The organism is Pseudomonas wadenswilerensis, from assembly GCF_900497695.1.
GTDB classification, from domain to species: Bacteria; Pseudomonadota; Gammaproteobacteria; order Pseudomonadales; family Pseudomonadaceae; genus Aquipseudomonas; species Aquipseudomonas wadenswilerensis.
The window spans coordinates 1-54,933 of the sequence record NZ_UIDD01000009.1 but is presented as its reverse complement, the minus strand read 5'-3'; the positions used below and the strand labels follow the sequence as shown (position 1 = coordinate 54,933).

58 protein-coding genes and 9 pseudogenes (1 of these 67 only partly in view) are annotated in these 54,933 nt (G+C 57.4%); 42 read left to right on the top strand and 25 right to left on the bottom strand.

The annotated features are described in order from the left end of the window. From CCOS864_RS18110 to CCOS864_RS18065, 9 genes and pseudogenes are all read left to right on the top strand, one after another. Positions 1-107, top strand: the 3' end of a protein-coding gene (locus tag CCOS864_RS18110) for a UvrD-helicase domain-containing protein (protein ID WP_148708557.1). 2,506 nt of this gene lie to the left of the window's left edge; only the last 107 of its 2,613 coding nucleotides appear in the window; the start codon falls outside the window, past its left edge; the stop codon is at positions 105-107. A gap of 131 nt (positions 108-238) precedes the next feature. Next, entirely contained in the window at positions 239-607 is a 369-nt protein-coding gene (locus tag CCOS864_RS18105) for a histone-like nucleoid-structuring protein, MvaT/MvaU family (RefSeq protein WP_115087726.1), read from the top strand. 254 nt (positions 608-861) lie between these two features. Beyond that, positions 862-1,152, top strand: a complete 291-nt coding sequence (locus CCOS864_RS28520) for a hypothetical protein (protein WP_115087725.1) — start codon at positions 862-864, stop codon at positions 1,150-1,152. A gap of 691 nt (positions 1,153-1,843) precedes the next feature. Further along, positions 1,844-2,074 carry a hypothetical protein gene (locus tag CCOS864_RS18090; protein ID WP_115087723.1) on the top strand — a complete coding sequence of 77 codons (231 nt, stop codon included), beginning with the start codon at positions 1,844-1,846 and terminating at the stop codon, positions 2,072-2,074. Positions 2,075-2,136: 62 nt separating this feature from the next. Beyond that, positions 2,137-2,346: a hypothetical protein gene (locus tag CCOS864_RS18085; protein WP_115087722.1), complete on the top strand. Its 210-nt coding sequence runs from the start codon at positions 2,137-2,139 to the stop codon at positions 2,344-2,346. A 392-nt stretch (positions 2,347-2,738) separates the two neighbouring features. Further along, positions 2,739-3,464, top strand: a complete 726-nt coding sequence (locus tag CCOS864_RS18080) for a hypothetical protein (RefSeq protein WP_115087721.1) — start codon at positions 2,739-2,741, stop codon at positions 3,462-3,464. A gap of 325 nt (positions 3,465-3,789) precedes the next feature. After that, a pseudogene (locus tag CCOS864_RS18075) lies at positions 3,790-4,211 on the top strand (IS3 family transposase); the annotation flags it as partial. 406 nt (positions 4,212-4,617) lie between these two features. Continuing rightward, on the top strand, positions 4,618-5,184 hold the full coding sequence (locus CCOS864_RS28085) for a hypothetical protein (RefSeq protein ID WP_148708556.1): 567 nt from the start codon (positions 4,618-4,620) through the stop codon (positions 5,182-5,184). 2 nt (positions 5,185-5,186) lie between these two features. After that, complete coding sequence (locus CCOS864_RS18065; RefSeq protein WP_115087719.1) at positions 5,187-6,413, top strand: PDDEXK-like family protein; 1,227 nt, start codon at positions 5,187-5,189, stop codon at positions 6,411-6,413. Here the strand turns inward: CCOS864_RS18065 and CCOS864_RS18060 are convergent. The 6 genes and pseudogenes from CCOS864_RS18060 to CCOS864_RS28500 all read right to left on the bottom strand — a co-directional run. After that, positions 6,410-6,931: a GIY-YIG nuclease family protein gene (locus CCOS864_RS18060; protein ID WP_208644388.1), complete on the bottom strand. Its 522-nt coding sequence runs from the start codon at positions 6,929-6,931 to the stop codon at positions 6,410-6,412. The genes CCOS864_RS18065 and CCOS864_RS18060 overlap by 4 nt on opposite strands. 166 nt (positions 6,932-7,097) lie before the next feature. Then, positions 7,098-7,379: pseudogene (locus tag CCOS864_RS18050) on the bottom strand (hypothetical protein); the annotation flags it as partial. A gap of 296 nt (positions 7,380-7,675) precedes the next feature. Beyond that, positions 7,676-8,143 carry a hypothetical protein gene (locus CCOS864_RS18045; protein ID WP_115087716.1) on the bottom strand — a complete coding sequence of 156 codons (468 nt, stop codon included), beginning with the start codon at positions 8,141-8,143 and terminating at the stop codon, positions 7,676-7,678. Positions 8,144-8,412: 269 nt separating this feature from the next. Beyond that, a pseudogene (locus tag CCOS864_RS28510) lies at positions 8,413-8,574 on the bottom strand (baseplate assembly protein); the annotation flags it as partial. Next, positions 8,564-8,653, bottom strand: a pseudogene (locus CCOS864_RS28505) (phage baseplate assembly protein V); the annotation flags it as partial. The pseudogenes CCOS864_RS28505 and CCOS864_RS28510, both read right to left, overlap by 11 nt. Further along, positions 8,650-8,937 (bottom strand): annotated as a pseudogene (locus CCOS864_RS28500) (hypothetical protein); the annotation flags it as partial. The pseudogenes CCOS864_RS28500 and CCOS864_RS28505, both read right to left, overlap by 4 nt. On the opposite strand from CCOS864_RS28500, the pseudogene CCOS864_RS28495 reads away from it, so the two are divergent. From CCOS864_RS28495 to CCOS864_RS18010, 3 genes and pseudogenes are all read left to right on the top strand, one after another. Next, positions 8,913-9,155, top strand: a pseudogene (locus tag CCOS864_RS28495) (lysis system spanin subunit); the annotation flags it as partial. The pseudogenes CCOS864_RS28500 and CCOS864_RS28495 sit on opposite strands and share 25 nt — an antisense overlap. A gap of 272 nt (positions 9,156-9,427) precedes the next feature. Beyond that, on the top strand, positions 9,428-10,303 hold the full coding sequence (locus CCOS864_RS18015; protein WP_115087715.1) for a nucleotidyltransferase domain-containing protein: 876 nt from the start codon (positions 9,428-9,430) through the stop codon (positions 10,301-10,303). Next, positions 10,303-10,965, top strand: a complete 663-nt coding sequence (locus CCOS864_RS18010) for a Cap15 family cyclic dinucleotide receptor domain-containing protein (protein WP_115087714.1) — start codon at positions 10,303-10,305, stop codon at positions 10,963-10,965. The genes CCOS864_RS18015 and CCOS864_RS18010 overlap by 1 nt, the downstream gene beginning before the upstream one ends. A 153-nt stretch (positions 10,966-11,118) precedes the next feature. Here CCOS864_RS18010 and CCOS864_RS18005 read toward each other — a convergent pair whose 3' ends face one another. The 3 genes from CCOS864_RS18005 to CCOS864_RS28075 form a co-directional block, all read right to left on the bottom strand. Continuing rightward, on the bottom strand, positions 11,119-12,297 hold the full coding sequence (locus CCOS864_RS18005) for a restriction endonuclease (RefSeq protein ID WP_167458910.1): 1,179 nt from the start codon (positions 12,295-12,297) through the stop codon (positions 11,119-11,121). Between the two features lie 86 nt (positions 12,298-12,383). After that, positions 12,384-12,809 carry a hypothetical protein gene (locus tag CCOS864_RS28080; protein WP_148708555.1) on the bottom strand — a complete coding sequence of 142 codons (426 nt, stop codon included), beginning with the start codon at positions 12,807-12,809 and terminating at the stop codon, positions 12,384-12,386. After that, entirely contained in the window at positions 12,806-13,678 is an 873-nt protein-coding gene (locus CCOS864_RS28075; protein ID WP_148708554.1) for an endonuclease/exonuclease/phosphatase family protein, read from the bottom strand. The genes CCOS864_RS28080 and CCOS864_RS28075 overlap by 4 nt, the downstream gene beginning before the upstream one ends. A gap of 786 nt (positions 13,679-14,464) precedes the next feature. Between CCOS864_RS28075 and CCOS864_RS18000 the strand changes: the two genes are divergently transcribed. From CCOS864_RS18000 to CCOS864_RS17990, 3 genes are read left to right on the top strand one after another with little or no spacing between them, the layout of a single operon-like run. Beyond that, positions 14,465-15,076 carry a tail fiber assembly protein gene (locus CCOS864_RS18000; RefSeq protein ID WP_115087712.1) on the top strand — a complete coding sequence of 204 codons (612 nt, stop codon included), beginning with the start codon at positions 14,465-14,467 and terminating at the stop codon, positions 15,074-15,076. 52 nt (positions 15,077-15,128) lie between these two features. Further along, a complete protein-coding gene (locus CCOS864_RS17995; protein ID WP_115087711.1) occupies positions 15,129-15,749 on the top strand; it encodes a glycoside hydrolase family 19 protein in 621 nt (206 codons plus the stop codon). Continuing rightward, positions 15,746-16,270 carry a lysis system i-spanin subunit Rz gene (locus tag CCOS864_RS17990; RefSeq protein WP_415842510.1) on the top strand — a complete coding sequence of 175 codons (525 nt, stop codon included), beginning with the start codon at positions 15,746-15,748 and terminating at the stop codon, positions 16,268-16,270. Before CCOS864_RS17995 ends, CCOS864_RS17990 begins: the two co-directional genes overlap by 4 nt. Before the next feature lie 72 nt (positions 16,271-16,342). Here CCOS864_RS17990 and CCOS864_RS28070 read toward each other — a convergent pair whose 3' ends face one another. Then, a complete protein-coding gene (locus CCOS864_RS28070) occupies positions 16,343-16,654 on the bottom strand; it encodes a hypothetical protein (protein ID WP_148708553.1) in 312 nt (103 codons plus the stop codon). Between the two features lie 292 nt (positions 16,655-16,946). Here CCOS864_RS28070 and CCOS864_RS17985 point away from each other — a divergent pair, with 292 nt between their 5' ends. From CCOS864_RS17985 to CCOS864_RS28065, 6 genes and pseudogenes are all read left to right on the top strand, one after another. Beyond that, on the top strand, positions 16,947-17,978 hold the full coding sequence (locus tag CCOS864_RS17985) for a hypothetical protein (RefSeq protein ID WP_148708552.1): 1,032 nt from the start codon (positions 16,947-16,949) through the stop codon (positions 17,976-17,978). An 11-nt stretch (positions 17,979-17,989) separates the two neighbouring features. Continuing rightward, positions 17,990-19,588 carry a hypothetical protein gene (locus CCOS864_RS17980; RefSeq protein ID WP_115087709.1) on the top strand — a complete coding sequence of 533 codons (1,599 nt, stop codon included), beginning with the start codon at positions 17,990-17,992 and terminating at the stop codon, positions 19,586-19,588. Positions 19,589-19,958: 370 nt separating this feature from the next. Next, positions 19,959-20,429, top strand: coding sequence for a GIY-YIG nuclease family protein (locus CCOS864_RS17975; RefSeq protein ID WP_115087708.1), 471 nt, complete (start codon positions 19,959-19,961; stop codon positions 20,427-20,429). 179 nt (positions 20,430-20,608) lie between these two features. Then, positions 20,609-20,818, top strand: a complete 210-nt coding sequence (locus tag CCOS864_RS17970) for a hypothetical protein (RefSeq protein ID WP_115087707.1) — start codon at positions 20,609-20,611, stop codon at positions 20,816-20,818. Positions 20,819-20,834: 16 nt separating this feature from the next. Further along, a pseudogene (locus CCOS864_RS28490) lies at positions 20,835-20,972 on the top strand (lysis protein); the annotation flags it as partial. A gap of 160 nt (positions 20,973-21,132) precedes the next feature. Next, on the top strand, positions 21,133-21,594 hold the full coding sequence (locus CCOS864_RS28065; protein WP_134063300.1) for a hypothetical protein: 462 nt from the start codon (positions 21,133-21,135) through the stop codon (positions 21,592-21,594). Between the two features lie 64 nt (positions 21,595-21,658). Here CCOS864_RS28065 and CCOS864_RS17960 read toward each other — a convergent pair. Further along, positions 21,659-22,319, bottom strand: a pseudogene (locus CCOS864_RS17960) (SOS response-associated peptidase family protein). A 120-nt stretch (positions 22,320-22,439) separates the two neighbouring features. Between CCOS864_RS17960 and CCOS864_RS17955 the strand changes: the two are divergent. Beyond that, complete coding sequence (locus CCOS864_RS17955; RefSeq protein ID WP_115087706.1) at positions 22,440-22,733, top strand: hypothetical protein; 294 nt, start codon at positions 22,440-22,442, stop codon at positions 22,731-22,733. Between the two features lie 201 nt (positions 22,734-22,934). Beyond that, positions 22,935-24,377, top strand: coding sequence for a PIN-like domain-containing protein (locus tag CCOS864_RS17950; protein WP_148708551.1), 1,443 nt, complete (start codon positions 22,935-22,937; stop codon positions 24,375-24,377). A gap of 759 nt (positions 24,378-25,136) precedes the next feature. On the opposite strand, the gene CCOS864_RS17940 is transcribed toward CCOS864_RS17950, so the two are convergent. Next, positions 25,137-25,574, bottom strand: a complete 438-nt coding sequence (locus CCOS864_RS17940; protein WP_134063283.1) for a hypothetical protein — start codon at positions 25,572-25,574, stop codon at positions 25,137-25,139. 445 nt (positions 25,575-26,019) lie between these two features. Here CCOS864_RS17940 and CCOS864_RS17930 point away from each other — a divergent pair, with 445 nt between their 5' ends. Next, a complete protein-coding gene (locus CCOS864_RS17930; RefSeq protein WP_148708550.1) occupies positions 26,020-26,445 on the top strand; it encodes a hypothetical protein in 426 nt (141 codons plus the stop codon). Positions 26,446-26,607: 162 nt separating this feature from the next. Here the strand turns inward: CCOS864_RS17930 and CCOS864_RS17925 are convergent, their stop codons facing one another. Both CCOS864_RS17925 and CCOS864_RS17920 read right to left on the bottom strand, forming a co-directional pair. Continuing rightward, positions 26,608-27,084: a GNAT family N-acetyltransferase gene (locus CCOS864_RS17925; protein WP_115087701.1), complete on the bottom strand. Its 477-nt coding sequence runs from the start codon at positions 27,082-27,084 to the stop codon at positions 26,608-26,610. Positions 27,085-27,140: 56 nt separating this feature from the next. Then, positions 27,141-27,395, bottom strand: a complete 255-nt coding sequence (locus tag CCOS864_RS17920; RefSeq protein WP_115087700.1) for a helix-hairpin-helix domain-containing protein — start codon at positions 27,393-27,395, stop codon at positions 27,141-27,143. 357 nt (positions 27,396-27,752) lie between these two features. Between CCOS864_RS17920 and CCOS864_RS17915 the strand changes: the two genes are divergently transcribed. The 7 genes and pseudogenes from CCOS864_RS17915 to CCOS864_RS28785 all read left to right on the top strand — a co-directional run. Then, complete coding sequence (locus CCOS864_RS17915; protein WP_115087699.1) at positions 27,753-28,199, top strand: HIT family protein; 447 nt, start codon at positions 27,753-27,755, stop codon at positions 28,197-28,199. Between the two features lie 189 nt (positions 28,200-28,388). Further along, a complete protein-coding gene (locus tag CCOS864_RS17910; RefSeq protein ID WP_233674298.1) occupies positions 28,389-29,165 on the top strand; it encodes an N-acyl amino acid synthase FeeM domain-containing protein in 777 nt (258 codons plus the stop codon). A 38-nt stretch (positions 29,166-29,203) separates the two neighbouring features. Continuing rightward, a complete protein-coding gene (locus CCOS864_RS17905) occupies positions 29,204-29,602 on the top strand; it encodes a nuclear transport factor 2 family protein (protein ID WP_043859797.1) in 399 nt (132 codons plus the stop codon). Positions 29,603-29,671: 69 nt separating this feature from the next. Further along, positions 29,672-30,334 (top strand): iron-containing redox enzyme family protein, encoded by a 663-nt coding sequence (locus CCOS864_RS17900; RefSeq protein WP_115087697.1) that lies wholly within the window; start codon positions 29,672-29,674, stop codon positions 30,332-30,334. A gap of 134 nt (positions 30,335-30,468) precedes the next feature. Further along, positions 30,469-32,301 carry a long-chain-acyl-CoA synthetase gene (locus tag CCOS864_RS17895; RefSeq protein ID WP_115087696.1) on the top strand — a complete coding sequence of 611 codons (1,833 nt, stop codon included), beginning with the start codon at positions 30,469-30,471 and terminating at the stop codon, positions 32,299-32,301. A 233-nt stretch (positions 32,302-32,534) separates the two neighbouring features. Next, positions 32,535-32,750: a hypothetical protein gene (locus CCOS864_RS17890; RefSeq protein ID WP_148708549.1), complete on the top strand. Its 216-nt coding sequence runs from the start codon at positions 32,535-32,537 to the stop codon at positions 32,748-32,750. Between the two features lie 160 nt (positions 32,751-32,910). After that, a pseudogene (locus tag CCOS864_RS28785) lies at positions 32,911-33,048 on the top strand (hypothetical protein); the annotation flags it as partial. On the opposite strand, the gene CCOS864_RS28780 reads toward CCOS864_RS28785, so the two are convergent. Continuing rightward, complete coding sequence (locus CCOS864_RS28780) at positions 32,998-33,186, bottom strand: hypothetical protein (RefSeq protein ID WP_167458909.1); 189 nt, start codon at positions 33,184-33,186, stop codon at positions 32,998-33,000. The pseudogene CCOS864_RS28785 and the gene CCOS864_RS28780 overlap by 51 nt on opposite strands. Positions 33,187-33,513: 327 nt before the next feature. After that, the gene (locus tag CCOS864_RS17880; protein WP_115087693.1) at positions 33,514-34,140 is read right to left on the bottom strand and encodes a histidine phosphatase family protein; all 627 of its coding nucleotides are present in this window, start codon (positions 34,138-34,140) and stop codon (positions 33,514-33,516) included. Between the two features lie 73 nt (positions 34,141-34,213). Between CCOS864_RS17880 and CCOS864_RS28265 the strand changes: the two genes are divergently transcribed. Together CCOS864_RS28265 and CCOS864_RS17875 are read left to right on the top strand one after the other, a co-directional pair. Next, the gene (locus tag CCOS864_RS28265; RefSeq protein ID WP_167458908.1) at positions 34,214-34,387 is read left to right on the top strand and encodes a hypothetical protein; all 174 of its coding nucleotides are present in this window, start codon (positions 34,214-34,216) and stop codon (positions 34,385-34,387) included. Positions 34,388-34,436: 49 nt separating this feature from the next. Further along, positions 34,437-35,117, top strand: a complete 681-nt coding sequence (locus tag CCOS864_RS17875; protein ID WP_148708548.1) for a hypothetical protein — start codon at positions 34,437-34,439, stop codon at positions 35,115-35,117. 23 nt (positions 35,118-35,140) lie between these two features. Here the strand turns inward: CCOS864_RS17875 and CCOS864_RS17870 are convergent, their stop codons facing one another. Both CCOS864_RS17870 and CCOS864_RS17865 read right to left on the bottom strand, forming a co-directional pair. Continuing rightward, positions 35,141-36,118, bottom strand: a complete 978-nt coding sequence (locus CCOS864_RS17870; protein WP_115087691.1) for a tetratricopeptide repeat protein — start codon at positions 36,116-36,118, stop codon at positions 35,141-35,143. 171 nt (positions 36,119-36,289) lie between these two features. Then, complete coding sequence (locus CCOS864_RS17865) at positions 36,290-36,577, bottom strand: hypothetical protein (protein WP_148708547.1); 288 nt, start codon at positions 36,575-36,577, stop codon at positions 36,290-36,292. Between the two features lie 299 nt (positions 36,578-36,876). On the opposite strand from CCOS864_RS17865, the gene CCOS864_RS17860 reads away from it, so the two are divergent. Together CCOS864_RS17860 and CCOS864_RS17855 are read left to right on the top strand one after the other, a co-directional pair. Next, positions 36,877-37,866 carry a hypothetical protein gene (locus CCOS864_RS17860; RefSeq protein ID WP_134063260.1) on the top strand — a complete coding sequence of 330 codons (990 nt, stop codon included), beginning with the start codon at positions 36,877-36,879 and terminating at the stop codon, positions 37,864-37,866. Positions 37,867-37,976: 110 nt separating this feature from the next. Continuing rightward, on the top strand, positions 37,977-38,309 hold the full coding sequence (locus CCOS864_RS17855; protein WP_115087688.1) for a hypothetical protein: 333 nt from the start codon (positions 37,977-37,979) through the stop codon (positions 38,307-38,309). Here CCOS864_RS17855 and CCOS864_RS17850 read toward each other — a convergent pair. The 5 genes from CCOS864_RS17850 to CCOS864_RS17830 all read right to left on the bottom strand — a co-directional run bounded on the left by CCOS864_RS17850 (position 38,306) and on the right by CCOS864_RS17830 (position 43,519). After that, complete coding sequence (locus CCOS864_RS17850) at positions 38,306-38,650, bottom strand: hypothetical protein (protein WP_115087687.1); 345 nt, start codon at positions 38,648-38,650, stop codon at positions 38,306-38,308. The two genes, CCOS864_RS17855 and CCOS864_RS17850, sit on opposite strands and share 4 nt — an antisense overlap. 83 nt (positions 38,651-38,733) lie before the next feature. Then, positions 38,734-39,906, bottom strand: coding sequence for a helix-turn-helix transcriptional regulator (locus CCOS864_RS17845; RefSeq protein ID WP_115087686.1), 1,173 nt, complete (start codon positions 39,904-39,906; stop codon positions 38,734-38,736). Between the two features lie 140 nt (positions 39,907-40,046). Continuing rightward, entirely contained in the window at positions 40,047-41,939 is a 1,893-nt protein-coding gene (cysN, locus tag CCOS864_RS17840; protein ID WP_115087685.1) for a sulfate adenylyltransferase subunit CysN, read from the bottom strand. Then, positions 41,939-42,883, bottom strand: a complete 945-nt coding sequence (gene cysD, locus CCOS864_RS17835) for a sulfate adenylyltransferase subunit CysD (protein ID WP_258579054.1) — start codon at positions 42,881-42,883, stop codon at positions 41,939-41,941. The genes cysN and cysD overlap by 1 nt, the downstream gene beginning before the upstream one ends. 165 nt (positions 42,884-43,048) lie before the next feature. Then, positions 43,049-43,519: an SRPBCC domain-containing protein gene (locus tag CCOS864_RS17830; protein ID WP_115087683.1), complete on the bottom strand. Its 471-nt coding sequence runs from the start codon at positions 43,517-43,519 to the stop codon at positions 43,049-43,051. 206 nt (positions 43,520-43,725) lie between these two features. Here CCOS864_RS17830 and CCOS864_RS17825 point away from each other — a divergent pair, with 206 nt between their 5' ends. The 4 genes from CCOS864_RS17825 to CCOS864_RS17810 are packed head-to-tail and all read left to right on the top strand — an operon-like array spanning position 43,726 to position 47,809. Then, positions 43,726-44,841, top strand: a complete 1,116-nt coding sequence (locus CCOS864_RS17825) for a DUF1214 domain-containing protein (RefSeq protein ID WP_115087682.1) — start codon at positions 43,726-43,728, stop codon at positions 44,839-44,841. Further along, complete coding sequence (locus CCOS864_RS17820) at positions 44,838-46,007, top strand: sulfotransferase family protein (RefSeq protein WP_115087681.1); 1,170 nt, start codon at positions 44,838-44,840, stop codon at positions 46,005-46,007. Before CCOS864_RS17825 ends, CCOS864_RS17820 begins: the two co-directional genes overlap by 4 nt. Before the next feature lie 32 nt (positions 46,008-46,039). After that, positions 46,040-46,828, top strand: a complete 789-nt coding sequence (locus CCOS864_RS17815; RefSeq protein ID WP_115087680.1) for an SDR family oxidoreductase — start codon at positions 46,040-46,042, stop codon at positions 46,826-46,828. A 12-nt stretch (positions 46,829-46,840) separates the two neighbouring features. Then, complete coding sequence (locus CCOS864_RS17810; RefSeq protein ID WP_115087679.1) at positions 46,841-47,809, top strand: DHH family phosphoesterase; 969 nt, start codon at positions 46,841-46,843, stop codon at positions 47,807-47,809. Positions 47,810-47,866: 57 nt separating this feature from the next. Here the strand turns inward: CCOS864_RS17810 and CCOS864_RS17805 are convergent, their stop codons facing one another. After that, positions 47,867-49,246, bottom strand: a complete 1,380-nt coding sequence (locus CCOS864_RS17805) for a DUF1329 domain-containing protein (protein WP_115087678.1) — start codon at positions 49,244-49,246, stop codon at positions 47,867-47,869. Positions 49,247-49,269: 23 nt separating this feature from the next. Beyond that, on the bottom strand, positions 49,270-50,847 hold the full coding sequence (locus tag CCOS864_RS17800) for a DUF1302 domain-containing protein (RefSeq protein WP_115087677.1): 1,578 nt from the start codon (positions 50,845-50,847) through the stop codon (positions 49,270-49,272). A 257-nt stretch (positions 50,848-51,104) separates the two neighbouring features. Between CCOS864_RS17800 and CCOS864_RS17795 the strand changes: the two genes are divergently transcribed. The 3 genes from CCOS864_RS17795 (at position 51,105) to CCOS864_RS17785 (ending at position 54,914) form a co-directional block, all read left to right on the top strand. Further along, positions 51,105-52,841, top strand: a complete 1,737-nt coding sequence (locus tag CCOS864_RS17795) for an FAD-dependent oxidoreductase (protein WP_115087676.1) — start codon at positions 51,105-51,107, stop codon at positions 52,839-52,841. A gap of 11 nt (positions 52,842-52,852) precedes the next feature. Then, positions 52,853-53,731 (top strand): SDR family NAD(P)-dependent oxidoreductase, encoded by an 879-nt coding sequence (locus CCOS864_RS17790; RefSeq protein WP_115087675.1) that lies wholly within the window; start codon positions 52,853-52,855, stop codon positions 53,729-53,731. 253 nt (positions 53,732-53,984) lie between these two features. Further along, a complete protein-coding gene (locus CCOS864_RS17785; RefSeq protein WP_115085406.1) occupies positions 53,985-54,914 on the top strand; it encodes an IS110 family RNA-guided transposase in 930 nt (309 codons plus the stop codon). Positions 54,915-54,933 lie beyond the last annotated feature (19 nt).

Below are 54,933 nucleotides of genomic sequence, written 5' to 3'. Positions count from 1 at the left end.
ACTGCTACTGGTTCTTGGACGAGTCGAAGGGCGGTGTGAAGAGCTTCCCGAAGGCGTCGGAGAAGATTGACAACGGCCAAGCCTACTTTAGTGATTTCCGGAAGTAACCGGGTGTTGTCCCAGCTGCCGCGATTTTCTGTTGCTCACAGGTAACGATTAAGCGGTAGCTGGCGGAATCAAATGGCCTTCAAATGGTTTAAGATGTAGGCCTGTTTCCTACCATACTTGAGGTTTATTCATGTCCCGTTTGGCTGAATTTCGACAGCTTGAGCAACAACTGGCTGCTCAACTCGCAGAGCTCGAAGCCCTGAAAGGCAGCTCTGAACTGCAGAAAGAAATTCAATTTGAGACCAAACTGCGTGACTTGCTGGCTGAGTACGGCTACAGCCTGCGCGACATCATCAACATCCTAGATCCTCAAGCCAACCGTCGTGCCGCCGCCCCTGCAGCAGCTGAAAAGGCCCCGCGTCGTGCGCGCCAGGTTAAGCAGTATAAGAATCCGCATAACGGCGAGATCATCGAGACCAAGGGCGGCAATCACAAGCTGCTCAAGGAGTGGAAAGCCCAGTATGGCGGCGACGTGGTGGAAGGCTGGCTTGCCCAGTAACACGTTCCACCGGCAGTCTGCTAAAGCCCCCTGATGGGGGCTTTTTCTATGGTGGTGTTGTCAGGTGTTGGCAGGTGCGTTTGCTGACCCACTTGATGGTGCATCAGCACCTGTGGCGAGCACATAGGACTCTGTTTTGTAGGGATTTTCTGCCGGTTGTCTGAATTATGACAGCCACTCTCCTGGAGGGTTGAAACGTCATCATCCCGCGCTATGGTTGATTGACTATAAGACTAAAGTCGTAGGAGAGCGGAATGCGTATACGCGGTGAAGTTTTTTGGGCTTGGGCGGATCCTGTGCTTCATCACCGGAGCCATGACGAGGAACTGGATGACGGCACCTCGATTGACGTCCAAGTGAGGCTCTCCCGAACCGGCCAGACGCAAATGTTCATCGGTGTGTACGCGGGCGGTGGCATGGCCCTTCACGAAGAAGCCTTCGACTCTCTACCGGGTGAGTCGATGACCCGAGCTTTAGCCTGGGGTGTAGGGTGTGCAAGACGCCTGGCTACTGATCAGCGGCCTACTGTGAAACAAGTGGCCTAGACGACAAAATCAGCACTCTGGTGGTCGCTGTGCACAGATGCCAGCGATCACGGATTCTTGCGATAATGGTTATTGCGGGCAAAAGAAAGCCCGCTGCTAGACGGGCAAGATCTATCACACGTAGGGATAGCTAACGCTCCCATACTGCATGTGAAAAGGACGTGAATAGTATGGGGCGAGGGCTATCGCATATCGCTTGTGTGAACCCAGGCTGTGTAAGCCGAAACTAGGCTTTGTGGGATGCTCGGCAACCCCTGCTCAATCTCGTCCAACCTTGACGGACTGCCTACCCAGTCGGTGACCCAGGTGATCAATCTCAATCGGGATGCGGGGCACGGAGCTACTTGCTGTTCAAGCTCATCCGCGATACGGGCCAAACGCTCGATGCTGTCGTCGAGTTGGGTAATCTGATCCATGACTCCGCTCCTTGGGTGATAGCCCGAACATAACACGTTGAAATCGACGCCATCGAAGCGTGACAAATCTCGACCCTACACTCCCCATTGCGGCGTAGCGTTGCGTCACCTGGAACAATCTTTCCATTTGGGCGAGGCATCGCCACTTCCAATGAAAACCTACCAGGTTCCAGCGACCGATCTGTTCTCATCGGAGGCGCATTTCGTCCGCAGTACCTATGCAGCCGGGTATTTTCCGAATACTGTATACCCATACAGCAATAGAGAATACCGCCATGACAGGCAGCAATCTGCCCGTAATGTCGATTCAAGAGTGGCGGCAGCTGCTCAACGACACCCAGGCACTGCTCCACTCGCCGAAGAAACATCACCGGGAGCTTCTGCATCACGCATACGCACTACGTGACATGCATGCCGTCGATTCAGGAACCTTGGCCGACATGCTTGAGCTCGCGGATGAAGCATTGATGTACGCCCACTCTGTCCAAGCGGATCAGCAGTGGTAGGCTAATACACGCCTTGGTGGCATGGCGTCGTGTCGGGATAGCCATGGCGAAAGGAAGAGATCGTGAAAAGAGATCTGAGCAAGGTGCTCATGCCCGACCACCCTCTGTACACCGAGGCTGTGGAAGCGCTGAAGATCTACCATCAAGCCCAGGCTGCGGGGGTAGTTGGAGCGGAGCTGGAGCGCCTTCGGTTGATGGCTGAACATCGTTTCCAGGCGGTCACCGACTACCAGCTGAACGCCCTTGGCGGGCCCGGAGAAAAAGGTCATTAACAGATGGCCTACATCAGACCGATCTCCTGCATGCATGAAGTGGGAAGTTGCCCTACAGGTGACCAGTGATTCTCATCGATGCTGACCAGCTGTCCGCATGGCTGAGAGGCGAAAGCAGTAATTCACGATTGACCGCTAACGACCCATAGCGGACAGTTTTAGGCTCGGGGATATAAATGAAATGAGATCTGAGCCGGGATGATGCCTCGCTTCAGCAGCCGCACATCCTTAAGGACACCAGACAGGACGGGGGGCTTGTTCATCACTTGATCGTTCATGATGCTGGGCGATGGCCAAATGTCTCTTTTGGGTCGTACTAAGGCCTTGAATGGCCTGCATCAAATTTTATATCACATAAAATATACGCAATTCATGGATAGGGTGTAATAGCTATGCTAGAGGAATTCATTGAGGACGAATTCGATATCGATGAGTCAATGCGGGAGCTTGATGCTCTAGATACAGAAATTCAGAAACTTCTCAGGCTCGAGGAAATTCAAAGTGCGGCTTATGACAAAGCTTTCGCGTGGTGGGATGTAGTCGGTGGATTACCATCCATATTTGAACGCTATAAGTCAAGCATCGCATCACTGGAGAAGATGTTCCCTTTGCTCAGCGATAACCCAGAAGACAGGTTTTCACGTGGGACTCTTCTTGTAGGGTTGGTCTCGGCATACGAGGGACTGATTCATGACTTTCTTCTCCTGTGCTGCCAGTCCTACGCTCTTGCGACCAAGGCTGCGTCGAACTTGAATAACCTTGAGCCATACGACAGGACATATCTTGGACTTAAGGTCGATTGCTCCCGTGATGAATTGATTATGAAGTTGAAGAAGAAAACCTTTCATGATCCAATGCAGGTGACGCGATTGTGCAACGTCCTGTTCGAGTTGCCACTCCCTGGGGCTCATGACAAAGAGGTTAGTTATTACAAGGCTCTATTAAAGGCCAGAAATTCTTACACGCACAATGGTGGGTATGAAAACGGCAAGGAGTTCAAGATCTCAATGAAAACCTTGCGCTTTTCTTTCAAATATTTTCACATGCTGGCTGATTCCTATGAGCAGTATGTCGCTGAACAGGCAATAACCGCTGCAGATGAGGCAGACAAGACTTAAGCAACGGCTTTCGTGTACACAAGGGCAACACCACTTGTTCAGCTGGGTAATTAAATTGATCACCTGCTTGCACTCGACTTGATCAACCATTTGCATTTGATATGACCAGCGCACGGGTACGTCTTAACCGCCAGAAATGGACTCATTACGGACGCCTACACCCCGTACCAGCCGACAGGAGAGGTGTTCAAGTTGAAGAGGACGATCCTGGGAATGGCTGAGGCCGGAGAGCCCCTCTTACGACAAGCCCTCGAAGCCATCCGAGCCCACCAGAAAGCCGTTGATGAAGGACGACCTGCTGACGAGGTGGATCGGCTCCGCCTGGAGGCTGCGAGCAGAACTCAAGCGCGTCACTGAAGAGCGAGACATCTTAAAAAAGGCCGCCGCGTACTTTGCCAAGGAGTGCGGCTGAAGTACGCCTTTATCAAGCAGCGCGCGGGCGACTATTCGATTCGACGGCTTTGCCTGACGCTGAAAGTCCATCCCAGCGGTTATTACGCCTGGTTGTCTGAGCCGCAATCTCTACGCGCCAAAGACGACCAGCGACTGCTGGGTTTGATCAAGCATTCATGGCTGGAGAGCGGAGGCGTTTATGGCTATCGCAAAATACATGACGATCTACGCGAGATCGGTGAAGATTGTGGTCGGCATCGTGTGGCGAGGCTGATGCGTTTTGAAGGACTGCGCTCTCAGACAGGGTATCGACGCCGCCCAGGAAAGTACGGCGGTAAGCCAGCGCTCGCCTCACGGTATTTCACCACCCATCGGAACAGGTTGTGCGAGGTGTCCGTTGCTTCGAGCGATCGTGAGTACCGACGCCCACGCGATTACAGCAAGTGCAACCACTGAGCTTGCAGGATACGTTTTACCAAGGTACAGGCCGTTCACGACCGCCTCCGCGAGGCCTGACACAGATGTATCTGCTGGAAAAATTCTCGAGCACCTGTTCCATATCTTGCATGCACTTGTCATGCGCTGATGTAAGCTTTGATTTGAAATGGAAGATGCAGGATCTGTGACCGGTAGCTACGGGGCGAATAGCGGCAACGACGCACTGAGACTGATCCACCCTTACCCTCCAACAACATGGAGGACACCACCATGAACACGCACTCTTGGGTGCCTCTTTGTGCTAAGAACTTGGGAGTGACCTTTGGAAAGACTTGAAGCGGCTTTGAAGCAACTGGTAAGTGCTCATTCAAAACTGACTGAACATGCGCCAATTACTGCACTTGCCCAACACTTGCGAGAAACCCAAAAAACGCTTGATCTCGGTGAAGATGATGAGCTTCCTGTCCTGCCTCAAAAACCTGGGATTTATTACTTCGAAGCGAAATTTCAGTTTTCCACAGCAGCGGAACTTGGCGAATTTGGTGAGCGGTGGGGAACAGTACGGGCCAAAACGCATGACGGAAAAATCCCTCGTTATTACCCGAGTCGGGGGAAGCATCACTTAGCGGCACTGGCAGCAGGCAAACCCATCCCATTTTATTTAGGGAAGCGAGAGTCGATAGCTGATCGAGTCAAAAATCACGTCGAATCGCTCCTGGAGTCCGGAACGTATGCACTTAAGCTTCGGGCAAGACCGCACTTAATTCGTGATGTGGAAATTACATATAGTTATCAGAGTTTCGAAGCGCCGCTGACATCTTACTTTGGGGTTGGGTTAATCGAGTCTGAACTACGAAAAATACTGAATCCGATTCTGGGGAAACAGTGAGCATGGAGAAAGTGCAACTGTTGTTGAATCAGGCCGGCAGCCTGGTGAGGGAGACGAACGCCAAACTCGCAGCAAGCGGTGAGTTGTTCAACCTCTTCTCCATCACCCGAATCGAGCGAGCCGAGGTCAACACTCACTCGGCGATGATCGCAGAACTCTTGAGCCCCGAGGGCCGTCACGGTCAAGGTGTGTATTTCCTTGAACTATTCCTGTCGACAATGGGTTTCGAACACGAATGCAGCCTCCGCGACGCCAGGGTGCAAAAGGAGCAGATTTTCGCGGGGTACGGTCGTGTGGATGTGGTGATTCACCTGAGGGATCACCTCATTCTGATCGAAAACAAGATCGACGCCCTCGACGGCAACCAACAACTCAAGCGTTATGACGATATTGGCAACGCCTCAGGCAAGCAGTGGCAGTTGTGGTACCTGACAAAGAAAGGCACGGAGGCGCACGCAAGCAGTCATTGCGGTGTGAGCTACCGTCGACTGTCGTACCAGGAGCACATCCTCGACTGGCTTGAGCGGTGCGTCAGCACCTCAAGCGCGACGCCCGCACTTCAGCATGCATTGATCCAGTACAAGAATCTGGTCCAGAAAATCACCGGGCGAGCCATGACCCATACCACACGAAATGCACTGATCGCACTTCTCATTGCCGACGATAATTTGCAGGCTGCCGAGGCCATCGCCCAGGCACTGCCCCATGCGAAGGGGACAGTATTGTTCGGCTTCTTTGATGCGGTGCGACACGCATTGTCAGAACGTTGTACGCCTGTGTCATCGCCGATTGACTTTACCGGGCATGAAAGTAGCGAGGCGAATTGCCGCAAGTGGTTCCTGCCCAAGGCATTGAGGTTGAAGCACGTGGGGCAGTTTTTCGACATTGGTGTCGAGGGAATGCTGCTACGAATCGAGGTTGCTACTGATGCGCTGCATTATGGCGTGGTGCCGGTCAGTAGCGGGAAACTGGCGAGCGATGGAGGATTGTTGGCGCAAACGCCTCAATTGCCTTTGTACCTGATGTGGCGGAATTGGAATGCGTTCAAATGGTACTCATGCCTTTACCAGGACAACGTTGCCTGCAAAATGGACTGTTTGTCTGATCCCGGGGCATTGGTCAAGGAGGTGCTGCGCACTGTCGAGCTGATCAAATCTGAGCTGTCTGGCCAGCCTGAGTTACAGTGTGCAAATGTCAGTGCGACGAAGCAATGCCAGTTAGTTGACTAGCCAATTTGTCGGTTGAAAGCAGGCAATGTAGCGTGCCGTTTCATGTGGGCCGTCTGCAGATAGACCTCAATGAGAGATAACACCACCGGGTCAGAGACCGTAATGACTGCAATCCGTGCTTCACCGTCTTGAACGTGAGGCTCTGGATTTTTGTAGTTCGCAAACCCTGTGAACCGATGGTTGGGATAGGTTCGCCAACCGTCTTCTCGGATGCTGGGCGTCTTAACATGGTCCCAGACCCGATGGTGCAGGTTGTTCCGGGTTGCCTTACCGATATAGAGGATTTGCCCTTCAGGGGTACTAAAAAAATACACGCCGCTCTTGCACCCAACACCATCGCCGGTGACCAGCATTCCCGAGTTGGCTGGGTTCGACCAGCCGCTGATGGCGGGACTGGCGTCACCAAAGGCGAGTTCTATTGTGACCCTGTCGAATATCGCAGGCATGGCCTGGGCAAGATCATTTACCAGGGTGAATGCTTCTTTAAAGTCCACTTTTCCCCTCTGTTCGCTATCCATTTAGGCCAGCATTGGCATAATTATTTTGGGGGCAGACTTCTCCCCCAGAAACGTCCGCTTCTGGATGCGCCTGCTGTGGTGCTTGAACTGGTGGAGTTTGAAGCCGCCGACAAGGACCCCGGCACTGGCGAAACTGCGGTCGATGCTCGATTCGAGGCCCGCGTCATCATTGGTAGGGAGCAAGAGGGTCAGCAGCAGCAAGGCGGTCACGCAAGGCCGATGGGGACAGCTCGACCACTTTCAGTGGCTTGGTTTGTTTTTTTTTCTTGCCTTTGGCCTTGGCCTTGCCCTTCTTGCCGCCGTTGCACTCAACCGTGGTGCTCCAGCCGGACTGGGTGAACACCTGCTCCACGGAGTCCACCAGGTACTCGCCATCAAGACCGACCTTGAAGCCCTGGGCGCTGATCATCCGTTCGGCAAACAGGTCAGTCCGCCCGGGCATCTCCATCCCAGCCATGCTAAGCAGCACCAGCAGCCAGATCGGTACATCCGTGAGCGCCTGATGCTCAGTGTTCATCTGTAGTCCTCAAATAGGTTCAGCCTCCATGTCTCTGGCATCCGCTTGGAGCAAAAAGCCGGGCATAGGGCCGAAAACGAAAAAGCCCGGCACGATCGCAGGGCTTGTAAATGGGCACAAAAAACCCGGCTCATTGGCCGGGCTCTTGAAGGCGTCGCGCTGCGTTCTCAGCAACACACGCTGCTATAAAAACAAATCTATTACGCGCGGAAAAGTTCTTTTTCGAATTAACCCACTTTGGTCGGTAGGCTGTAGTCATTGACTTGAGACTCATCAAACTCCAGCAATGCGACGTCTCTCAAGTAGGAAATAATTTCGCTTCGCGTCAAATTCTGAGGCCCCGAACTCGCGAAGGCATATTGCTGCCAGAAACCATTAATTTTCTTTGACCGCACGGTGAAGCCTTTTTCCACAAACCACGATCCAGGGTCTTGAGGGGAATTGGAAGAAAGGGTGTTAAAACCGTTGAGATTCAACTCTTCACTCAATCTTGAGTTCAGCTCAACCTTGACCACGCAGGCAGGCACGTTTTTGGTGAGCCAGATGCGGTGAACAAGCCTACCTGGAGCAAGGCAAGATATGTCTTCCTGTGCCCGCAGCTCCTTCGTATCTCCCGCAAGGACGATATCTATCAAATCCTCGTCCTCCCCTGCTTCCAACCCATACAAACTGCACAGATACTCATGATCCCCCACGAGACTCTCCTTGACGTGGTTTTATTCCGGGCGTGGTTGCCTGCGTTGCCGGAGAGACCATGAGTCAATTGACCCAGTCATCCCCGGACTTCAAGTATATCGCCTACGCCGCTTGACGCCTGTCATCAATAGCGCAGTCAACCCAAGCGGCGCCTGCTCTGGCCAGCTCCCTAGCTTTCCCTTCACTAATACCGTAATGCTTGCCGACTCGCACCATAGGCCACTTAGCACCGTAGTACAGCCAGATGATATCCCCCATCTGCTGATCGCGACGAGTCAGTTTCCGGCCCGCTGCCCGCCATGTGCACCACGGCGTCAATGCGGTAGCGGAGGATCTCGGCGCTTTGCACAGTGAGGCGATCCCCCACCGGCCGCACGTCGTCGTCACTGAGCCTGACCCGCACCGTTTCCAGCAACTCGGCGTCGGCTAGCCAGATCGATCGCCACCACCCTGCAGGGAATGATCAGCCCCGCCAGCATGCGGTCATGGGCTGCGCTCACGTAGCTCATGTCATGGTCTCCGGTGCCTGGTAGTCACCTTCGGAGATCGGGCCGCCGTCTGGGCTGATCCCCCACAACAGACTGCCAGGGGGCTGATTGGGCCAGGGCCACTCTTCCTCGCCGAGGTAGATTATCTGGGTCCACTCAACAACCCACACGGCAAAGCTGTCGAGCTCAGGGCGAGTCCAGTCCTGAGCTGCCCGTACAAACACCGCAGGCTCGACCGCAAGTCCCCACATCTGCATGCGCAGCAGCACCGTGAGCTGGGCGGCAACGAAAGCTGCGATATGCAGGTGATCTGCGGTTGTCAGTCCTACTCGACGCCACCACCCAGGGTGGTGACTGTGGGGTGTCAGCTACCACCAGCGGCACCGGCGTGGTTCATGGAGCCATTCGAGCCAACCTTGACCCAAGACATGCTTAACGAATTATCAGCATCACCGATCGAGGCGACACAGGATTGATCGCCCTCAAGGCCTGTCAGGCCTACGTGCGCGCAATCACGCGCTGAAGTGAAAAGGAGCGGGCCAGCAGGATGCGTCAACATCCAGCTGGCCCACCGAACCCGCTATAGTGGATCGATGGAAGGGAAGCAAAAGAAACGTATGCTTGACGTAATGAAGCAGGTGGGTGAGCCCTTCATGGAGCAGGTTCTTGATGCGCGAATCAATTGACTCTTAACAAACTACGTATGGACAAAAGCGTTTTGCGACGCATACGGCATAATAATTTTGCTTCACGTGTGATCTATATATTGTTGGCGTTTTCAAAGGATGATAAGAAATGAGCCTGGAAGATATACTGGTAGGATGGACTGGTCCATCGAGTGGCACCGAACAGGAAAAGCAGGACAGAACGGAACGAATGATTCGCCAAGCAATCAATTCACACGAACCATTCAATAACTGCTCGCTCAAGGTTTATGCGAAAGGATCTTACGCCAACAATACAAATGTGCGATCTGATAGTGATGTCGATATAGCTGTGGAATGTACGGATCTCTTATATTGGGATGAGGCTGAAAAAGGAATTTATACGCCTGGCAAGCCTTACGAGGGGATTTGGACCCCTGCAAAGCTTAGAGCCGAACTCCTTGCTGCTATGAAGGCTAAGTTTCCCGGTCAGGTGGACTCCACGGGGGGGACCGCAATACAGATAAACTCTAACTCAGCGCGCGTTGATGCTGATGTGGTTCCATGTTTTAGCTTTAGATACTACATGATCAATGAAACGAGAGATGGAACTAAAATATTCAAGGCAGATGGTGGGAGCATTGTTAACTACCCGGCGCAGCAATTGTCAAATGGTATAGCGAAGAATAAGCGTACTGGGAGCGCCTATAAAAAAGGAGCCCGGCTTTTAAAACGGATTGAAAACGCGATGGCAAAAAATGGCAATTTTCGGGAGTTACCATCCTTCTTTATGGAGTGTCTTGCCTATAACTGCCCTGATACCGCGTTTGCTCATGCAACATGGATAGAGTGCTTAAGAGCCATGCTTGTTTATATTTGGAGTAATCTTCAGGGGGATGAGCCGGAATCCGGGCGCTGGGTAGAGGTGAATGAATGCTTTTATTTATTCCACCCAGGACAAAAATGGACTCGTGCAGATGGCCGAGATTTCTCGCAAGCAGCTTGGAACTACCTTGAGTTCAAATAATGCGAAATGTTACTCTTAAAAACTCGCTGTACCTACTGGTAGGAATCTCAGCGGTAACTTGGTTTGTGATAGCCTATTTTAGCAAGCTAGACTTATCAAGGATGCTAGATTTTTTTCGCCTGATTCCCAAGGTCGTGAGCATTGACCTTTTGGTGGTAGCAGTATTTGTTAAGTGGGGATGGAGGTTTAAAATTTTCAGAGGATGGCTTGTTCCATTTCCGGATTTAAATGGAAGCTGGGTAGGCTTTATTTATTCAGATTGGGAAAATCCAGAGACAGGTGCGAAACCACCGCCTATACCAGTATTGCTGACTGTAAAGCAGTCGTTCTTCCATATTAGCTGTATGATGCGTACTAGCGAAATGGAAAGCTCCTCGTATTCTGAGGGGTTTCTTATTGATCCTGATCGACAGATCAAAAGTCTAGCGTATGTTTTTAGTAGCAAGCCTAGAATAAGTCTGAATGTGCGAAGCATTCCTCATGATGGAGCAGCAGTATTCCAGATCATTGAAAAACCGAAACAAAAGCTAGTGGGCAGATACTGGACTGAAAGGTTAACAAAAGGTGAAATAGCTCTTCAATTTCACTCAAGTGAGCTATTAGATGAGCTTCCAGAAGAATTGGGTGAGCATCCCGTGACAGAAAATGGAAACCGACGTTAACAATGGGATAATTTTTCTCTGCTCATGCGCCCGCTTTTGGTCGTTGGCCGCCCTCCGAAGGGGGCTGGGCTCTGCCTGTCGATAAGGGCAGAGATCGGTCAAAAGCGGGGGTGTCAGCAGTGGAGCAAGTTAAAGCCACTCATCGGTTTTAAATCAATCCCAATGAGAAAAGCCTACAGGTAGGCCATTCCAAGTAGAGAACAGTGTCCGCTGCCCCCAGTAGCTTACCCTGCCGCCTTGTTCACTCCGTGTAGCACGGAACACCGCTTCACGGTGTTCCGAAGTGTCAGCGCCGATATCCCAAACAGGCATCACCTGTCCCGCTTGAACATCGCCAGCAGTGCGAATGCTCGGTATGCGTGCTAGCAGTGCGGAGGTCCGCGATTCACGCAATACAACACAAAAACACGGGTACCTCCGCTCACCGACTACCAAGCGAGGATCAACTCCTCGATTTTGAATAGCTCGAAGCAAAGGCACTAGCTCTTGCGCTGCTGCGGCTCGATTACGGGCCATCAACATTTCTTGGGCAGACTCTTCGCACCACTGAGTCAGGTTGGCGCTGTCTGCAAGAACGAGTCTTGAGCCGGCCTTTTGAGCAAAATCACGAACCCCTGGCAGATAGCGTGAGGACGTGATGAATAAGCCTCGACTAGCCTGATGTCGGTCGACATGGGCCGAGAGAGCTGCAACCGCTTCCAACCCAATGGGATTATTTGGGGCGTAACGTTTCACTTGCACCAGCGTAAGAAGATCTCCAATTGGATCTCGTTGCCAGATGCGCAGGTCTACTCCTTTATCCCCGGAACCGGGGCCTAGTTCAGTCTTCCATCCACGGGCGGAAAAGATACTACTGATTAATGTCTCAAACTCGCGATGACCAAGACGATGAAAATCTTGGGCATTAGCCGCGAAATGAGCATATAGGTCGCCACTGACGTCCGCCGTATCAGCTTCAACAAGTCGACATATCCATTTCCAGCGTGCTACCCGGTAGGCCGCCTGAACCAGCTCACATTCGTAATCGATGAAGTAGAAACCCGAAGTGCAGGAGTCTTCAAACTCTAAGTAAACACCGACCTCTTCAAGCTCCTGACGAAGCTCCTGCGCCTCTTTGTGGTCCCATTCGAGAACGGTGTTTATCGCTCCCTCCGCACACAGCAGCAGCAACGGCCCGCCAATGAAAGGTTCATCGTCGTAGTGAGAGATGGGGTCGACTAGGCAAGCGTCATACCAAATTTCATGACGCGTAGCCCACTCTGTTGTAATGCTAGTGATCTGAGCTATCAGCTGATGAACAGCTGCCTCTAAAGCCATTGGGTTGTCCATCATCACCAATTTACCTCTACTATGAACACGTTGGCTTTTCGCTAGTGCAGCATCATCGGGGTGTGTAATAGAGTCTTGAGTGGTTTGATTTATTCGTCCATGATTTTTTTTAGTGTTTTGCCAAAATTTGTCGAGGACAGAAGCATATTTAGAACCTCGGTCAGCTCTTCTATGTTTTGGCATATAAACTCGGCGCCGTCAAATGCCACCATGCACGGAAATCCATTTATATTTTGCCGCCATTTGGCTACTGGGGTAAAAGACTTGGAGTCTTTTATGATGCATAGTTGGTCGCTGTCTAAGAATTCTTTTGGCTTTAGCGGGTCATCGAAGGAGTCTGCTACTTTTTTTATTCTGGCTGTCGAAGATATAGCTGTGCTAAAAGTGATATTTTTGTTGGAGAGTGATTCTAGCTCTTCACTAATCCGTGTAAATAGATTCTTTACCTGATTGATGTTGGCGTCAGCTTGGTTTGCTTTACCTATGCCGGCCTTAATAGATTCCAGGAAACTCATGATGTAACCCTTGCGACATGACTTAGGATTGGGTAGTGGTCGGAGATGTCTTTCCACTCGAAATTAGGTTCGAAAAATGTGATATCTGAAAGAATGGTGGCGTGTTCTTTGAATTCCCACTCTCTTACAAAGTGAGAGGAAAATAGAATTTGGTCGAAAATTGCACCCTCGCTGGCGATAAGTTTTGAGTGCACAAAGGTTCCACCAGGCCCGCCAGGGTGTGGCGCTAGGCGAGCCCAAAAGGGATTGTAGAAAAATTTGTTGGATCTCTTTACAAAATTCGAATCCCTGCTTGATCCTATACCTCTAACAATAGAGAGGTCATAAGGTTCATCATTGTAGTCTCCAAGGAGTACAATAGGGCAATTTGGGTTTGCATCCAAAATCGACAGGGCCTTAGTACGTAATGCATCTCCCAGTCTAAGCCTTTCGGCACTACCCACATGGTAGGTTCCCCGGCTTTGCCAATGTGATAAACCGAAAAATATTTCCTCGCCATGGTTCGGGGTTAAACCAACAAATACCCCTGCTTTCAACCATTGATCAGTAAGGCTGTCTTTAATATTTGCTAAAATGGCGTCAGTTGAAAGTGAAAGCTTTTCAGTGTTGAAGATTAGGCAGAAATCATCAATTGATTTTCCTGGCGAGTACAGGTCAAGTATTTCGTATTTGCTGTATTTTCGTTCGGCCAAAAAAAATTCAAGGTGCTGGATGTTATCGCGATTTACCTCGCAGAGCCCTAGGATATCAACACTTCGTTGCAAGAGTGCATCGATCACACAGTTAAAGTTTTCGGTGATGGGGTATTTTTTTGCGCCATTCATCGGAGGGCTTAACTTGCAATTCCACCATGCACATTTCAGTTCCATTGTGAATCCATTAGTAGATACGGTGTGAAACAGGAGGCAGTGTGCTCCAGTCCGGTAGGCAGCTGATCCTGGCAGGGATGATAACCGATCGACGGGCGAAGGCCATCGTCAGCATTGGCATGCCGTGATTGGTACAAAAAAATAGTACATGTCCGCCGGGATGTGGATGGGAGGCTTGAGATCATTAGCCTTTATGAAAGCTATGCCCAATCCATCATCGGGGCGATCAGCCTGGCGCTAAACTGACTCCAGGCAAGCGGGAGGTCGGGCTGTGAAAAGAACACTGAAGGGTATGATCGAGGCGGGAGAGCCCTTGATTCGACGAACCTCGCCGTCCTTGATCATCTGTTTGAATGACTTTGCCATCGCAATTAATTTCCGTTCGGCTGCATTGGTAGAGCTCTTCCTGCACTGTCGCCCTGAACCCTTAAATAGGACCAGGAAGAGCTCTACCCACGGTGCTACAACGGGTGCAGCTGGTGGGCACGCACACCCCTTTAGCGGTCTTGCCACCGCCTCGGGCGGCCACACGCACGCACAAACGGTTTACGGGGGCTGGGCAGACGGTGCGCCCGCAGTGCTAGCGGGGCGTAGTTCTGGCGGCACGGGCGTAAGCACATTGATTACTGGCGCGCTCGACGGCGTACATACCCACGCGGTAACCGGCACTGTCGGCGTCGATGGCGCGCACGTCCACCCAGTCACCGTTTCCGCAGAGGGCGGCACCGAATCGCGGCCGCGCAACGTTGCGCTGCTTGCTTGCATCAAATATTGACGAGACTTCAAATGAACGCACCTGTTATCTACAACGCCCACCCTCAAACCCTGGAGTACATCGGCCGGGGAGTGGCAGACCCTGACCCGCTCGATGCCGAGCACTGGTTGATTCCTGGCTATGCCTATACCGATTCGCCGCCGGAGCCTGTGCCAGGCCATGCCGTTGTTCGCGATTTGGCTGGCAAGGCCTGGGCCCTAGTGGAAGACAACCGGGGCCCCGTTTACGACGTTGCTACCGGTGCGGCTCAGGATCACGCCGCGTTAGGCGCTCTGCCGCCTGAGCTTACCCGCCAGCCTTTTCCGGGGGACTTCCACTACTGGGACGGCGGCGCCTGGGTTCTTGATGTTGACGCGCAGAAGGAGAGCATCCGCACCAAAGGTCTGTCCCTTCGTGACGAGAGGCTGGCCAATGCCTCTATGCGTATCGCTCCCCTGCAGGATGCGGTCGACCTCGGGGAGGCGTCGGAGCATGAGCAGGCAATGCTGCTGGCCTGGAAGCGCTACCGCATCGCCCTGAATCGCCTTGAGCAACAGCCAGGCTATCCCTTGTCGATTGAGTGGCCGGCAAGCCCAGAGGATGCCACTGCGCCGCCGCCGCAAGACGCGGAACACACCCAATAAAGCCCCGCACTGCCGGGGCTTTTTCTTTCCTGTAATCCGAGGTTTTAAGCCCATGCCAATTACAATGCAGCAGCTTTTGCAGATACTCCCGAACGCCCGCCCAGTCGCGGGTATTTTTTTGCCTGCGCTGAACCGGGCCATAGCGCGCTACAAGATCGACAGCCCGGTGCGTGTGGCGGCGTTCCTGGCCCAGGTTGGGCATGAGTCGGGTCAGCTGCGCAACCTGGTGGAGAACCTGAACTACAGCGCCGAGGCGCTGGTGCGCACCTGGCCCACCCGGTTCACCGCGGCTTCAGCGGCAGTCTGCGCGCGGCAGCCGGAGAAGATTGCCGACATCGTGTACAGCGGGCGCATGGGCAACACTCGACTGGGGGACGGCTGGCGGTACCGTGGACGTGGCCTGATCCAGCTCACCGGCCGGGCGAACTATGCCGCCGCCGGCGCCGGCTTAGCTCTGCCGCTGGAAGAGAAGCCCGAGCTGCTCGAGCACCCCGAGCACGCCGCCATGTCCGCCGCCTGGTGGTGGTCGACCCACGGCCTGAACGAGCTGGCCGACGCCGGCCGCTTCCAGGATATCGGCAGCGTGATCAACACCGGAAAGCCTGGCCGGGTACCGCACGGCGCCGCTGAGCGGAAAGCGCTGTATGACCGCGCGTTGAAGGCGCTGGCGTGATCAGCGCGCGCACGATCGGCGCGGTAGTGTCGCTGGCGCTGGTGGCCTGGGCGTTCTGGGGTACCTACGAGCACGGTCGCTCGACGATGGATGCCGAGTGGCAGGCCAGGAGCGCGAAGCTTGCCAATGAGTTCCAGGCTGAACGAGAGGCCGCTGCTGTGGCGGTGATCAACTGGCAGGAGGCTGAGCAAGCCCGGCGCCGCGCCATTGAGGATCAGCTGCAGACCAACGACAAAGTCCACCACCAGGAGCTGACCAATGCTCAAGCAAACCAGGTTCGCCTGCGCGATCGCCTCGCTACTTCTGATCTCCGGCTGTCAGTCCTACTCGCCGCCCCAGCCCAGGGTAGTGGCTGTGGGGTGCCAGCCACCACCGGCGCCGGCGGCGTGGTTCATGGAGCCCCGCGAGGCGAACTTGACCCAGCGGCTGCTCAACGAATTGTCGCCATCACCGATACCGGTGACCAAGGATTGATTGCCCTACGGGCGTGCCAAGCCTACGTCCGAGACATTGGGCGGTGAGCTGGAAAAAGGCAAGCCCAGACGGCTGCTTTCGACCCAAAGCGGCCTCTCAGAGAGCTAAAACTGAGGCTGTCACTCGTCAAACAGAGTCCAGCCATGGCAAATGCCGTCAAAGTCTTTTGCCGTAAAAAATAATACAAGTTCCCCTGGATCAAATTCTTTGTAAAGCCAGTGCCCAAACACAGGGCCTCTCGTTATCACGTATTCCAAGCGGTACTTTTGAACAGATCCAGAACTGAAGGAGGCTGAATTCAACTCAAATCTGTCACCTCGGTTGAGCGCCCATAGCTTTCCAACAAGGTTATCATCAAGCACCACTTCTTCAGCTATCGCCATCAGATGCCGTGTATGAAGTTTTTTTTGAAGCCTAACGCTTCTGGCCATAGATCAACCTGCCTATCAATTGTCCGAGCATCGGCATAAAAATACCGGAACACAGAGATGACCGCTTTGGGTCGGTTAGCGCCTCTGGATCGATCCCAGTCGGATCGCGTCGAAGGTTTTCACACAGCCTGGACCCAAAGCGGACGCTCACCTGAAGGTCCTTACCAGGCAAATTAGGGAGGCCTTCGTACCGCATGAACAGAGGCCATTCGAAAATGCTGCAGGCATATTGACACCATGCGCACCCTATGGAGAATCGCAGGCACTTTTGTCCACCATGGATGGCCTGCTCATGTATCGACGTATCTTCCTGCAATCGGCTCAAGGCTTCGGTGCCAACCTGGTTAGCCACGAGAGCGAACCGATGGCCCGCGACACATTGGGCTGCACTTTTGTTTTCTCGTCCATCGGCGACGCCCTGTCTCGCGCTTACGACTCGGCCAAGGAAACCGTCAGCGACGTGGCTGACAAAGTGGCCGATACTGTCTCCGATGCGTATGACGCCACCCGCGAAACGGTCGGCAATGTGGCCGACGCAGTGTCCGAAACCGCCTCCAATGTCTACAGCTCCACTGTCGAAACGCTGTCCGACGCGGCAGAAACAGTGGGTGACGTCGTCTCCGACAGCTACGACGCCACTCGCGATTACGTCGGCGACGTGGTCTCCGGTGATAAGGAAATTGACTACCTGAAAGTGCTCGGCGGTGCTGCGATCGGCGTGGGTGCCGTCGCGGCAGCACCCTTTACCGGCGGTGGATCGCTGATCGGTGGCGCTAGTCTGCTGGGCTCACTCGCCGGCGCCGGCACCATCGCTGCTGCCGTGGGCGCTGGTGTTGCCGGTGCCGTGGTGGCCGCGAACCTGGACGGAGACGAGGAAGCACGTAAGGCCGGGTTTGATGCTGGCGTCAAGCAAACCAAAGCCGAGCAGTTGGCTGAAATCTCGATGCTCAAAGAGCGCCTCGAGAAAGCTATGGAAAGCCTCAAGGCAGCCGGCGAACACTTCAATGCAATTATCGCCCTGAACGCCGTGGCCGTCGCGACCGCCCAATGCGACGGCGATATCACACCCTCCGAACGGGCAAACATCGAGCTGTTCATCAATGGCCTCTCGGCCGACGCCATCCCAGAAGCGGTCAAAGCCAAAATCGAGTCGCTCTACCAGCAACCGCCGACGGTGAAGGAAGCCTTCGAGCTGGCAAAAAAATCGGGCATGAGCCTGTCCATCTTCGACGAAATCATCAACCTGGTAGTGCACTCGGACGATGCCGTACACCCGCAGGAAGCAGCCTTCATGCAAGCTTGGAACAGCCTGAAAACCGCGTGAGGAAAGCACCGATGAGCAAGCTCGAACAGTTCAGAAAACAACAGGCCCTGCGCGAGCAACTGGCCAACCGCCCGCTGCTTCACGTCGCTGCCGCACCTGAAGATGTAGCGGCGCTGCTGACGAAGCAGACCGACAGTGCACGTCTCGCCAGCCTGGACTACCTCTCCTCGTTGAGCCTCGCGCTGCAGGCCGCCCCACGGGATGCTCACGAGTTGCTCAGAGAGCTTGACCAGGAGTTCGACCAGGTCCGGGTGGACGACCTGTTGGCCAAAGCACAGCGCGACATTATCGGCGCCATTGCCGGTCCACTGGGGCTGGGTAAGTTCCTGGCAGTGTATGACAAGCAGGGGGGCAATGTGACGACCGTTCACAATGCCCGGCAGGACTTCTACGCCAATCCTGACGAAGAAAAATACAACCGCGATGACTATGACAGGGGTTTGAACAGCCAAGGTAAGAAATTCGCTGGGGTCGGTGAAAAATCGGTGGGATCGACTTTTACCAGAGGCCAACTGGACAAAGAACAGAAGCTCCGTGATGGCTACACCGGTGAAACGGTCAAAGGCGATCAGACCAGCCCCGACCACATCATACCGCTGAAGACATACCACCAGAATGGTGGCTTCATGCAGTCTAAAACCCAACGCGCCGATTTTGGGACTGATACCGAGAACCTGATATCCACCCAGCGCCACATAAATAACTCAATGAATGATGATGAAAAATTAGAGTGGCTGGAGAAAAAGTCTAATGGAAGGCAGGTGACCAATGAGGAGCATTACAAGGTTGATCGAAAACTTGTCGAAAAAGCTTTGAAGCGTGGACAAGAAACCGCCGATCGCCACGGGCCCAGCACCTCGGAAAAAGCCGCCTACTACACCACTCACGCAGCCCAGACCGGTATGACCGAAGGCTTGAAGATGGGCAGCCAGCAGGCCTTTGGCATGCTCATGGTCGAGCTGTTCAGCGGCGCCCTGGACGAAATAAAGGAGCTGTACCGCAACGGCCGCCAGAGCGACACCATCCTTGCCGAACTGGGTGAGCGCCTGAAGCGTGTTGGCGTCAAGGTAGCGGGGCGATGGGAACAAATGCTGCATGGTTTCAGCGGCGGTTTCATTTCGGGCTTCGTGTCCAATGCCGTGACCGTGATGATCAACCTGTTCGTCACCACCGGCAAACGCGCTGTGCGAATGATTCGTGAAGGAATTTTCTCCCTGCTCAAGGCACTTAAGACCTTCTTGTTCCCGCCGGAGGAAATGACCTTCGCCCAGGCAGCGCATGAAGCCTTGAAGTTGCTTGCTGCAGGTGGCGTCGTGATTGGTGGTGTGGTTCTAGAAGAGGCTGCCGAGAAGCTCATTCTCGGGGTCCCCCTGTTTGCACCGTTTGCTGGGGTGCTGACAGCTGTCCTAGTGGGGGCGGCGACCGCGCTGAGCATGACTTTTGTCTGCTACCTGCTCGACAAGATTGATCTGTTCGGTGCCGTCCGTGCTGAGCGGGACAAACAGATGATCGGCTCGCTGGATACGCGCATTGATGCGCAGATGACGCTGTCAATGAGCGTGATCGAAGAGTTGGACGGGTATCTGCTAACTACGTCCTCTCCGACTTAAGGTTCTGCTGCGCAGGGGTGTGTATATCGCTGCTCCAGCGCAGCTTGTTTCCTAAAGCTGTCGATTACTCTGCCCATCGCCTAATTGCCCGTCCCACTGAGGTTTCGGGCAAGTCTCTTAGCCGAAAGCAGTCAGTCGAGAGCGACCGCTTTCGACCCAAAGCTGCCCTTCACGAAGGTCAGCAATCGGCCAAGAGCGGACGTTTTTGGTCTACCCCTCGCTCCGGTAGACACCTGCATGAGACGCTTCGACCTCAGCAGACCTATTCCTGCCGTGCGGCGTAACCCACTTGCAATAGACACGCTCAGTGCGATCGAGTAGTGTCTCAGACGAATTAGCTTAATCGTTATGCACAATTTGATTCCGGAAAATGAGTGAAGAAATTAGAAATTGGTATATCTATATTTTGAAGCTTGAACTGAACTCATGGTACGTGGGCACAGCTAAGGGTTTGAGATCAAGGCTGCGAAGCCATGGTAAGAAGAGCCCTTACTCTACATTAAGGAAAAAGGGCGCTGTCAAATATATGGAGAGCGGTCTCACGGGGGAGAGAAAAGCAACTCATTTACATGCGGCTTTTAGATCAATTGGCGATTGTTTCTGGGTTACAGAGATTGAAAATACTATCACCGTAGCCCTGGGGCAAAAGTATGGTTTCGATAAAGTTAGGGGTGGCTCTATAATTCAGCCTTGGAATTACGAGCTAAGTGATATTGAAGTGAAAAATTTAATTCGACGATTTAGTTGTAGTGATATTAGGTTTAAATACAAGCTAAAGGAAATAAATTTAACTCAAGAAAAGCCATTTGTCTTCCCGCTTACTCGGCGAAGGAATACATAGCAAGGCATTCAAGCACGCTCGCCGGGACACGCTTTCAGCGCGCCAGCCCAGTCCCCGTGAGACTGTCCGCTTTTGGCCGGAAGGTGACGCTGGTGGCCGTCGCTGATCTGGTTGATCCATAGCGAAGCCTGAATAGCCGTTGGCCTATACTGCACTGACCAAATAACCGGAGCCGCAGCGTGAAGAAGACCCTCACAGGAGTTGTGGAGGCCGGCGAACCGCTGATTCAGCAGGCTATCGATGCGCAGCGCCGCTACCATGCAGCCCAGGACGCCGGTCAGCCAGCAAAGGAGGTCGAACGCCTGCGACTGGAGGCTGAGTCGCTGTACCAGGCTGTCACCGAGTACCAGCTGCGGTCGCTTGGCGGGCCTGCGCGCTCCCTTCATTAAATAGTCCGGTATCGACGGCGTGGTTCATGGAGTCACGCGAGGCGAACTTGACCCAGCGGCTGCTCAACGAGTTATCAGAATCACCGGTGACGGCGACCAAGGACTGATCGCACTGACTGCATGCCAGGACTATATCCTGGCTCTAAAGCGTTAATAAACCACCGGATTTTAGGGCCATTTCAGTACAGGACAAACGCCCTGTGCTTGCTTGATCAGAGAAACCTTACTGTCTATAGTGGCTTTTCGCACTCGACCGTCACGGTGCGCATGAGGCTTGTTCTTACTAATGGAAGATTCAAAAACATGGAGTTTTCATGAAAAACCTATTCTCAAGCGCTGCGCTTGTTTCATTTGTCATGCTCGCTTCTTCGCAAGTTATGGCGAAGCAAGACTATACGGTGCACTTCAAGAATGCGAGTAATCAGACAAAGTACGTGAGGCAAATCAGCAGCCAGTGCATGTACGCTCCGAAGAGCGGTGCCTATACCGTTCCGCCTCAGGGAGATGTTTCATTCGGAATGACGGACTCAGATAACATTTTTAGCCTTTGCACGAGTGGGGCAAAGGAAGTCAGCTGGGCTGTAGAAGACGATAAAGGCATCAGGCTTGGCAATTTGACTTTTAGGCATATAAAGGACGGTGGCACGTGGTATACGAAAGTTGTCCCTTCTCTTGGGTTGTCCGCGACTATCACTTGCAATAATGGAGGCTGTTCAACATCTGGCACTCCTGGTATGCCTGGTGAGCCTTCCCCTATTGTTGTTACGTTTAAATAATAATCTTTCGCTCTGCCCCTGGACATGTTCAAGTGTCTGGGGGTGGTTCTAGTTTTATCTGGAGTCATCTTGTTGAGTCTAGCAGGTGGACACCTTGGTTTCGCGTGTTGCCCACAGCAACTCCAACACGGTACCACTCAAATGTCTCTGGTCCCTCGCCAAGGTTCAAGACCAACTGCTCGGTTTGCTCCTTTGGCATTGTCAGGCCGGCCCACTGCCGTGCAAGTTCGGACGACAGCACGACAGGCCGGCGATCGTGTACATCAACCATCCCACCCTGGGCATCGGCGGTGATGATCCCGAATCCGTCATGCTCGTGACCAGTGAAATGGCCAATGCTTGCGCATAGCGATGGTTGCCCGTCTCGCCTCCGGATGTAATAGGGCTGCTTCTTCGGTCTCCCCTCATCAACCCACTCATCCCGTCGACTGGCGTTATCGTTCGATGCGGCCAAATCGCACGGAAGAACGCCCCGTGCGCTACCTTCTTGACCCGGGCATTGATCGGTGCGGCGCGGTCCTTGGCCCAGTGCGGCCGCCAACCCCAACGCACCAGATCGGCATGGAGCACTCCATCCTCGAGGCGTAGCAGTGCTACCCGGGTGGTTGGCGGCACGTTGTACCGCTCAAGCGGTTGGTCGCCGACGCTATTGGCAAGCGGGTAGGGCATGCTCAGGGCGTCGACGAAGTCGTGGATGCGTGGTACTGGCTGAGTCTTCCGCACATGGGGCCGGCCTCGGTGGTCGCATCACCACAGAGTAGCCGGTTCGACTTGCCGCCGATCGGTAATTGCCAGGCCCCGGGCAAATTCATAGCATGCTGTGTTTTTATACAGTGGTAGCCAGCATGCGCTTCCTCATCCTGCGCCGGCGAAAGCTGGGCGTCGCCATCCCTACCGAGCAGCTACGGAAGATGCAGCCGCTGGCCGGCGACATCCAGATCAGTGAATGCTACAACGAGAGCCTTGGGCGCTCGACTATCAGCGCCTGGATCTTCGGCTCAGGGCCAGGCCCCGACGTTTTCCCGCGGCTGCTCGACGTGAAGATCACCGGCATGGCCCAGGTCGGGATGAACCTGACCGGGATCGAGGAAGTGGACGGCGCCTTCTACGCGCAGTCGTGGTGGTGCAGGGAGGAATAGTGAGGTCGGCAGGACGCCGGAGGAGGGGGCTTTTGCTGTCTAATACTGCCGGCGTAAACTGCCTATTTTTTGGCTGAAAACCGTCGAAAATGGCGAATGCATGCTAGGCACTTGTAATGCATACGCCACGTATTTAAAGGCCTAGAGCCGATTTTTACCCATTCTGCTGCATCATCGGGGTGTGTGCGGAGAAATCAGAAATTGCTTTATTCATCAATGGATTACGGCATTTTCGCAAAAACGATGGGGCAAAAATGGGGCAATTCGTTGGCTGCCAACCACCTTTCAGTGCGAGGGGTTGATGGTGAAGTGAGAGTAACACGAATGCCCCTCGCCGCGACTTCAAGACTGAGGGCATGGCATACTGGCATTTTGGTCTGCAGAGCTCCCGCGATGAAGAGTGTTTTCCCAGGGCATTTCGCAAACGACCCTCAAGATCTCCAGAGGCTATGGGATCGAAGCTTGATTGCTGTAGATGCAAATGTTTTGCTCAACCTGTATCGCTATTCTGAAGGTACTAGAAACGAATTTTTAGATCTTTTTGAGAAGCTGGCAGATAGACTCTGGATTTCGCATCAAGTTGCGAAGGAGTATTTAAAAAATAGACTTAAGGTAATTAGTGATCAAGCGAAAACATACGATATAGCTATCCAGGGTTTAACGGATTTGCGAAAGAATTTCGAAAATCCGAAGCAGCACCCCTTTGTTGGGGCGCAGGTTTTGGATGACTGTAAAAAGTCTTTTGATCTCATAATTGGTGAGCTGGAGCAAAATAAAGAGCGTCACGACCAAAAAATCACCAGTGACGATATTAAGGAAGCGGTTAGTCGTATTTTTGAGGGTAAGGTTGGAAGTGGGTTCAACGAGCAGGAGCTTGAAGATATCATCGCCGTGGGTGAGGTTAGATATGAGAATAAAATCCCACCTGGATTCAAAGACTCAGACAAGGCGGGTGGCAAGTCACTTGAGGAAAGATTGGCACCCTATGGAGACTATATAGGCTGGCTTCAATTAATCAATAAAGCAAAATCTGATACTCAAGATGTTATCTTCGTTACCGGAGATAATAAAGAGGACTGGTGGCTTAAGCAGAGTGGGCGAACCATTGGCCCGCTTCCTGAGTTAATCGATGAATTTATGTCGATGACATCCCAGCGTTTTTATATGTATTCTCCTGACCGATTCTTGCAACAAGCGGGCGATTTTTTGAAGCAGGAAGTGTCGGTGCAGGCAATGGAAGAGGTCAGAGAGGTTCGACTCGCCGAAAGCGTGCGGAACGATATCGAACATCTCCAGCCCAAGTATAATGCGTGGAAAAAAACAAGTAGAAAGTATGAAGGGAGGAAGGATCCTTACACGTTTTTAGATGGCACCACTGCCCTGTATGATTCGGGGTATGAAGGTCGAGATCCTATCAGGTATAAGTCTACTCTGCATTTTCATGCGAATGTGCTTAGGAATCAAGTAATGCAGTTATCTTCTGAGCTTAGTGAGCGGCTTGTTGGGGAGCCGAGTGCTCAGTTTGAGAACGTACCTGATGCTCAATTGGAACGTATGTTGAGCGAAGCTCGTCAAGAGCTGAATGCTACCTTAAATTTAATAGCATCAATTGATGCTGCCAAAAATATCGAAGACGAAAAGTAAGCGCCCTATCGGGCGCTTTTTATATTGTTCCAAATTCTTGATAGTTCGGCTGGGGATTCGTTATCCATCCATTTTGCATAAACCTCCACGAGCATAGGGAAGTCTTTATGGCCCATTTGCTTGGTGATGAATACTAGGGTCCCTTGAGTAGCGATGCACCAGCATGCATAGGTGTGTCGAGTTTGGTACGGTCGTCTGTCCGGCGCGACGCTGTATGGCGGCCCACTTCGTGTTCCAGGCGGTCGCCACGAACCACACATCGACTACTCGTTTTCTGGACTGGGTAGTCAGTTAAGGGGTAGAAAACCAGTTCCAAAACTCAAGGCGTGCACCGCGGTAGGATGGGGCCTGTAGCCCGTCGGTAAGGCGAAAGTTTTGGAACTGAAATCCTCGTCAAAGGTGCAGCGGGCTTGGGTCTTCGTATCGGTCTTGAAAACCGCGTTTCTGGGACATGGAAAAATGTCGGCGCTGACAAAACTTCGGCTACTTGGTGGGCTTTGCCAGCGCTCCTACGCGGCGGTAAACCCGCTCAGTGATTTCCCTGCTACGAACGGAAAACGATAAGGCGCTGGTGGGCAGCGCGGGAGGGTCAGTCCCGTCGGACCCTGAAGCCGAACATGCACTCAACATCGTGGTGTTCGCGCTTTTGATAGGCCTTGAACTTGGCCTGCGAGGGCGTGCTGGCCAGCATCTGGGCTTCAACTCAAGCAAGGGCACAGGGCAGGACAGATGGTTTTGGCGGTGCCTTGTAATTTGAGCTTACTGGAATGGTAACTGTCTCGAGTCCGTAACTAACACGGGCTGAACAAAGCCTTCGGTATCACCATTCAGCCACGATTGTTCTGTTCGTGATACGTAGAATTTAACGGCTGCGCCAAATTCGTCGGTTGAAGCTGCTGCGATCAATGTGTGCTGCGGATACTGCGTGCGCCACTGCTGAAACACTGCGTTGATCAACAGCAAGGCATGTGCAAGATGATCGTCTTCCAGGTAATCGTCGATACGCAGTGAGTTGACCCAGCATTCAACGCTCGTCTCGTCCGGGCAGAGCGCTCTTTGCACAGTTCGAAGTCTTTTCTTGAAAACGGTCAGTAGAAAGCACCCCTCCCACTCACTGAACCCTTCCGCGATCAGTCTAATCAGCTCATTTGGCAAATTTTTACCGCTGAGCGTTACTGCCTCAAGCTCTTGGGACATCAGCTGATTTATGACCACTCCGACTCCCCTAAGTACCTTTCCATGGCGTTGTCTGCCGAGTTGTTAAGCTTTTTGTCTTCCAACAGCATGTTGACGGATTTGGACGCGTCTATGAAGGTTTTCGTGTCCGGATCATCTACTTTGTGGCTGAAGGTCGCGGCGGGATGTGGGTCATGGCATTTTTCCATGTAGACGCCGGCCTTCGCGGCCAGAGTGGTAGCCGCACTGTGCTTATCTGTTTGCCAATCGCCGCGCCCTTGAAGATCAGCTGCCGGCCAACAACGAAATCCACCACCCGGAAGGGCGCAAGCCACGAACCTTACGCGCCGAAGGTCTTTTCCACGGAATGAGGTTGCACAAAACAGCTGTATGCATATACAGTTGTTTTGTGGCTGAGAATTCACTCGGCTCAACTTAACGAAACTCGTTTCTATGGAGAAACATTATGAATGGAAGCATTGTTCGGTTTGCTCTTTTGCTCGGCATCGCTGCCGGATCTGTCGGCGCAGCTCAAGCTGATAGTTCGCCTGTTGGCCTGTGGCGAATGACGTCGTTTACCATTCCGGGCGGAGCTGTGGCGACTAATCAGACGGTCTGCCTAAAGGCCGATAGCACTTGGTATTCCACCAGTGAGCCGAACTGGAATGGCAGCTGGTACAAGAACGAAAAAGAGGTCCGTTGGTACGGAAGTATTCCTATCGCTCAGATCGGTAATGTCGCAAGCATGGCGATGGGCAAGCTGGATAGCCCCACCACCATGACTGGCAACTATTCGGAATGGACCGCCCCCGGCACTCCGCCTCTTTCCTTCGACCGGCACTTCACCTACTCGATGACCTTTCTACAGGCTGAGTGCCCACCACCGAAGTAGTGAACAATAGGCGAGGGGCATCGAGTAAAGCTGCCCCTCGCTCCATTCCTTTTAAATCGAACTGGAACGGCGGCCAGCCCAGGACGTCGGCCAGCCGGCGAAATACCAGCTATGGTCACTCGGCGGGCCCGCACGCTCACTGCACTGAGCTTGGCGTCGGGCTCAAGCACGAGTGCTTGCGAGAAGCCGGTAGCGAACAAAGCGTTTGCCGTCGACGTTGACCTCTCCGTCCGGTTGAAACCCTACTCGAAGAACACCCTTGATCCGGGTTCTAGTCGGTGCAAGCAAGACAGTGACCGATTCCAGCCCCATCTCCTGAAAGGCTCGCCGAACGATCTCATCATAAATTGCTTTGCCCAGGCCCCAGTAGTCCGGATGTAAAACCAGGGCGAGGTCTGCATCACCTTCTGTTTGCTGCAACCCACCCCAGCCGGCAAATTTTTTATCCACCATGAACGCCCAGGGGCCATATCCGTTGAGCATCCACTGTGACTCTTTTTCGGCGACCCACGCTGAGCATTTGGCTTGGTCGAAATCAGGGCGGCCCAAGGGCATGTGGCGCAAGACAACCGGGTTGTTGTTGAGGTCGATGATGTCGGCGCTGCTGATTTCACTGAGTCGCTTGAATTGCAGGTCCATGCTTTGCCTTTTCCGCGATGTTTAATGCTGGTTTGCACCCGCGCAGACGAACGAACCTAGCCGGCGGGCTTGTGCTCTGCAGTCCCTTTCGCAAGGTCAACGGCGGCGGTAATGGCTGCTCGCGCTTGCGGGCTGTTCTTCCAGCAGGTCGAGCCTAGCGCGGCTGACGCCTGAGCCAAAATGTCACTGACATCCGATTTGGCTAACCCTGCTAGCGATTCAATACCCATCTGTTCGAGCCGGGTAATGACGGTTGTGCCTACGCCCTTGAGTGTGAGCAATGCCGCTCGCTCTTTCGGTGAAAATGGCATCTGAGAAATCCTTTTCAGGGTATGAGTATTTGGAGGATTGCATGGGAGATCATATAGGGCAGGTGGGTTCCTGTTCACTCCAAGTGCAGGTAGCCCTGTGGGATTATTCGGCCCACACGACCTGATAAAGGACGGATACAACAACCAACCTTAGGAAAACTCATTTAAATCAATCTGTTATCTTCTTTCTGGAATTCGGATACAAAAAATTTCAAAACTCCCGTGTACAGGTGTGGAATGCCAAGGGTAATTTCACCCTCAAGCTGTGCGGTCAACTGCAATGGAATGCAGCCTGTAGCAACCCGGATCTTCATGCCTCCACCGGGTTTGCACCTACTACAATAGAGGGAGCTAATCGTGAACTGCATTTTCTGTGCAATCGCCAAGAAAGAATCACCGGCTGCCGTTATCTACGAAGACGAGCAGTGCCTGGCCTTTCTCTCCATCCAGCCGATTACTCCTGGCCATGTCCTGGTCATTCCCAAGGCCCACGCAAGCGGCCTGGGTGATATCCCTCCTCAAACCTGTGGCCACATGATGCGTGTGGGTCAACGGGTGGCGGCCGCCCTGCGTGAAAGCGGCTTGAGCCTCAATGAACACCCCTGCGAAGGTATCAACCTGCTGCTGTGCGATGGCGCTGTGGCCGGGCAGACCGTGGGCCACGCCCACCTGCATGTACTGGCCCGCTTTGTCGGTGACGGTTTCAACCTGGGTCATGCGGACCTTCCACTCGCTACGCCCCAAGTGCTGGGCGAGCGCGCAGAGCAGATCCGTCGAGCCTTGACCTCGCTGCCACCGGTTTAACTGCAAGTCGCTTTAGTTTAAAGGCACGCCCGCGATAAGAGGGTTGCGTGCCTTGCTGTGCGCAGTAAGCAAATCATCAACTTGTAGGCATCTACGCAAGGAGGCGAAGCTATGTATTGTACTGTGGAAACTTAGGTCGTGCGCTGGGCTGAGTTGAACACTACAGATCACAATAAGAAGGGAATTCTCATGCCGTCACTCGCAAGTAACAAGGCTGCCTTGCCTTCGGCAAATATGCAGTTGGTAAAGGATGATTCAGCCGGATCGGCAATCTACAGTTTCTATGATTCAGTACTTCAAGACTTGTGCCAGTCTGACAAGGTCCAAGTCAGGCAGGTGGTTACGCCAGCGCAGTTTCTCGAACTGTCTCGTGCCCGCAGCCGGTTGTACGGGCAGCGAAAGGTTTACTACAAGACGTTGTTTGGTAACGCGGTCGACGACACCGTATGCCTGGATGAGTACGACCCGCGTTCCTACGTGTTTGCCTTTTATTATGATGGTGAAATTATCGGCACCCAGCGTATTACGCCTTTCCCTCACGAGTCGGGCGAGTTCATCAGCCATGAACAACTGGTGCGGTTCTCCGGGCCCAATTACGAGAATGAGTGCGTCGAACTCTCGCGACTTATTGTCGACAAGCATTCCCCGGTCAAGAACGTGGTCAACGGCTTGGCGATGACCGGTGCCTCGCTGGTCGCCCTGGAAGGCGGCTACAAAACCTTCATCACCTACGTAAAACCACGGCTTGCGCCGAAGTTCGACAGCTTCGTCTTTGATCAGGACGGTATCTTCTTCCAGATCAAAGCCCGCGGTGATCACTACTACGCCCTGTACAAAGGCGATCTGATGCCGTCGGTCACGCCCTTCTTTGGCCTGCAAAGCTGCCCTGCAGACCTGAAGGACATTGATGATTTGATTCGCTACACCTTGGCGGCCCGTACCGCGAGGCAGTCACTGGCGGGATGAGCATCCAAAAACAACGACAACATTGAGGTTGATCCAAGATGGAAGCCAGGAACAAAGAAGTGGTCATCGAGTTTTACGAGCGCATGTTTGGCCAGCGGGAACTGGCGGTCGCCGATACGTTGATTGCCGAGGATTATGTACAACACAACAATGTATTTATCCCACCGCGCCGCGAAGGCTTCAAGACCTACTTTACGCAGTTCTTCAAAACATTCCCCGAGTCGGGTACCAGCATTGAACGGGTATGCGCCGAAGGCGATTATGTCTTCCTGTATGCCAAGCACTGGGCCAAGCACAGGTTCTTTACGGTGAATTACAAGGTGATCGATATCTATCGTGTGGAAAACGGTGTGCTGATGGAACACTGGGACACTATCGAAGGTCTGGGGTTCTTCTCCAAGTTCATCTACATCATAAAGTCTGTGCTGCGCCTGTAAGTCCGTGTTCGCTTGATATTATAAAAAGTGTCATGAATGATTTATCAACCCGCCAAGGAAGAGAGTGAAATGACTGAAGTGACCGCGTTTCGCAAAGAGCTGAAAGCCATCTGTGATGCCGAATGGGAAAAGATCAAGGCCGGCCGCTTTTTCCAGATGATGAAACGCCCCGAGTTGCAGCGTGAGCTCTACATCAAGTCGATTGTCCAGGTGTATCACTACACCAAGAACAACGCGATCAACCAAGCGGTGGCGTGCTGGAACCAGGACCATAAAAAGGTCGGCCTGCTGCGTTTTGCGATGAAGCATGCGCTGGAAGAACTGGGCCATGAAAACATGGCGTACAACGACCTGATCGCCATTGGCGTCGACAAGTCCGAGTTCGATAAGCCGATGCTGCCGGCCACAGAGGCGTTCTACGGCTACCTGGATTTCGTCTCTGTGTGCCGCGGCATCATTCCACGGCTGGGCTACAGCTTCTGGGCCGAGGACTGCTACGAGCACCTCGAGCCATTGATGGATGTCTGCAAGAACCATCTCAAGCTGACCGACCAACAACTTACCTTCTTTGTCGCCCACGCGATCATCGACGAGAAACACTCCGAGCAAGTCAACGCAGCCATCGACCGCTGGGTCGTGACCGACGAAGAAAAAGAGTCGGTCAAGCAAGTCGCACGCACCACGGTTTACTTGATGGGCAAGATCCTCGAGTCGGTCGCCGACGAGTTCTGAGGCTTGGCAACAGGCGTCCTCGCGCACCCGCTGCGCGAGGAGTTTTTACAGGGCGTGCATAACAATAAAACGATCGGCCGGACTGGCGCTTGTCCAACCGCCTGGCTGCCTCGGTCAATTCACTAGGAGGTGACATGAGTAGCAATAGCGACATGATTACCTGGGGCATGATGTTGCGCAAAATCCCCTCGATCGCCCGGGCCATTCCTCGGCTCGTCAGGGGAATCAAAGCTTCCAAGCTCAAGGTCGATCAGCCCTGCGGCCTGGGGTGGGCCTTCGAACAGGCGGTTGCGCGCAACCCTCAAGGACCGGCGTTGCTCTACAAGGACAATCGTTTCAGTTATGAACAGGTCAACCAGTGGGCCAACCGTTTCGCCCACTACCTGCTTGCCCGTGGCCTGAAAAAAGGCGATGTGGTCGGCATATTTGTTGAAAATCGCCCGGAATTGCTGGTCAGCGTGCTGGCGGTCAGCAAGATCGGCGGTATCTGCGCCATGCTCAACACCTCGCAGACCAACAACGTCCTGATCCACAGTTTGAGCCTGGTCAATCCCTCGGCGATTATCGTCGGTGAAGAGTTGGTGCCATCCTTTGACGCGGTGCGTAACGAGGTTGCCATCGATGAGTTGAGCACGTTCTTCCTGGCTGACACCGACACCACTCGCGATGCGGGCGTCGCGCCCGAGGGTTACATCAACCTGACCCGCGTCAGCGAAGCGCACTCCGCTGTCAATCCGGCGACCACCCAGCAGGTCTACCTGGACGACGCCTGCTTCTACATTTACACCTCCGGCACCACCGGTTTGCCCAAGGCCGGGGTGTTCAAGCACGGGCGCTGGATGAAAGTCTACGGTAGCTTCGGCATGATCGCCCTGGATATGCGCCCCGATGACATCGTCTATTGCACCTTGCCGCTCTATCACGGCACCGGGCTGTGCGTGAGCTGGGGCTCGGCATTGGCCGGGGCCTCGGGTTTCGCCATCCGCCGCAAATTCAGCGCCAGTCAGTTCTGGAATGACACACGCAAGTTCAAGGCCACCACCATTTGCTACGTCGGTGAATTGTGTCGCTACCTGATCGACCAGCCTCCCGCCGGCAACGATGGCGACAACCCGGTGGTGAAAATGATTGGCAACGGCCTGCGCCCGGGCGTGTGGGTCGACTTCAAGAGACGCTTCAACATCGAGCGGGTCTGCGAGTTCTATGCCGCCAGTGACGGCAACATCGGCTTTACCAACATTCTCAACTTCGAAAACACCATCGGCTTTGCCATCAACGCCTGGTCGCTGGTGGAGTACGAACACGACACCGGCGAGCCGCGGCGCAGCGCGAACGGTTTCATGCAGAAAGTCGGCAAGGGTGGCCAAGGTTTGTTGCTGGCCAAGATCGACGACGACGCCCCATTCGACGGTTACACCGATCCGGAGAAGAGCAAGAAGGTGGTGCTGTACGACGTTTTCGAGAAGGGCGATCGTTACTTCAACAGCGGCGACCTGATTCGCGATATCGGCTTTGGCCACGCCCAATTTGTCGACCGCCTGGGGGACACCTTCCGCTGGAAAGGCGAAAACGTCTCCACCACCGAAGTCGAAAACATCATGGTGCAACACCCCCACATCGCCGAAGCCGTGGCCTACGGTGTGGAAATCAAGAACACCAACGGCCGCGCCGGGATGGCCGCCATCACCCCATCGGCCCCGCTGGAGCAACTGGATTTTTGCGACCTGCTGCGCTTCGTCAAAAGCCAGATGCCCCACTACGCGGTGCCGATGTTCCTGCGCATCAGGACCTGCATGGAAACCACCGGCACGTTCAAATACCAGAAAACCAAGCTAAGGACCGAAGCCTTCGACCCCAGCCAAACCGGCGAAGACCCGGTCTACGCTTGGCTACCGGGCACCGAAACCTACGTGCGCGTGACTGAGCAGGTGCTGCAGGACATTCATGGCGGCAAGTTCCGCTACTGAAGGGCAACTGCGCGCGCGTCAAACCACAAGGCTGAACAAATGCGTAAGGCTGCTCACTCAAGCGGAGCAGCCTTACGCGTCCTGGTATCCCCGTCATAGCGCTCCGCGCCCCATTGGATGCATGCCCACGACCGCTTGATTGCAGCGCTAGGTGCTCTGGCCCTTGTGGCGCAGGGCATTCCGAGGTACAGGGTAAAGTGCCTTCAGCTGTGAGATCGCAGGAGCGTTCGATGATGTCCACTCCCTCACTGCCGGCCATGCTGCCCCTCAAGCGCGATGTGCGCCTTGCGCTGACGGTCTGGAAGATCTGGTCGTCGCGCCAGCGCGCGTTGAGCGAGGTCAACGTACACTGCCTCAACCTCCCCCTGGCGCTGGACACCTATGCCGAAGGTATCAACAGGCAGAACTGGCCGCGAGCGAAATCAAGGAACTCGTCGCGCAACTCATGACGATGCAGCAAAGCAGTCCGCTGCAACCGCTCATGGACACGCCTTGTGTCGGATCTTGGGCTCGCGAACGCATGGACGCATTCCGTCGCCTCACCAGAACTTTAGCGCTGACTTTGAATCATATGGCACATCAATCATCGCCTCTGGAGGCGTTCGAATCATGAGAAAAACCTTTGTAGCTGTTTTTGCGTGTGCGTTTGCACTGGGGGCAACTGCGCTGCTGCCTGCCGAGTTTTCGCCCATTGGTTCAGCCTACGCGAAAGACGGTGGCCATGGTGGAGGAAATGGCGGCGGGCATGGCGGGAATGGCGGAGGCCGGGGCGGTCAAGGCAGCAAGGGTGATGGCTTTGGTGGAGATCATGCAGGTAAGGCAACCCGCGATCATGGCGTGAGCGGCAATCACTACGGCAGCGACCGCAACGACGATAATGGCCATGGTTCCGCCACCTCTGGTATCGCCCACTCCAAGGATACTCGTGGCCTGTCAAAGTCGACGGCTATTTCTCGAACTACTCCAGGCGATCATAATTCCAAAGGACTGAGAAATGCAGTCAGCTCGTCCTCAAAGAATGACCGTTGAGGCGTCTACTTCTATCTGTCCATCGTTAGTAAAGTAGCCCAGCCCCGCGCTGGGCTTTTTTGCATTTGGCTACCGCCCAGCCCAGCCCCGCGCCGATGCCGCCCGATGCTCATGAACGGCTGAGGGTGGCGTGTGAGCGGTCCAGGGCAACGAGCGTGGAGTAGCGGCGTCTTCAGCGATCAATCAGGGCGTGCGGGCATGTGCCCGAAACCTGGCATCGTCTGAATCCCAAACCAACTGATACCCCCCGCCATTTGGCACAGGGTTGGCAATCTCGTACTCTCGCCACTCCGTCATTGCCCGACCATCGATTTCCGTTGGCTTGCGCTCAAGCAACCACACAACGGCATTGATGAACTGCCCATGTGAAAACACTGCAATATCCTCGGCAGGATGCGCGGCGAGTCGATCCAGGAATACTTTCGCCCGAGAGACGAAGTCCAAAAACGACTCCGCTCCCACGCCATCCCGCAACGCTGGATCTGACTTGGCCCAATACGCCTCGACCCAGTCCCGCCGCTGGGTAACTGTGGTGTTGGCGCAGCGCGCCGGTTCAAGGTAGGTGAATTCTTGAACTGGCCAAGTTTCGAACGCTGCAGCAGGGAAGGCCGTGGCCGTCGCCTTGGCGGTTGCCTGGGCTCGGGAGAACGGTGAGGCAACGATCAACTGCGGCGCCTGGGTGAACGACCGGGCTACTCGTTGCGCTTGTTCGACACCCTTCTGCGTAAGGGGAATGCTTGCGTGATCGCGACTGGCTTCGCCTGCGTTTGCGGCGCTTTCACCGTGGCGAATCAGCCTGGTTTGCTTCATTGTTTACCTGTCTTTTGAAAGTGCATGGGACAATCTGGTTTAACATGACGCCAGATCAACAAGGAGGATTGATATGAACAACCCCAGCAAAAAGCCCTTCATCCTTGCCGGCGGTCCACTCATCGCCATGGGCGCAGGCTTTATTGCCGTGGGCCTGTCCGGGCAACCTGCATTCGCTTACACCGGCCTGGGCTTGCTTGTTCCCGGTGTAGTATTGGTCGCGATCGAGTTCTGCTCGAGGCGTTGACAAGCTTGAGGGGTAGGCATCAGCAGCATTGTTCACAATAAGGATATCCGTGCAAAACTCACAACCGACCGATCCATCCGATTCCCTTGCAACTTCACCCCCCGAAACGTTGATGAACTGGTCGATCAAGGCTCGCCTCATTGCGCCCAAGGACCTGCGCAATGGCATCCTGGCGATTACCATCGGGATGCTCGGGGTAGCCGGTATGCTCAGTTGGCTGGGGGGCGACAATTGGGTCTACGGGATATGTGCCGTTATGTACGTCCTGATGCTGCTGTTATTAACGGTCAGAACCCACCTCTCATTCCAGCTCACCCGCGACGGTATAACGATCAGCAAGTACGTACGCTCCGATCGCGCCGCCAGAATCACCATCGTGGTGGTTGTTGTGATCGAAGCGGTGGTGATGCTCTGGCTGGCGGTGGCGACCGGCACCTGGTGGCTGTTGCTGACGCCGCTGTTTATCGCCTACATCCTGCTCACCCGCGAGATGGCGCCGCCTTCGCCCGAAGCCTGTACGGAACATGAGCACGGCCCCGGCTGGGAGCAGTATCGCTACCTGACCATTGACCGCAAGCGCCGCATCCTGGTCCCGCATATCAGTGAGCTGTCCATCGGCTTCGAACTACGTTTGCCCGACATGGCGATGTTCGAAGAGTGCCTGGCGCTGTTACGTGAACTGTTGCCAGCGCAGGTCGAGTATCTGGAGCGGGATTGGGAGTACGCCTGACGCAACGCCAACAGCAGCGCCCGTTAGTTTGCCTGCTTACCCAAGCCCTGCAACTTCTCCTGTAAATGCCGGATTTGCCAGTTGTCCTCGGGGTAGAACTGTCGGGCTATCTGGAGGGCTTGCGTATAGGTGCTGCGGGCTTTGCCGGTGTCACCCCTGGCTTCATGGATTTTGCCCAGGTTGTAATAGCGCAGCGACACTTTGGGGTGACGCTCGCCAAAGAATGCGATGTCGCTGCTCAGTGCCTTGTTCAGGAAGGCTTCGGCCTTGTCGTATTGTGCAAGGCCGAAGTAGGCGTCGCCGATGTTGTTCCAGCGGATGGCGACGCTAGGGTGGTTCGCACCATGGTTGGCCAGGTCGATATCCAGTGCCAGCTGATAATAGCCCAGTGCGTCCTGGTATCGGTGCTGAAGGTGGTAGGCAAAACCCAGGTTATTCAGTGCCGTGGCTACCGACGCGTCGTGTTCACCCAGCCGCCGCTTTCTGATCGCCAGGTTCTTTTCAAGGTTGTCGATGGCCTGGTCATACTGCCCCAGTTTGCTCAACGTCGTACCTAGGTTGTTGTAACTGTCGGCGGTGTGCAGGTCATCGTTGCCAAGTACTGCGATGCGCATGTCCAAGGCTTTCTGATGCTGGCTCAGGGCAGTCTCGAAGTTGCCCAGTCGCTCGTGGAAGTAACCAAGGTTGCTCCAGTAGGTCGCCTGCTGGCTGAGCGATACTTGGCCGTTGCGCTCGGCCGCTGCAAGTGCTTGGCTCATTAGCCGTATTGCCTGGCGATCATCCCCCAAGGCCGACACTGCCCGGGCTTTGACATTCAAGGTTTCGCTATCGCCAGGATCGCTTGAAAGCACGCGATCCGCTTCCTGGATCGATGCCTGGTATTCGTCCGCCAGTAACAGGTTCAAGGCTTTTTCGCTCGGCGGGGCAAGGGCGGCGCTTGCACACTCCATCATCACCAGCAACGGGAGAGGCAGCAGCATGTTCAATACATGAATACGCATGGTGTTCCTTCTAGTCGACGTGCAGTTCCAGCATCAGCTCTGCAGCTGTTTTGCTACGGCCTGTTCTCTTTTCAGTGCAATGGCCAGCATCGCCGCCGCTGTAATCCCGGGCATCATGAAGATATAGATTGTCGTTGGGAACGTGCGGCCAAAGTAGGCCCACGGCACGCCTCAAAGTGCGGTCGCGACCACCCCGGCAATCAGCAGGCGCTTGTAGCGTACTTCGGGGGTTGTGGCCATTGAGATCGCGTAGATTTTCCAGTTCGTCCACAGGCAGAACACTGACATCGAGATCGGCAGCAGAATGATCGCCCAGGCGAGCCAGCCTGTTGACGCCAGTGAGCCGAGTGCGCCAGCGAGAAAGAACAGTGCCCCCCAGATAAACACCAGGGTGACGGGCAACAGTCCGGCAATCGCGCCGAAGGTTAGAACAATTCGAAGTTTGACCAGGTTACTCAAGAATCCTCCATGGCTTGCGGCGCTCTCCATTCAAGCAGGGCGCCATCATACCCTTGCCGTCACCCAGGCAAAAACAAGACCTGTCGGCAAGGAATTTGGGAAGCGGGGCAGGGTGCTTTGCCTGGAAACTGATTTCAGTTTAGGCCGGAGGTGTTTGGGGATAAACGCCCGGGGCTGAAAGCTTTGTTGGTGAAACAGTAACAATGCCGTTTGCCGCACAAGCAATAAGCGCTAATGGCGGTTATTATCCGCGCCCGCAGTGTGTACTGCGGATGTCTTAGTCAAGGAGCAGGCTTGTAATGAGTCGACGTGCTGCATGGAAGCTGATGGTGGGTGCGGGTATCGGGCTGTGTGTATTGCTCGTTGTGGCCCTGCTCAAGGAGCCCAGGGTGGTGCTCGCGAAGTTGCAGTTCCACGGCGGTGCCCATCCTCGCGATGACGCCAGGCAAGTGCACGAGGTTTACCGCCAGGCCGTCGAGCAGCTGTTGGCCGCCCAGCACATCGATACGCAACGGCTGCAGATCGAACTCGATCCCCAGCAAAGTGACACCCTCGTGCTGCGTGGCCCTGAGCCAGCCCTGAGCGCCGCGCAGCGCCAGGCCTTGGCCAGCCAGCTCGATGCCATCCTGCAGGCGCGCAAGGCGGTGGTCTCCAGCGTGCAATTGCAGCTGGACTACAGCCAGGCCAAACGACTGAATGCAGCGGGGCGGGAAATCGGCCCGGCCCCTGCCAACGTCGTCGCGATGGGACGCAAGGTAATACCGCTGTGGTTCGACTTTCCCTACGAGACGAGCCTCGATACCCGCATCAGCGACAGCGAGCGGCGCCATGCCTTCGCCGGTAGCAGCACGGTCAAGGCCGAAGTGGGCTGCCAGCTCGATAGTTTCGTGCAGAGCGCCTTGCCGTTCGTCATCACCGGCTTCAAGGCCGACAGCGCGCAACTACAGGGCGGCATGGACATTCTCACCCACGATAAGTTGACCCTGCGCGTGCCTGCCAGCCTGTATTTTGACGACCGTGACCTGCGCGAGCGCCTCGAGACGGGTGGGCTCAAGGTCAGCGTGGGAAGCGAGATGTCCTATGGCAAGTTTCGCTCGACCTGGCTGACGATTGAGTTCGGATCGCTTGGCGAGCACCCCTACCAACCCTTCGACATGGCCGACGCCGGGCGCCAGGGCCTGCGCGAGATGTGTGGCAACTACGCGTATCAGGCCGGGCGGCCGTTTTCGTTCTTCTACGGGGTAGGGCTGGACCGGCTGCAAAAGGTCGATATTGCGCCGCAGGGCTGAAGCTGAGCAGGAGCGCCGGTGTCGTGCCCGGCGTGATAGCATGCCGCCGCGTTTCAAGGCGCGTCATCCAACCTTCTCCACTGGCGTCACCGAAAGGACTCAGCAAACCCATGTATTTCACCCTGGAATTCTACAGCGCCCTCACTTCGCAGTTCTGGACGCCGGTCCTCGCCGCCGTACTCACCTGGATTCTCCTCTGGTTCCGCAGCCAGTCCTACGACGGCACCGGCGCCTGGACCCTGGGCTTGATCGTGGTGCTGTGCGCGGTGGCGTTCTTCCCCAATGGCTACCACGCTGTGTTCAACACCGGCCCGACCTTCTACACCCATGACCGTATCTACGCGCCTGACTACTCGGCAAAGTTCACCGCCGATGTGCTGCTGACCATCGCCGGTATGCTGGTGGGCATGCTCGCACGCAAGATCGTTATCAGCTTGCGCTAATCGCGAAACTTCACCACCTGGTTGCACTCGGGGCACTCGATCAGCTTCTGGGTGAAGACCTCGTGGGGCAGTAACCCGCGGTGCATCAACAGTCCTTCTCCCGGCTTGTACAGATGGTGCATGGATTTGTTGCATTCCGGGCAGCGCACAAACAGCGCGGTGAAGAAGAACAGGCAAAGGCCGGCGATGGCAAAGACTACGTAGGCTTCGAAGTACCGCGTTGCATCACGGTCGAACAGCACCCAGATCATGTAGAGGCCGCCGGTCCAGATCGTAATGTTGAGATCGACCTGCATGAGGATGGCGAGAAAACGGTGCTTGAGGGGTTTCAACAGGATCATCCATTGATCGTTCAAAGGCGCAATTGCGCAGGGGGATGCTAGCGCTACGGCGGCTATTCTACTCAAACGGGCGGCGCCAACCACTACCCCAACGACGCCACGCTGTTGAGCAAGGTCTTGACCAGTTGCGCCTGGCGCGTGGCGCCGGTCTTGGCGAAGACACCGCGCAGGTGGGCGCGCACGGTATTGCGCGATACCCCGAGTGCTTCGGCCGTCTCATCAAGGGTCTGGCCATCCATCACCAGCATGGCCACCTCGGTTTCCGTGCGGGTCAACTGGAACAGGCTGCGCAGCAGGTTGCGCGAGGCCTGTGGCGAGTCCGCCGGGTCGCGGATGAACACCGCCACGGCCGGGCGTCGGGTGCCGTTCTGGGCCTGGTAGCTCATGGCAATCGGGCGCAGCAACAGGTTCAGCGGCATCTCGCCGCTGGGCCGTGCCAGGGTCAGCACCTGCAGGTCGTCGAGGCCGCGCTGGCGCTGTTTCAACACCGCCTGGATGGCATGCTGCAGCGCGCGGTTCTCATGGCTGGCAAAGGCACACAGCTTGTCGTGCCTGCACTCCAGGCCGTCGCGACTGTCAAACAGGCGCTGGGCGGCGCGGTTGCAGCGCATCATCCGGCCGTTCTCGTCGAGGATGGCCGTGCCGACCATCAGGCGGTCGATGGTGGCCGCATAGAGCTGGCGCTCGGCATCCAGTTGATCCACTGCCGAGTGCAGGTCTACAGCCTGTTGCAGGTGCGGCAACAACAGGCGGATCAAGTTGATCTGCGCTTGATTGAAATCCTCGCTGGCGTGGTCGCGGCAGGCGAACAGGGCGCAGTGCATGCCGGCGGCGGTGCGCATGTTGGCCACCAGTACATGGCGCAGGTCCAGCGGCCGCAGGTAGTTGCGGTAAAACTCATGGCCCAGCCAGGCCTCGGTGCCCAGCACCTGGTCGGCACTGGCGACCTGGTCCACGGGCCAGTCGATGAACGGACAGATCGAATAGTAATGCTCGCTGTAGGAGGGCTCGCCAGGCAACAGCGGGCCATGTACCGAGGCATTGACGATCAGCCCGGGGCGCTGGTGGTCGGGATTGCGCAGCACCAGGGTGAAGAAGCTGGCGGCGAAGCGTTGGCGCAGGACGTCCAGCAAACTGGCCCAGGGCGTCGACTCCAGCGGGCCGTGATAGACCAGCCCGAGCAGGCTGCTGAGCTCGGCAGGGGCAATGTCGAGGCTGGCGTGCAGGTCCGGGCAGGTAGGAAAGGGCAGGGTCATGCGCGCCTCTTTGGCTGCGTGTTGTTATGGCTCGAGTATCGACCTGGGTCAGGGAGACAAAATCGTCCGTTTGGCTTAGATGGCCGGGCGCTGATGAGCGCAGCGCACGCTCCAGGGTGCAACGCTGCGCCCGGTCGCCGTTACAACGCCAGCAGGGCCTCGACGATGCGTTCGGCAGCGGCCTCGGCAGTCTCGTGCTGGGTATCGATATGGATATCCGGTGCCACCGGTGGCTCGTAGGGCGAATCGATGCCGGTGAAGTTCTTCAGCTCACCACGTCGGGCTTTCAGGTACAGGCCCTTGGGGTCGCGCTGCTCGGCCAGGGCCAGCGGCGCATCGATGAAGATCTCGAGGAAATTGCCATCGCCCGCCAGGCCCCGGGCCATGTCGCGTTCGGCACGGAACGGCGAGATGAACGACACCAGGGTTATCAGGCCAGCATCGAGCATCAGCCTGGCCACCTCCGACACCCGGCGGATGTTCTCCACCCGGTCGGCTTCGGTGAAGCCCAGGTCGCGGTTCAGGCCGTGGCGCACGTTGTCGCCATCGAGCAGGTAGGTGTGTCGGCCCAGGGCATGCAGCTTGCGCTCGACCAGGTTGGCGATGGTCGACTTGCCCGCGCCGGACAACCCGGTAAACCACAGCATTCGTGGCGCCTGGCCCTTGAGCGCGGCATGGGCCTCGCGGTTGACGTCGATGGCCTGCCAGTGCACGTTTTGCGCCCGGCGCAAGGCAAAGTGCAGCATGCCGGCGCCGACCGTGCGGTTGCTCAGGCGATCAATGACGATGAAGCCGCCAGTGTCGCGGTTGTCGGCATAGGCATCAAAGGCGATCGGCCGGTCCAGGTGCAGATTGCACACGCCGATGCCGTTCAGCTCCAGGGTCTTGGCCGCCAGGTGCTCGAGGCTGTTCACATCGACCCGGTGCTTGAGGTTGGCGCAGCTCATGCCGACGGTGCGGCAACCGATCTTCATCAGGTACGGGCGGCCCGGCAGCAGCGCTTCTTCGTCCATCCATACCAGGGTCGCCTCGAACTGGTCGGCGACGGCCGGCGGGGCGTCGGCCAGGGCGATCAGGTCACCGCGGCTGATATCGATTTCGTCCTTCAGGGTCAGGGTCACGGCCTGGCCGCACAGGGCTTGCTGCTGTTCTCCGGCACTGCCAAGGATGCAGGTGATCTCGCTCTGCTGGCCTGAAGGCAGCACGCGAATGCGCTCGCCGACGCGCACGCTGCCGGCCGCAACGTTGCCGCAATAGCCGCGAAAATCCAGGTTCGGCCGGTTCACCCATTGCACCGGCAAGCGGAACGGCGCCTGGTTCTGCCGGGCTTGCTCCAGCGGCACGTCTTCCAGGTGCGCAAGCAGGCTCGGGCCCTGGTACCAGGGGGTGTTGGGGCTGGTTTCGAGCATGTTGTCGCCGCGCAGTGCCGAGAGCGGGATGCACTGGATATCCTGCAGGCCGATCTGTGCGGCGAAGGCGCGATACTCGGCTTCAATGCGCTCGAACACTGCCTGCGAATAGCTCACCAGATCGAGCTTGTTGATCGCCACCACCACTTTGCGGATGCCCAGCAGCGACACCAGGTAGCTGTGCCGGCGGGTCTGGGTCAACAGGCCCTGGCGGGCATCGATGAGGATCACTGCGAGGTCGGCGGTGGACGCACCGGTGACCATGTTGCGGGTGTATTGCTCATGGCCGGGGGTGTCGGCAACGATGAACTTGCGCTTTTCGGTGGCAAAAAAACGGTAAGCCACATCGATGGTGATGCCTTGCTCGCGCTCGGCGCTCAAGCCGTCGACCAGCAGGGCGAAATCCAGCTCCTCGCCCTGGGTGCCGAGTTTTTTCGAGTCAGCTTCAAGCTGGCCCAACTGGTCTTCGAACAGCACCTTGGACTCATACAGCAAGCGGCCGATCAGGGTGCTCTTGCCGTCGTCGACACTGCCGCAGGTGATGAAGCGCAGCAGCTGTTTGTTCTGTTGCTGTTGCAGGTAGGGCGTCAGGTCGCCATTGCGTGCATCGGTGATCGCGTTCATCAGAAATACCCCTCTTGCTTCTTCTTCTCCATGGAGCCGGCCGAATCGCTGTCGATCAGGCGGCCCTGGCGTTCCGAGGTGCGGCTGACCAGCATTTCGCTGATGATCGCCGGCAGGTTATCGGCGTCGCTGTCGATGGCGCCGGTCAACGGGTAGCAACCCAGGGTGCGGAAACGCACCTTGCGCAGTTCCGGGGTTTCTCCAGGCCGCAGTGGCAGGCGCTCGTCATCGACCATGATCAGCGTACCGTCGCGGCGTACCACCGGGCGTTCCTTGGCGAAGTACAGCGGCACGATGGGGATCTGTTCGAGGTAGATGTACTGCCAGATATCCAGCTCGGTCCAGTTCGACAGCGGGAACACGCGCAGGCTTTCGCCCTTGCGTTTGCGTGTGTTGTACAGGCGCCAGAGCTCCGGGCGCTGCTGTTTTGGGTCCCAGCGGTGCTGCTCGGAGCGCAGCGAAAACACCCGCTCCTTGGCCCGCGACTTTTCTTCGTCGCGCCGGGCGCCGCCGAACGCTGCGTCGAAACCGTAGTGGTCCAGGGCCTGCTTCAGGCCCTGGGTCTTCCACACGTCGGTGTGCAGGGCCGAACCGTGGGTGAAGGGGTCGATGGCCTTTTCCAGACCTTCGGGGTTGATATGCACCAGCAGGTCCAGGCCCAGACGTTCAGCGGTCTTGTCGCGAAATTCGATCATCTCGCGAAACTTCCAGGTGGTGTCCACGTGCAGCAGGGGGAAGGGCGGCTTGCCCGGCGCGAAGGCTTTCATCGCCAGGTGCAGCATCACGGCGCTGTCCTTGCCGATCGAATACAGCATCACCGGGTTTTCACACTCGGCCACCACTTCGCGGATGATCTGGATGCTTTCCGCTTCCAGCCATTGCAGATGAGTCAACATCGAATACCTCCTCGAGTTCTGCCGGGATTGGCACCGGCTGAACGTCACGGTAGGTAATGGGGGGCGGTGGCTTCTTCGTCTGCTTGGACGAAGAATGCTGGACTGGCCTCATCGCGGGTCAAGCCCGCTCCCACAGGTTTAGTGCTGTTCTGAGCATTGATGCAGTACCTGTGGGAACGGGCTAGCCCCGCAATCCAGACGACACGGGCAAGGTCAAGGCGCCGACCCGAACAACCGCTCGGCATGGGCCTTGAGTGCCACGGCCACGGCGTCGAAGCCCTGTTTCACCCAGGGGCCGTGGTCGGCCATGACCTGGTCGGCGGTCGGGCCGAGGAACTGGTCAGTGGTGTGGTAGCGGCAACTCGCTGGCCCACTGCGTTCGATCAACTGCTCGCGCCGCGCCGCATCAGGGTTGTCGGCACTGGCGTGCATCTCCCAGGCCAGCAAGCGATGCGGCTCGAAGTCGGCCAGGCGTTCGACCACCTTCAGCAACTCACCAGGCCGGCGTGGGTCGGGCAGGAACAGGTTGACCGGCTCGCCGAGCACCAGGCTCGACTCGACCTTGACCGTGTAGGGGTTCCACTGCGGGTAGGCGGGCAGGTCGATGAGGATCGCCCAGACCAGTTCGGCCGGGGCATCGATGTCCACGGTCAGCGAACGGACCAGGTTTTTTTCTGCACTCATGGGTGGCTCCTGTGAGGGTGACTGCGCGCCACAAGGGGGCGCCAGTGAGCCGGGGCTCAGGCGCGATCCTCACCGCTTGTGCCCGGCGGCTCCTCGTCCAGGCGGACTAGATCGGCGGTTTAGTCCGCACGGACGAAGCCGCGCTGCCGGGCTCCTCCCTAAGGTCGGGTACAACGGCGGACCCTCCGCCGGCAGAGGAGACTGACATGGCTACAGACACACCCCAACAGGCGGTCATCAGCGGTGAGAGCTGGACCCGTTTTTGCGAGCAGTTGCGCCGCAGCGGCGAACAGATCCTGCGCGCCGAGGCTCCGGCCGACGAGCAAACCCGCGCCGAAGGCTTTCGCTACCTGACCCGCTTGCTGCGCATCGCCCTGGAGATGCACCTGGAGTTCGCCGATCCAGATTTTCCCGGGTTCATCACCCCCTCCCATGAAACCGCCAAAATCGGTGCCGATAACCCCGACAACCTGTACCGCTATGCACGCCTGAACGGTGAGCACGAGTACCGTGTCAGCGGCCAGCGCGGCAGCGTCGCCTACCTGAGCTTTGGCTCGCAAAAGGGTGGTTACGAAACCGACGGCAAGATGATCCAGACCGGCTTTATCGACGCCGGGCAATTGCAGCTGGATGCCGAGGGCAACTTCGAGATCATCCTCAGCCAGCACCCGCCGGCCAGCGGTAACTGGCTGCCCCTTGAGCCGCAGAGCAATGCCTTGATCGTGCGCCAGACCTTCCTCGATCGCAGCAGTGAGCAGCCGGCGCAACTGCACATCGAGCGCCTGAATGGCGGCCACGCACCCGCGCCGCTGGACGCCGCACGCCTGCAGCAAAGCCTGCAGCGAGTCGGTGGTTTCGTTGAGAACACCGCACGGCTGTTCGCCGACTGGGCCCAGGGTTACCAGCAGCACAGCAACCAGTTGCCGGCCGCCGACCAGGCGTTGTGCCAGGCAGTGGGCGGTGATCCGAACATCTTCTACTACCACTCGTACTGGGCACTGGCCGACGACGAAGCGCTGCTGATCGAGGTCGACCAGATGCCGGCCTGCGACTTCTGGAACCTGCAGATCAACAACTACTGGATGGAGTCGCTCGACTACCGCTACCACCGCATCTGCCTGAACAAGCATGCGGCGCAGCTTGCGGCGAACGGCAGCCTGCGCATGGTCCTCAGCCACCGCGACCCGGGCCTGGCCAACTGGCTGGAAACCGCCGGCCACCCCCACGGCACCCTGTGCCTGCGCTGGGTTGGCGCCAAACAACCGGTTCAGCCGACCACCCGCGTGGTCAAACTCAATGACCTCAAGGAGCTGGCAGTATGAGCGGCAACGATTTTTCCCTGGACCTGCTGCTGGCCGAGGCCAGTGCTCGCGCAGGCGGTCTTGACGATTTTGGCCCGGGCGATTTTCGCCAGGGCCTTGAAGTACTGGGGCAGGCCCTGGAGCAGGAAGCGCGATTATCGCCACAAGGGCGCCTGCTGCTGCGCGAGAAGCTATTGGCGCAATTGGTCAATCGCCTGGTGATCGAAGACCACTGTCGGCGCCTCCCTGAGATTCTCGAGATTGAGATCAACGACCCGCTGGTGATCGTCGGCCTGCCGCGTACTGGTACCACGCTGCTGCAACGCACCCTGGCGGTGGACTCGCAGTTCAGCAAGGCGCAGTGGTGGGAAACCCGCTACCCGGCGCCCCTGAGCGGGGAAACCCTGGAACAGCCGCTGCAGCGCATCGGCCGGGCGCGTGCCGAAGTAGCGGCGATGGTCGAGCTCCTCCCGCAGTTGCTGGCCATTCACCCACTGGACGCCGAGCAGCCCGACGAGGAGTTCATGCTGATGGAGCACTCGTTCCTCTGCGCCATGGACTCCTACGTCAACGTCCCCAGCTATACCGCCTGGCTCGATCGCCAGGACCAGACCCAGGTCTACCGTTACCTCAAGCGCACCTTGCAGTTCCTGCAGTGGCAGCAGGCACGCCGTGGCATTGCCCCGGGCCGGCGCTGGCTGCTCAAGAGCCCGCAGCACTTGCATACCCTGGAGCTGTTGTTCGAGGTGTTCCCCGGGGCGCAGGTGGTGCTTACCCATCGCGAACCGGGCAAAACCATCCCCTCGCTGGCCAGCTTCATCCATACCCTGTGGCAGCTGTACAGCGCCCAGGCCGATGCCCAAGCCGTTGGCGAGCAGTGGAACCGGCGCATGGCACGGGCACTGCGCCATGCCATGGCGGTACGCGACAGCCTGCCGGCCGGGCGCTTTCTCGATGTGCGGTTCGAAGACACCCTGGCCGCACCGCTGGCGGTGGTCGAGCGCATCTACCGCTTCGCCGGCCTGGAATGCACCGCGCCGGTCAACGCGGCCATGGACCAATGGCTGGCCGCCAACGGCCGGGAAAAACGCGCCACCCATCACTACAGCCCTGAGCAGTTCGGCCTCAGCGACGCGCTGCTGCAACGTGACTACGCCGAGTACCGCGCCCGGCATATCCACGCCTGAGCCAAACCCATAACAATAAAAGGAGTCATCCCATGCTACTCAAAGACAAAGTCGTGATGGTTTCGGGCGTCGGCCCCGGGCTGGGTATCAAGCTGGCCCTGGAGGCCGCGCGCGAAGGGGCGCGGGCCGTGGCCATCGGCGCCCGCGACCAGGGCCGGCTGCTGGAGGCACAACAGCGCATCAAGGCCGTTGCCGAACACTGCGAAGTGTTGTGCGTGGCCACCGACATCACCGATGTGCAGGCCTGCCAGCGTTTCGCCGAAGCTACCCTCAAGCAGTTCGGCCGTATCGATGCGCTGATCAACAGCGCCTTCTCCCATGGTGGTTTCCAGGCCGTGGATGAGGCGGACAACGACCCGCTGCGCGAAGCGCTGGAGGTCAACCTGCTGGGTTCGCTGAACATGAGCCGCGCGGTGCTGGCGCCCATGCGCGAACAGGGCGCGGGGGCGATCGTCATGATCAACACCCTGGGGGTGCGCAAACCGTATCAGGGCGGCGCCGCCTATGCCGCGTCGAAAAGCGCCCTGGCCGCCAGCGTGCGTTATCTCGCCAGCGAACAGGCGGCCCACGGCTTGCGGGTCAATGCCCTGGCCTGTGGCTGGATGTGGGGCGAGCCGGTGCAGGCCCTGGTGCGCCAGAGCGCGGTGGCCCGCGGTGTCAGCGAAGCGCAAGTGCGCGCCGAGTTCAGTGCCGGCATCCCTGGCGGGCGCATGCGCAGCGACGAGGAGTGCGCCCGCGCCGCAGTGTTTCTGGCATCGGACTACGCCAGTGCAATCAATGGCGCGCAGCTCGATGCCAACGGCGGCGAAGTGATGTACTGAGGAGGGCTGCAGATGAACACCATCGATCACTGCGCCTTCAACGGCGATGCCGACGGGCTCTGCGCCTTGCAGCAACTGCGTCTGGCTGGCGAACTGGCGCCAACGGTGCACCTGGTCAGCGGGGTCAAGCGCGACATCGAGCTGTTACGCCGGGTCCAGGCCGGGCCCGGCGAGCGGGTCACGGTGCTGGACGTGGCCCACGAACAGAACCGTGAAGCCACCCGGCGCCTGCTCGATGCCGGCGCCCGGGTGCGCTACTTCGACCACCACTTTGCCGGCGAACTGCCGCGCCACCCGGCGTTCGAGTCGTTCATCGACACCGCCGCCGAGGTGTGTACCAGCCTGCTGGTCAACCGTTATCTGGGCGGGCGCCATCACCGCTGGGCGGTGGCGGCTGCCTTCGGTGACGGTATGACCGGCCCGGCGCTGGCGCTGGCGGCGCAACATGGCCTGGACGAAGAGGATGTGCGCGCCCTGGAGGAACTGGGCCTGTTGCTCAACTACAACGCCTATGGCGACAGCCTGGCCGACCTGCACTTCGAGCCTTTGGCGCTGGCCGCCGAGCTGTTGCCGTATCGCGATCCGCTGGACTTCATCCGCCACAGCACCAGCTTTACCACCCTGCGCAGCGGCCATGCCGCCGACATGGCCGCCGCCACAGGCCTTGAGCCGTGGCAGGCGGGCCAGGGCGTGCTGATCTACCGCTTGCCTGCGCAACCCTGGGCGCGTCGGGTCAGTGGCGTGCTGGCCAACCAGCTGGCAGCAGGGGCGCCAGGCAAGGCGATCGGCTTGCTCAGCGCCAGGGCCGAGGGTGGCTGGGGGTTCAGTTTGCGGGTGCCGGAAGATGCCGGGCTGGCGGCAGATGCCTTCTGCCGCCAGTTCCCCTCCGGCGGCGGGCGCAAGCGTGCTGCCGGGATCAATCGCCTGACTGACGCGCAGTTGCAGGAAGTCGCTGAACGTTTGCTGGATTGCTATCGCTGAGAAAGACCAATGCCCCGACCGGATCGGGCGGGGCGTTGGGTTTTGCTGCGTGGGGGGTTAGCGGGTACCGAGCTTGCGCAGGTTGCCGGGAGTGAACTCGTCGGCGGCAAAGTTGCTGGCGTTGAGCTTGGCCGGTTTCTGCTCGTCGAGCAGGCGGTCGACCAGGTAGGAGCCGGCGATCAGGTCATGGTAGATCCCCAGGCGGGCATGGAAACGCTGGATCTCATAGGCGTACACCGAGGTCTGCATGTTGGTGCGCCACAGTTGCCCGCGGGCGTCGAAGTTGTCGGCCAGGGTCGCGGCCCAGCTGTCTTCATCGATGTAGATCAGGCGCTTGGCATAGATGTGCCGGGCAGATGGCTTGAGCGTCGCCTGCAGCACCCACACCCGGTGTTTTTCATAGCGCATCAGCTCCGGGTTGATATGGCCGCTGGTGGAGAGGATCTGCGCGGTATTCACCTCGGGGCTGTCGATCTTGTAGTTGTTGTAGGGGATGTAGATCTCTTTCTTGCCGACGATGCTCCAGTCGTAGCGGTCGGTGGCACCGTTGAACAGGCGGTCTTCATCGTAGACGCGAAAGCCGCCGGCGCCGGTTGGCGAATCGTAGCCGACGGTTGGCGCGCGGCGTACCCGGCGCTGGCCCGGGGTGTACTGCCAGGCCTGGCGCGGCTGGGCGGCGGCGTTGATGAACTCGTGGCCGACGATGATTTCGCCTTTCTTGCGCACCGGCTCAAGCGTAGTGAGCAGGAAGTCGGTGAACACGCCATTGACGCTTTCCACGCTCTGCTTGGGGTCGGACCACAGCGAGTAGATCTTGTAGTTGACCTTTTCCAGGGCCTTGTTGTTGTCGGCATAGACCACCACCTGCTGGTAGTTGGCCTCTTCGGTAGTCGCCCGCGCCTGCATGTTGTGGTTGAGGATCAGCTCGTTGCCGTTTTTCGGGATCGGGAACGGCGAGGCGCCAAAGGCGTTGATTGCATCGTTGCCGTCGGCGCTGAGCGTGGCGTTGAGCGCGTTGCGCTTGAGGGCATCCTCGCTGGCCTGGTCGACCCTGAAGTCCCGATGGCTGGGGTAGACCGGAATCTTGAACGAGCTCGGGTAGCGCTTGAACAGTGCCTTCTGGCCGTCAGTGAGGTTGGCGGCGTACTGCTCGACGTTCTGCGCGGTAATGGTGAACAGCGGTTTTTCGTCGGCGTAAGGGTCAGGGTAGGGCGTGCCGGGTCCGGCGAACTTGAGCTGTGGTGGCAGGCCGCGCCATTTTCCGGTCCAGGCCGGAATGCTGCCATCGGCGTTGCCGGCGCGTTCGGCGCCGACCGGGGTCAGGTCCTTGCCCAGGCGCGCGGCATCGTCGTTGCTGACATTGGCGTGGGCCAGGCTTGCGCCGAGCAGGGCGGCCGCGAGGGTGGTGCGCAACCAGGGATGCGTGAGAGTAGACATGCGGTGCTCCTCCATCAGGGGCTTCAGAAGCGGTACTTGAAGTTGAGGGCGACGTTGTCGCGGTCGGCCAGGGGCGAATTGTTGGCATTGCCCAGGTAGGCGTTGTAGAGCGCTTCGACGGTGAAGTTGCCGAGGTAGCGCCAGGTGGTGCCGATGCTCGCGCGCTCATCGCCTTGCCCGGCATTGATCGAGCCAGTCATGGCGCTGTCGTGCTGGGCGGCGCTGCTGTAGGTGACCGGTACCGACATGTCCCAGCCGCTGAACACGTCGTTGTAGTCGAAGGTCGCCTGTACCGTGTAGCCCCAGGCGTCGCGGTCCAGGACCAGGCTGTCGGTGCCGGGCAGGGTCAGGCCGGGGGCCAGGGTCACCGGGGTCGAGGCGTCGTTGTCGAGCACGGTGTTGTAGACCAGCTCGCCGACCAGGGTGGTGTTGTCGGCAAAGGCGGTCGGGCCGACCACGTGGATCATCGACACCTGGGCCTGCAGGGTCTGCGCCCGCACGGGGCTGGAGAAACCGTTGTCGACCATCACCGGCGCGCCGTCGCGGTAGCTGACTTCACCGGCGATGCTGGTGTCGCCGAGCACGGTGCCGAAGCTGGCGCCGTACTGGTCGATGTTGTCGAAGTAGCGCACGCGGTAATGGCCCAGGTCGGTCTGGAAATCCAGCGACGGGTTCTTGTCGTGGTAGCGCGAGTAGTAGAGGCCGAACTCGGTGTTGTTCAGCGACTCGGCGGTGTAGCGCAGGGCCACGCCGTACTGGCCGCTGTCACTGGGTTCGTCGTCCTTGAGGCGGGTGACGAAGCCTGAGGCATCGCTGAAGCCGCCGCGGTCGATCAGGTCGGTGCTGGAAAAATAGCTGCCAACCCCGAACAGGTCGGTCTTCTCCCATTTGTACTGGTAGTAGGCCTGCAGCTCCAGGGCGTCGGTCAGGCTGAACTGGCCGAACACCTGGCCCACCGGCAGCAGCACTTCCTTGACCTCGACCCCGGGGGTGGTGGCCTTGGTCGCATCGACCGGGCTCTGGGCGGCGGAGATGCCCGGGTAGAACAGACTTTCACCCCAGCTCACCACCTGATCGCCGACTCGCAGATTGAGGTTGTGGCCGCCGACGTCCCAGCTGCCATAGGCATAGGCGTCGAGCAGGCGCAGGTCGTCGCGGTGCTGGTCGATGGTGTCCTGGGAGAAGCGGTCGGCGCGCCGGCAGTTGCCGCTGGCCAGGCAGTTGGAGGCACCGGTGCCGTTGTCGTTGCCCTGGTCGTAGACGTTGTCGTAGAAGCCGGCAGCGCGCATGAACAGGCCGAAGTCGTTCTGCCACTTGAGGTTGGCTTCGGTGAGAAAGCCGACGCGGTTGGTGATCAGGCTGCCCCTGTCGAAAGCGTTGTCGCCATCGTTGCCGTCGGCGTTGGCCACCAGCTTGTGGTCGCGGCCCTCGGTACGCCAGGCCAGGCTGTAGGTCAGGGTGGTGTCCCAGTCGATGCTCAGGTCATCGTTGGCCTGGAAGGTCAGGGCGCTGGCCGGGCTGCCCAGGCCGCCAGCCAGCATCAACATCCCCAGGCGCACGCAGGTGTTCAGTGAAGGTGGGGCGATTGTTGTTTTTATCATGTCGTCCTCATGCCGCGGTCAGACCTGCCCGACCGCCGTATTCAAGGTGGGAGGTGAAGCTGGGGCGACTATGGAATCCCCTTGGCGGCGCAACATCGTCCAAGCGGACTAAGCGAAACCGCCGAGTGAGCAGGGCGTTGGCGCTAGTCCCATCGGACGATGTTGGCCGGTGCCGGGCACCGAACAATCAGCGGGCCAATGCCCCCGGCCGACAGCCGGCGCGGCCTGTTGTCTGTTGCCCTGGAAAAGGTGAACACATGAACGAAGCCGGGATCGAGTGGGACCAATGTTGCGACGTGCTGGTGATCGGTTCGGGGGCCGGCGGCATGACCGCCGCCCTGCGCGCCCACGACCTGGGGCTCAAGGCCCTGCTGATCGAGAAAAGTAGCGAATACGGCGGTACCTCGGCGGTATCCGGCGGCGGTATCTGGATCCCGAACAACCCGCGCATCAGCGCCCTGGGCGGGCAGGACTCGGCCGAAGAAGCCATCGCCTACCTCAGGGCCGTCACCCATGGCGAGATCGACGACGGGCGCATCGAGACCTATGTCGAGCAGGGCCGGCGGATGCTCGAATACCTCGAACAACACTCGCGGGTGCGCTTCGAGGCGCAACCGCAATATGCCGACTACTACCCCGAAGTGCCGGGCGGCAAGCCCGGCTATCGCTCGATGGACCCCTTGCCGTTCGACGCGGTGCAGCTGGGCGACGAATTCCTCAAGATGCGTGCGCCGTCACCGGGCACGCTGATGATGGGCCGGATGGCCATGACCATGAAAGAAGCCCAGGTACTGCTGTGTCGCGGCAAGGGCTGGCTGCGCCTGACCCTGCGGGTGATGTGGCGCTACTGGCGTGACCGCAAGGGCCGCAAGCTGTCGCGCCGGGATCGCTTCCTGACCCTGGGCAATGCCCTGGTCGGGGCCTTGCGCTGCTCGATGCTCGACCGAGAGGTACCGCTGTGGCTCGACTGTGCGCTGGAGCAGCTGCTGATTGTCGACGGGCGGATCGGCGGCGCCCAGGTCCGCCGCGACGGCAAACTGGTGAGGATCAAGGCGCGTCACGGGGTGATCATTGCCGCCGGGGGCTTCGAGCGTAACCAGGCGATGCGTGACCAGTACCACCCGCAGCCCTCGCAAGCCAGCTGGAGCGCGACGCCGCCGAACAACACTGGCGACGGCATTCGTGCAGGCCAGGCAGTGGGTGCGCGTACCGCGCTGATGGAACACAGCTGGTGGGCGCCGACCACCCATGTGCAGGGCGAAGAGAAGCAGCGCGCACTGTTCGTCGAACGTACCTTGCCGGGGTGCGTCCTGGTTAACGCGGCTGGCGAACGCTTCGTCAACGAGGCTGCGCCCTACACCGACATCGTCTACGCCATGTATGCCAACAACCGTGAAGGCGCCAGCAGCGTGCCGTGCTGGATGGTCTTTGACGCCAGTTTTCGCCGCAAATACCCCTGTGGTGCGCTGTTGCCGGGCTATGCCCAGCGCGACTGGCAGTTGCCCCGGCACCTGCGCGACTACTTTCACAAGGCCAGCAGCCTCGAAGCACTGGCGAGCAGCATCGGTGTCGACCCTGCCGGCCTGGCGCGTACCGTGCAGCGTTTCAATGCCATGGCCAGCCTGGGTCGCGACGAGGATTTCGCCAAGGGCGAATCCTTGTTCGACCGCTATTACGGCGACCCTGGCGTGCAGCCCAACCCGTGCCTGGCGCCGTTGCTGCAGGCGCCGTTCTATGCGGTGCGGGTCGACGCCGGTGACATCGGCACCAAGGGCGGCTTGCTGACCGATGTGCATGCGCGGGTATTGCACGAGGACGGCCAACCGATCCTCGGCCTGTATGCCATCGGCAACAGCGCTGCATCGATGATGGGCCGCACCTATCCGGGGGCGGGTTCGACCCTCGGCCCGGCCATGACTTTCGGCTACCTGGCCGCCAATCACATTGGCGCGCTTGCCAGTAACCCCCAGGCCCAGGTGGCACTGGTTTCTTGAGGATGCACCCCATGAATACACAACACAGGCAGGTTGCCGTGGTTACCGGCGCCAGTCGCGGTGTCGGCCAAGGCATCGCCCTGGCCCTCGGCGCGGCCGGCATGACCGTTTATATTACCGGCCGCGCTCGTGGGCAGGGCGGTTCACGTTTGTATGGCCACGCCCTGGACGGTGACCTGCAGGCCACCGCCCAGGCCATCAGCGCCGTGGGCGGGCAGGGCATCGCGGTGACCTGCGATCATGGCGACGATGCCCAGGTGCAGGCGCTGTTCGCCCAGGTTGAACGCGAATGCGGGCACCTGGATCTGTTGGTCAACAACGCGGCCTTCATCCATGATCAGTTGATCGAGCCGGGGCCGTTCTGGGCCAAGCCGCTGGAGCTGGTGCGCATCCTCGATGTCGGCCTGCGTTCGGCCTATGTCGCCAGCTACCATGCTGCGCCGTTGTTGCTGCGCAGCCGTCAGGGGCTGGTGTGTTTCACTTCCTCGTTCGGCGCTGGCTGCTACATGCACGGGCCGGCCTATGGCGCGCAGAAGGCCGGCTGCGACAAGCTGGCCGCCGACATGGCCATCGATTTTGAAGGCCAGGGCGTGGCGGCCTTGTCGCTGTGGCTCGGCCCGCAATTGACCGAACGCACGCGGGTTGCCGGCGAACAACATGGTGAGCAGTACAAGGCGTTCCTCGCCGATGCCGAGACCCCGCAGTTCAATGGGCGAGTGATTCATGCGCTGCTCAACGATCCGCAGTTGATGAGCTATTCCGGGCAAACCCTGATCACTGCCGAGATAGCCGGGGGTTATGGCATCAGCGAAGCGGGCGGGCGCCAGCCGCCTTCGCATCGTGGCTTGCTGGGGGACCCGCGCCAGCAGCATCCGGCGCGGGTGATCTGAGCGGCGGATTGCGACCCCTGCGGGCTCGATCGCCGGCAACGCCGGCTTGTGTCTTGAGGAAGGAATAGAATCAGAAGTGAGAGCGGTGAATGGCAAGCTGTACGCCGGTAGTGCTTAAAGCACGTGTGGGAGCAAAGCTGCCATTCACCTCTCCACTCTGGCCCGAGCCCGAACAGTTGATTGAGCGCCTCTCGAATCACAAGCGTGGGCCAAGCCAGAGCGCTCTCACAACTGAGTGTAAGAGGGTTCAGCCATGTTGTCTTCTGTTGGAATCGACACTGCCAAAGCCACTTTGGAAATCTGCATCAAGCCTCAGAAAATTCGCTTCGAAGTGGCCAACAACTCCGCAGGCTTCGAGGCGTTGCTTGAGCGTCTGAAGGACTTCAATATCAGTCGAGTGCTGATCGAAGCGACAGGCGGCTACGAGAAAGATGTGTTGATCGCCCTGGCCTCAGCAGGACTGGAAACCATCTGCATCAACCCAGCCCGTGCCCGAAAATTCGCCGATGCCATGGGTAAAAAAGCCAAAACCGACAAGATCGACGCCGAAGTCCTTGCGGACTTCGCTGCACACCTCAGCGCCCCTCAAGGCCAACCGGTCAGCCCGGAACGCGAAGAGCTGCGCGAGTTGGTGAAGCAGCGCGCCCAATTTGTGCAGAGCCGTGATGACTACAAACGGCGTCGCCTGCAATGCCGCTCGGCAATGGCGATGGCCCACTTTGATGAGCACATAGAACACCTGAAAGTGCTGATCAAACGCCTCGACGAAGAAATTGATCAGGCGATGGTGCAACTGGACGATACCAGGGCGCGTCAGTTATTGGCAGTGACCGGAATCGGTCGAGTAACCGCCGCAAATCTGCTCGCCTCACTGCCTGAACTGGGGCAGTTGGACCGCCGTCAGATCGCCGCTCTGGTGGGCGTAGCGCCTTACAACAACGATAGTGGTAGCCATCGAGGGCACCGCCAGATATGGGGTGGTCGGGCCCATGTAAGGCGAGTGCTGTACATGTCGAGCTGGATCATCATCCGTCACAACACAGAATTTAAAGCACGCTACGAAGCACTTCGGGCACGTGGCAAGTGCGCCAAGGTGGCACTCGTAGCTTGCATGCGGGTGCTGATCGTCAGGCTGAATGCAATGCTGCGGGACAATACCCCTTGGCGAGAGCAAACAGCCTGATCAAGACAGTTGCTCCCAC

Bases quoted from the DNA above. Each gene is read 5' to 3' on its own strand.
- CCOS864_RS17980 (WP_115087709.1), top strand. From the start codon at position 17,990: ATGAGCAAGCTCGAACAGTTCAGAAAACAACAGGCCCTGCGCGAGCAA.
- CCOS864_RS28265 (WP_167458908.1), top strand. From the start codon at position 34,214: ATGAACAACCCCAGCAAAAAGCCCTTCATCCTTGCCGGCGGTCCACTC.
- CCOS864_RS17910 (WP_233674298.1), top strand. From the start codon at position 28,389: ATGCCGTCACTCGCAAGTAACAAGGCTGCCTTGCCTTCGGCAAATATG.
- CCOS864_RS17800 (WP_115087677.1), bottom strand. From the start codon at position 50,847: ATGATAAAAACAACAATCGCCCCACCTTCACTGAACACCTGCGTGCGC.
- CCOS864_RS17890 (WP_148708549.1), top strand. From the start codon at position 32,535: ATGTCCACTCCCTCACTGCCGGCCATGCTGCCCCTCAAGCGCGATGTG.
- CCOS864_RS17925 (WP_115087701.1), bottom strand. From the start codon at position 27,084: ATGGACCTGCAATTCAAGCGACTCAGTGAAATCAGCAGCGCCGACATC.
- CCOS864_RS17805 (WP_115087678.1), bottom strand. From the start codon at position 49,246: ATGTCTACTCTCACGCATCCCTGGTTGCGCACCACCCTCGCGGCCGCC.
- CCOS864_RS17860 (WP_134063260.1), top strand. From the start codon at position 36,877: ATGAGTCGACGTGCTGCATGGAAGCTGATGGTGGGTGCGGGTATCGGG.
- CCOS864_RS17895 (WP_115087696.1), top strand. From the start codon at position 30,469: ATGAGTAGCAATAGCGACATGATTACCTGGGGCATGATGTTGCGCAAA.
- CCOS864_RS17870 (WP_115087691.1), bottom strand. From the start codon at position 36,118: ATGCGTATTCATGTATTGAACATGCTGCTGCCTCTCCCGTTGCTGGTG.
- CCOS864_RS18005 (WP_167458910.1), bottom strand. From the start codon at position 12,297: ATGATGGACAACCCAATGGCTTTAGAGGCAGCTGTTCATCAGCTGATA.
- CCOS864_RS17975 (WP_115087708.1), top strand. From the start codon at position 19,959: ATGAGTGAAGAAATTAGAAATTGGTATATCTATATTTTGAAGCTTGAA.
- CCOS864_RS17930 (WP_148708550.1), top strand. From the start codon at position 26,020: ATGAATGGAAGCATTGTTCGGTTTGCTCTTTTGCTCGGCATCGCTGCC.
- CCOS864_RS17850 (WP_115087687.1), bottom strand. From the start codon at position 38,650: ATGATCCTGTTGAAACCCCTCAAGCACCGTTTTCTCGCCATCCTCATG.
- CCOS864_RS17845 (WP_115087686.1), bottom strand. From the start codon at position 39,906: ATGACCCTGCCCTTTCCTACCTGCCCGGACCTGCACGCCAGCCTCGAC.
- CCOS864_RS17790 (WP_115087675.1), top strand. From the start codon at position 52,853: ATGAATACACAACACAGGCAGGTTGCCGTGGTTACCGGCGCCAGTCGC.
- CCOS864_RS17785 (WP_115085406.1), top strand. From the start codon at position 53,985: ATGTTGTCTTCTGTTGGAATCGACACTGCCAAAGCCACTTTGGAAATC.
- CCOS864_RS28070 (WP_148708553.1), bottom strand. From the start codon at position 16,654: ATGGCCAGAAGCGTTAGGCTTCAAAAAAAACTTCATACACGGCATCTG.
- CCOS864_RS17825 (WP_115087682.1), top strand. From the start codon at position 43,726: ATGGCTACAGACACACCCCAACAGGCGGTCATCAGCGGTGAGAGCTGG.
- CCOS864_RS17855 (WP_115087688.1), top strand. From the start codon at position 37,977: ATGTATTTCACCCTGGAATTCTACAGCGCCCTCACTTCGCAGTTCTGG.
- CCOS864_RS18060 (WP_208644388.1), bottom strand. From the start codon at position 6,931: ATGGATAGCGAACAGAGGGGAAAAGTGGACTTTAAAGAAGCATTCACC.
- CCOS864_RS28075 (WP_148708554.1), bottom strand. From the start codon at position 13,678: ATGGAACTGAAATGTGCATGGTGGAATTGCAAGTTAAGCCCTCCGATG.
- CCOS864_RS17830 (WP_115087683.1), bottom strand. From the start codon at position 43,519: ATGAGTGCAGAAAAAAACCTGGTCCGTTCGCTGACCGTGGACATCGAT.
- CCOS864_RS17815 (WP_115087680.1), top strand. From the start codon at position 46,040: ATGCTACTCAAAGACAAAGTCGTGATGGTTTCGGGCGTCGGCCCCGGG.
- CCOS864_RS17955 (WP_115087706.1), top strand. From the start codon at position 22,440: ATGCGCTTCCTCATCCTGCGCCGGCGAAAGCTGGGCGTCGCCATCCCT.
- CCOS864_RS17905 (WP_043859797.1), top strand. From the start codon at position 29,204: ATGGAAGCCAGGAACAAAGAAGTGGTCATCGAGTTTTACGAGCGCATG.
- CCOS864_RS18105 (WP_115087726.1), top strand. From the start codon at position 239: ATGTCCCGTTTGGCTGAATTTCGACAGCTTGAGCAACAACTGGCTGCT.
- CCOS864_RS18080 (WP_115087721.1), top strand. From the start codon at position 2,739: ATGCTAGAGGAATTCATTGAGGACGAATTCGATATCGATGAGTCAATG.
- CCOS864_RS28520 (WP_115087725.1), top strand. From the start codon at position 862: ATGCGTATACGCGGTGAAGTTTTTTGGGCTTGGGCGGATCCTGTGCTT.
- CCOS864_RS17985 (WP_148708552.1), top strand. From the start codon at position 16,947: ATGTATCGACGTATCTTCCTGCAATCGGCTCAAGGCTTCGGTGCCAAC.
- CCOS864_RS18000 (WP_115087712.1), top strand. From the start codon at position 14,465: ATGAACGCACCTGTTATCTACAACGCCCACCCTCAAACCCTGGAGTAC.
- CCOS864_RS17880 (WP_115087693.1), bottom strand. From the start codon at position 34,140: ATGAAGCAAACCAGGCTGATTCGCCACGGTGAAAGCGCCGCAAACGCA.
- CCOS864_RS28780 (WP_167458909.1), bottom strand. From the start codon at position 33,186: ATGGCCATTATCGTCGTTGCGGTCGCTGCCGTAGTGATTGCCGCTCAC.
- CCOS864_RS17920 (WP_115087700.1), bottom strand. From the start codon at position 27,395: ATGCCATTTTCACCGAAAGAGCGAGCGGCATTGCTCACACTCAAGGGC.
- CCOS864_RS17940 (WP_134063283.1), bottom strand. From the start codon at position 25,574: ATGTCCCAAGAGCTTGAGGCAGTAACGCTCAGCGGTAAAAATTTGCCA.
- CCOS864_RS28065 (WP_134063300.1), top strand. From the start codon at position 21,133: ATGAAAAACCTATTCTCAAGCGCTGCGCTTGTTTCATTTGTCATGCTC.
- CCOS864_RS17995 (WP_115087711.1), top strand. From the start codon at position 15,129: ATGCCAATTACAATGCAGCAGCTTTTGCAGATACTCCCGAACGCCCGC.
- CCOS864_RS17810 (WP_115087679.1), top strand. From the start codon at position 46,841: ATGAACACCATCGATCACTGCGCCTTCAACGGCGATGCCGACGGGCTC.
- CCOS864_RS18010 (WP_115087714.1), top strand. From the start codon at position 10,303: ATGCGAAATGTTACTCTTAAAAACTCGCTGTACCTACTGGTAGGAATC.
- CCOS864_RS18015 (WP_115087715.1), top strand. From the start codon at position 9,428: ATGAGCCTGGAAGATATACTGGTAGGATGGACTGGTCCATCGAGTGGC.
- CCOS864_RS18065 (WP_115087719.1), top strand. From the start codon at position 5,187: ATGGAGAAAGTGCAACTGTTGTTGAATCAGGCCGGCAGCCTGGTGAGG.
- CCOS864_RS28080 (WP_148708555.1), bottom strand. From the start codon at position 12,809: ATGAGTTTCCTGGAATCTATTAAGGCCGGCATAGGTAAAGCAAACCAA.
- CCOS864_RS18090 (WP_115087723.1), top strand. From the start codon at position 1,844: ATGACAGGCAGCAATCTGCCCGTAATGTCGATTCAAGAGTGGCGGCAG.
- CCOS864_RS17820 (WP_115087681.1), top strand. From the start codon at position 44,838: ATGAGCGGCAACGATTTTTCCCTGGACCTGCTGCTGGCCGAGGCCAGT.
- CCOS864_RS17795 (WP_115087676.1), top strand. From the start codon at position 51,105: ATGAACGAAGCCGGGATCGAGTGGGACCAATGTTGCGACGTGCTGGTG.
- CCOS864_RS17900 (WP_115087697.1), top strand. From the start codon at position 29,672: ATGACTGAAGTGACCGCGTTTCGCAAAGAGCTGAAAGCCATCTGTGAT.
- cysN (WP_115087685.1), bottom strand. From the start codon at position 41,939: ATGAACGCGATCACCGATGCACGCAATGGCGACCTGACGCCCTACCTG.